42 protein-coding genes (2 of these 42 only partly in view) are annotated in these 57671 nt (G+C 72.0%); 4 read left to right on the top strand and 38 right to left on the bottom strand.

The window, feature by feature from the left end:
• The 13 genes from ABD355_RS31775 to ABD355_RS31715 form a co-directional block, all read right to left on the bottom strand.
• Positions 1-1051, bottom strand: the 5' portion of a protein-coding gene (locus ABD355_RS31775) for a thiamine pyrophosphate-binding protein (RefSeq protein ID WP_344404295.1). It extends 629 nt beyond the left edge of the window; 1051 of the gene's 1680 nt are visible here — the first part of the coding sequence; the start codon lies at positions 1049-1051; the stop codon falls past the left edge of the window.
• Between the two features lie 30 nt (positions 1052-1081).
• Positions 1082-1927 (bottom strand): type 1 glutamine amidotransferase domain-containing protein, encoded by an 846-nt coding sequence (locus ABD355_RS31770; protein ID WP_344404294.1) that lies wholly within the window; start codon positions 1925-1927, stop codon positions 1082-1084.
• A gap of 233 nt (positions 1928-2160) precedes the next feature.
• Positions 2161-3813 (bottom strand): benzoylformate decarboxylase, encoded by a 1653-nt coding sequence (mdlC, locus tag ABD355_RS31765; RefSeq protein ID WP_344404293.1) that lies wholly within the window; start codon positions 3811-3813, stop codon positions 2161-2163.
• A 5-nt stretch (positions 3814-3818) separates the two neighbouring features.
• On the bottom strand, positions 3819-5207 hold the full coding sequence (locus ABD355_RS31760) for an FAD-binding oxidoreductase (RefSeq protein WP_344404292.1): 1389 nt from the start codon (positions 5205-5207) through the stop codon (positions 3819-3821).
• Positions 5208-5334: 127 nt separating this feature from the next.
• The gene (locus ABD355_RS31755; RefSeq protein WP_344404291.1) at positions 5335-5637 is read right to left on the bottom strand and encodes a hypothetical protein; all 303 of its coding nucleotides are present in this window, start codon (positions 5635-5637) and stop codon (positions 5335-5337) included.
• Entirely contained in the window at positions 5634-6266 is a 633-nt protein-coding gene (locus ABD355_RS31750; protein WP_344404290.1) for an NADPH-dependent F420 reductase, read from the bottom strand. The genes ABD355_RS31755 and ABD355_RS31750 overlap by 4 nt, the downstream gene beginning before the upstream one ends.
• Before the next feature lie 12 nt (positions 6267-6278).
• Complete coding sequence (locus tag ABD355_RS31745) at positions 6279-6677, bottom strand: cupin domain-containing protein (RefSeq protein ID WP_344404289.1); 399 nt, start codon at positions 6675-6677, stop codon at positions 6279-6281.
• 19 nt (positions 6678-6696) lie between these two features.
• Positions 6697-7935, bottom strand: coding sequence for an MFS transporter (locus ABD355_RS31740; RefSeq protein ID WP_344404288.1), 1239 nt, complete (start codon positions 7933-7935; stop codon positions 6697-6699).
• Positions 7922-8629 (bottom strand): EthD domain-containing protein, encoded by a 708-nt coding sequence (locus ABD355_RS31735; protein WP_344404286.1) that lies wholly within the window; start codon positions 8627-8629, stop codon positions 7922-7924. The genes ABD355_RS31740 and ABD355_RS31735 overlap by 14 nt, the downstream gene beginning before the upstream one ends.
• 38 nt (positions 8630-8667) lie before the next feature.
• Complete coding sequence (locus ABD355_RS31730) at positions 8668-8976, bottom strand: muconolactone Delta-isomerase (RefSeq protein ID WP_030947702.1); 309 nt, start codon at positions 8974-8976, stop codon at positions 8668-8670.
• Between the two features lie 24 nt (positions 8977-9000).
• On the bottom strand, positions 9001-10035 hold the full coding sequence (locus tag ABD355_RS31725; protein WP_344404285.1) for an ankyrin repeat domain-containing protein: 1035 nt from the start codon (positions 10033-10035) through the stop codon (positions 9001-9003).
• On the bottom strand, positions 10032-10469 hold the full coding sequence (locus ABD355_RS31720; RefSeq protein WP_344404284.1) for a nuclear transport factor 2 family protein: 438 nt from the start codon (positions 10467-10469) through the stop codon (positions 10032-10034). Before ABD355_RS31720 ends, ABD355_RS31725 begins: the two co-directional genes overlap by 4 nt.
• A gap of 27 nt (positions 10470-10496) precedes the next feature.
• Positions 10497-10949 (bottom strand): nuclear transport factor 2 family protein, encoded by a 453-nt coding sequence (locus ABD355_RS31715; RefSeq protein ID WP_344404283.1) that lies wholly within the window; start codon positions 10947-10949, stop codon positions 10497-10499.
• Between the two features lie 352 nt (positions 10950-11301).
• On the opposite strand from ABD355_RS31715, the gene ABD355_RS31710 reads away from it, so the two are divergent.
• Positions 11302-12177, top strand: coding sequence for an LLM class F420-dependent oxidoreductase (locus ABD355_RS31710; protein ID WP_344404282.1), 876 nt, complete (start codon positions 11302-11304; stop codon positions 12175-12177).
• Between the two features lie 53 nt (positions 12178-12230).
• Here the strand turns inward: ABD355_RS31710 and ABD355_RS31705 are convergent, their stop codons facing one another.
• The 25 genes from ABD355_RS31705 to ABD355_RS31585 all read right to left on the bottom strand — a co-directional run bounded on the left by ABD355_RS31705 (position 12231) and on the right by ABD355_RS31585 (position 52989).
• A complete protein-coding gene (locus ABD355_RS31705; protein WP_344404280.1) occupies positions 12231-13127 on the bottom strand; it encodes a LysR family transcriptional regulator in 897 nt (298 codons plus the stop codon).
• 111 nt (positions 13128-13238) lie between these two features.
• Positions 13239-14252: a LuxR C-terminal-related transcriptional regulator gene (locus ABD355_RS31700; RefSeq protein WP_344404279.1), complete on the bottom strand. Its 1014-nt coding sequence runs from the start codon at positions 14250-14252 to the stop codon at positions 13239-13241.
• 148 nt (positions 14253-14400) lie between these two features.
• A complete protein-coding gene (locus ABD355_RS31695) occupies positions 14401-15384 on the bottom strand; it encodes a TauD/TfdA family dioxygenase (protein ID WP_344404278.1) in 984 nt (327 codons plus the stop codon).
• Between the two features lie 5 nt (positions 15385-15389).
• On the bottom strand, positions 15390-16493 hold the full coding sequence (locus ABD355_RS31690) for an amino acid kinase family protein (RefSeq protein WP_344404277.1): 1104 nt from the start codon (positions 16491-16493) through the stop codon (positions 15390-15392).
• Positions 16490-17533 carry an aspartate-semialdehyde dehydrogenase gene (locus ABD355_RS31685; RefSeq protein ID WP_344404276.1) on the bottom strand — a complete coding sequence of 348 codons (1044 nt, stop codon included), beginning with the start codon at positions 17531-17533 and terminating at the stop codon, positions 16490-16492. Before ABD355_RS31685 ends, ABD355_RS31690 begins: the two co-directional genes overlap by 4 nt.
• Complete coding sequence (locus ABD355_RS31680) at positions 17530-18429, bottom strand: DMT family transporter (protein WP_344404345.1); 900 nt, start codon at positions 18427-18429, stop codon at positions 17530-17532. Before ABD355_RS31680 ends, ABD355_RS31685 begins: the two co-directional genes overlap by 4 nt.
• A 99-nt stretch (positions 18430-18528) precedes the next feature.
• The gene (locus tag ABD355_RS31675; protein WP_344404275.1) at positions 18529-19407 is read right to left on the bottom strand and encodes a transporter substrate-binding domain-containing protein; all 879 of its coding nucleotides are present in this window, start codon (positions 19405-19407) and stop codon (positions 18529-18531) included.
• Between the two features lie 835 nt (positions 19408-20242).
• Complete coding sequence (locus ABD355_RS31670) at positions 20243-21511, bottom strand: methylaspartate mutase (protein ID WP_344404274.1); 1269 nt, start codon at positions 21509-21511, stop codon at positions 20243-20245.
• A complete protein-coding gene (locus tag ABD355_RS31665) occupies positions 21511-21975 on the bottom strand; it encodes a cobalamin B12-binding domain-containing protein (RefSeq protein WP_344404273.1) in 465 nt (154 codons plus the stop codon). The genes ABD355_RS31670 and ABD355_RS31665 overlap by 1 nt, the downstream gene beginning before the upstream one ends.
• An 85-nt stretch (positions 21976-22060) precedes the next feature.
• On the bottom strand, positions 22061-22291 hold the full coding sequence (locus ABD355_RS31660) for a helix-turn-helix transcriptional regulator (RefSeq protein WP_344404272.1): 231 nt from the start codon (positions 22289-22291) through the stop codon (positions 22061-22063).
• A gap of 16 nt (positions 22292-22307) precedes the next feature.
• Positions 22308-23669 (bottom strand): acetyl-CoA carboxylase biotin carboxylase subunit, encoded by a 1362-nt coding sequence (gene accC / locus ABD355_RS31655; RefSeq protein WP_344404271.1) that lies wholly within the window; start codon positions 23667-23669, stop codon positions 22308-22310.
• 18 nt (positions 23670-23687) lie between these two features.
• On the bottom strand, positions 23688-24185 hold the full coding sequence (accB, locus tag ABD355_RS31650; protein ID WP_344404270.1) for an acetyl-CoA carboxylase biotin carboxyl carrier protein: 498 nt from the start codon (positions 24183-24185) through the stop codon (positions 23688-23690).
• Positions 24175-25881, bottom strand: a complete 1707-nt coding sequence (locus tag ABD355_RS31645) for an acetyl-CoA carboxylase carboxyltransferase subunit alpha (RefSeq protein WP_344404268.1) — start codon at positions 25879-25881, stop codon at positions 24175-24177. Before ABD355_RS31645 ends, accB begins: the two co-directional genes overlap by 11 nt.
• Positions 25878-26372, bottom strand: a complete 495-nt coding sequence (locus ABD355_RS31640; RefSeq protein WP_344404267.1) for a DUF4188 domain-containing protein — start codon at positions 26370-26372, stop codon at positions 25878-25880. Before ABD355_RS31640 ends, ABD355_RS31645 begins: the two co-directional genes overlap by 4 nt.
• Before the next feature lie 19 nt (positions 26373-26391).
• Positions 26392-27807: an aldehyde dehydrogenase family protein gene (locus tag ABD355_RS31635; RefSeq protein ID WP_344404266.1), complete on the bottom strand. Its 1416-nt coding sequence runs from the start codon at positions 27805-27807 to the stop codon at positions 26392-26394.
• Entirely contained in the window at positions 27804-28433 is a 630-nt protein-coding gene (locus ABD355_RS31630; RefSeq protein ID WP_344404265.1) for an RNA polymerase sigma factor, read from the bottom strand. Before ABD355_RS31630 ends, ABD355_RS31635 begins: the two co-directional genes overlap by 4 nt.
• Before the next feature lie 140 nt (positions 28434-28573).
• Entirely contained in the window at positions 28574-29380 is an 807-nt protein-coding gene (locus ABD355_RS31625; RefSeq protein ID WP_344404264.1) for a 4'-phosphopantetheinyl transferase family protein, read from the bottom strand.
• A gap of 7 nt (positions 29381-29387) precedes the next feature.
• On the bottom strand, positions 29388-31145 hold the full coding sequence (locus tag ABD355_RS31620; protein ID WP_344404263.1) for an acyl-CoA dehydrogenase family protein: 1758 nt from the start codon (positions 31143-31145) through the stop codon (positions 29388-29390).
• A complete protein-coding gene (locus ABD355_RS31615; RefSeq protein ID WP_344404262.1) occupies positions 31142-33049 on the bottom strand; it encodes an acyl-CoA dehydrogenase family protein in 1908 nt (635 codons plus the stop codon). Before ABD355_RS31615 ends, ABD355_RS31620 begins: the two co-directional genes overlap by 4 nt.
• Positions 33046-34653, bottom strand: a complete 1608-nt coding sequence (locus ABD355_RS31610) for a PfaD family polyunsaturated fatty acid/polyketide biosynthesis protein (RefSeq protein WP_344404261.1) — start codon at positions 34651-34653, stop codon at positions 33046-33048. The genes ABD355_RS31615 and ABD355_RS31610 overlap by 4 nt, the downstream gene beginning before the upstream one ends.
• Before the next feature lie 144 nt (positions 34654-34797).
• Positions 34798-43482 carry a beta-ketoacyl synthase N-terminal-like domain-containing protein gene (locus tag ABD355_RS31605; RefSeq protein ID WP_344404259.1) on the bottom strand — a complete coding sequence of 2895 codons (8685 nt, stop codon included), beginning with the start codon at positions 43480-43482 and terminating at the stop codon, positions 34798-34800.
• A 23-nt stretch (positions 43483-43505) separates the two neighbouring features.
• On the bottom strand, positions 43506-50426 hold the full coding sequence (locus ABD355_RS31600; RefSeq protein WP_344404258.1) for an SDR family NAD(P)-dependent oxidoreductase: 6921 nt from the start codon (positions 50424-50426) through the stop codon (positions 43506-43508).
• Between the two features lie 68 nt (positions 50427-50494).
• Positions 50495-51406, bottom strand: coding sequence for a thioesterase domain-containing protein (locus tag ABD355_RS31595; RefSeq protein WP_344404257.1), 912 nt, complete (start codon positions 51404-51406; stop codon positions 50495-50497).
• Entirely contained in the window at positions 51390-51656 is a 267-nt protein-coding gene (locus ABD355_RS31590) for an acyl carrier protein (protein WP_123964082.1), read from the bottom strand. The genes ABD355_RS31595 and ABD355_RS31590 overlap by 17 nt, the downstream gene beginning before the upstream one ends.
• Before the next feature lie 40 nt (positions 51657-51696).
• A complete protein-coding gene (locus ABD355_RS31585) occupies positions 51697-52989 on the bottom strand; it encodes an NAD(P)/FAD-dependent oxidoreductase (RefSeq protein WP_344404255.1) in 1293 nt (430 codons plus the stop codon).
• Positions 52990-53393: 404 nt separating this feature from the next.
• Here ABD355_RS31585 and ABD355_RS31580 point away from each other — a divergent pair, with 404 nt between their 5' ends.
• The 3 genes from ABD355_RS31580 to ABD355_RS31570 form a co-directional block, all read left to right on the top strand.
• Positions 53394-53813: a DUF3291 domain-containing protein gene (locus ABD355_RS31580; RefSeq protein ID WP_344404254.1), complete on the top strand. Its 420-nt coding sequence runs from the start codon at positions 53394-53396 to the stop codon at positions 53811-53813.
• Positions 53810-55366 (top strand): MFS transporter, encoded by a 1557-nt coding sequence (locus ABD355_RS31575; protein WP_344404253.1) that lies wholly within the window; start codon positions 53810-53812, stop codon positions 55364-55366. Before ABD355_RS31580 ends, ABD355_RS31575 begins: the two co-directional genes overlap by 4 nt.
• Positions 55367-55652: 286 nt before the next feature.
• Positions 55653-57671, top strand: the 5' portion of a protein-coding gene (locus ABD355_RS31570; protein ID WP_344404252.1) for a Pls/PosA family non-ribosomal peptide synthetase. It continues 1848 nt past the right edge of the window; the window shows 2019 of its 3867 coding nt (coding positions 1-2019); it begins with the start codon at positions 55653-55655; its stop codon lies beyond the right edge, outside the window.

Here is a 57671-nt window from a genome sequence, read left to right as displayed (position 1 = left end):
CGCCTCGTCGCAGCCGGTCCCGGGCCGCCGTACGGTCCTCGCGGCTCATCCTGGCCTCGATCGCGTCGGCGAGCAGCGCGAGTGACCGCTTGGGGTCGGCGACCAGGCCGAGGTCGACGGGGAAGTTCTTGGCGATCGCGTCGGTGTCCAGGTCGATGTGGACCACCGGCACGCCCTCGCCGAAGACGCCCTCCAGAGCCGGGAAGACTTCGGGCAGCGCATAGGTGCCGCACAGCAGCACGGCGTCCGCCGCCCCGGTGACACGTCGGCTGCTCTCACCGAACATGTGACCCAACTGGCCCGCGTAGGCCGGGTGTTGGACGGACAGGTTGACCTCGGCCCAGTCGGCGCCCCACACCTGCGCGCCCCACACCGAGGCCAGCCTGCCCAGTTCCTCCTGCGCACCCGAGAAGTGGATCCCGTCGCCCGCGATCACGATCGGTTTGCGCGCCCCGGCCAGCAGCTCCGCCGCCCGCGCCAGCGACTGCGGATCTGGTGCGGAGGCGGTGTCGGGGTAGGAGACCGGCACCGCCTCCTCGCGCGTGGGCCGGTCCATCACATCGGCGGGCAGCACGACGAGGACCGGCCCGTACGGCGGGGTGCCGGCCACCTTGAACGCACGGCGCAGCACCCGCAGCGTGGAGTCGGGGTCCACGACCCGCGTCGCCCACTTGGTCACCGGCTCGGCCATGGCCACCAGGTCGGCGGCCATCTGCGCCTCCATCGCCTCGTAGCGCAGGCCGGCCTCGCCGACCACGACGACGAGCGGGGCGTGGCCGCGCTTGGCCTGGTAGAGCATGCCGATGCCGTTGCCGAGGCCCACCCCGGAGTGCAGCTGCATCACGGCCGGGCGGCGGGTGGCGCGGGCGTAGCCGTCCGCCATGCCGACGGCGACGGCCTCCTGCAGGGTCAGCACGTACTGGATGCCGGGGAAGTGGCGCAGCTCGTCCAGGAAGCCCTGCTCGACGGTGCCGGGGTTGCCGAACATGTACGGCACCCCCTCGACGGCGAGCTGTTCGAGGAACGCCGCCCGGGCCGGCCTGCTGTCCATGGTGGTACCGCCTCTCGTGGGGATCGGTGGCTACGACTGGCCGGCGGCCCTGAAGCCCCACCGGCGCAGACCCTGGTCGAGCACCTCGACCGTCTTCTGGCCGGTGAGGTAGGAGTCGGGCGTCGAACGCCCGGTGATGAACGGGTAGTCGACGATCACCGAGGTGGTCTTGCCGAAGTTGCCGTGGTAGGCGCCGCCGGGGGCGGTCGCGTCGCGCAGGATGTACTCCAGCGGGTACGGCGGCGGACCCATGTTGAAGTCGGTGCCGACGAACCCGGTGCCGTCGAGGTAGTCGTACTCGATGCAGTGCCCGGTGACGTGCTTGCCGCGGATGATGCTCTCGCGGTCCTCCTGGTCGCGGGCGAAGGCCAGGCAGGCCACGCCGTAGCATTCGGCGGCGATCGGGCGGTCCAGGTGGTGGAAGGCGAGGATCAGGTCGTGGACGCGCCAGTTGTTGGCGAGGTCGACGATCGGGCCGCTGCCGCCCACGATGAGGAGGGCGTCGTAGCGGTCGGCGATCTGGTCGCGGACCTTTTCCACGCGGCTGTTGTACGCCTCCCAGTCGCGCAGGAAGTACGGCTTCGAACGGTAGGGCCGGTCGGGCAGCCAGGAGGACAGGTCGAGGGGGTTGTCGAGGCGGTCGGAGGCCTCGACGGCCTTGACCTTCGCCGCCATCTCCGGCGTCGTGACGGAGCGGCCGAGCGGCGGGTCGACGTAGTCGGGGTCCATGCTCGGAGGCAGCGCCACGGGCCGCTTGCCGGTCGGGGTGGCGAAAGTGAGGTGGTATCCCGCCTTGTCGAAGGTCTCCAGGGGGCCGATCAGTTCCTCGCCCCAATAGCCGTACTCGGACAGGACGACGAGGATGCGCCTGCTCATGAGGTTCCTCTCGGTCGGCTCGGTCGGTGTTCGCTCCGGACACGTGAACTGCCGAACTCATGTCTAGTTTTCCGGCTTTGGCCGGTACCAGGAGGGAGGGCTCCGGGTGGCGCACATCCCCAAGTGGCAGACCGCACTACGGCAAATCGGGCCGTGGCCGGGGCTGTTGTCCCATGCGCAACGAAGGACGCCCCCCGCTCTGGGCGGAGGGCGTCCGGGGTCGGTCCTCGGGGTCAGAGGCGGAACAGTCCCGGGTCGGCGACCACGACGTCCAGGAGGACCGGGCCGTCGGCCGTCAGGGCGCTGCGGAGGGACTCGCGCAGGTGCTCCGGGGTCTCGACGCGCTCGCCGCGCACACCGAAGCCGCGGGCCAGCTGGGCCATGTCGACGCCGCTGAGGTCCCAGCCCTTCTGCCAGGACTTCTGGTCCTGGAGGTAGTACTTGAGGGACAGATAGCCGGAGTTGTCGGGAATGACGAAGGTGACGGGCAGCCGGTGCTGGGCCGCGGTCCACAGGGCGTGCAGGGTGTACTGCGCCGAGCCTTCGCCGACCACGACGACGGCACGCTTCTCCGGGTGCGCGAGGGCGTAGCCGACGGCGCCGGCGAAGGGGAAGCCGAGGGCGCCGCTGGCCGTGGCGAAGTAGCCGTTGTCGGCGCCGAGGGGTATCTGCTCGTGGAAGTCGGCGCGGGCGATGGGGAGTTCCTCGAACAGCTGGGCGTCCTCGGGGAGTTCCTGGGAGAGGACGTGGAAGAGGTACGCCTGGGTGAGCGGTGTCGAGGGTTCGGGGACCGCCACCGGTTCGCGCACCGGGGCGAGTTCGACCCGCTCGCGCTGCTCCACCAGCGGCACCAGCCCCTTCACGACCGCGCCGGGCGGGGCCACGAAGCCGGTGTTCGCCAGGGTGGCCGCGGCGGCCTGCGGGTTGTCCGTGACGTGCAGGAACCGTACGTCCGGGGTGAGTTGGGGCCGAGGCGTCCTGTCCAGGTCCGCGGGTGCCGTCGAGAACAGGTCCCAGGCGGTGAAGAGCGTGAACGCGGGGCCGCCGAGGACGACGACCACGTCGTGCTGCTCGCCGAGCCGCTGGTTGACCAGTTCCGGGATGGGCGGCAGTACGCCGGCGAACAGGGGGTGGTTCTCCGGGAACGCGCCGCGGTTCCACACCGGGGCGCCCCACACGCGCGCGTTCAGCTTCTCGGCCAGCGCGATCAGGTCGCCGCGCGCGCCCTGCGCGTCCACCGGACCGCCGGCCACCAGACCGGGCCGCTCGGCGCCGTTGAGCGCCTCGGCCATCCGGGCGAGGACCGCCGGATCGGGTACGACGGCGCTCTCCACCTCGGCGATCCGCACCGGCTCCGGATCGGCCGGGCGGACCCAGTCGTCCTCGGGGACGGCCACGAACACCGGGCCCTGGGGGGCCTGTTTGGCGATCTGGTAGGCCTGGGCGATCAGCGCGGGCACGTCCTGCGGACGCCCGGGTTCGCCGGCCCACTTGATGTACGGCTTGGGCAGCTGGGTGGCGTCCTTGGCGACGAGGAAGGGGTCACCGAGGAGCATCTTGCGGGCCTGCTGCCCTCCGAGGATGACCATCGGCGTGTTCGCCGCGGCCGCCGTGTAGACGCTGCCCATGGCGTTGCCGAGGCCCGGTCCGCCGTTGATGAGGACGAGGGCCGGTTCGCCCGTGCCCTGGGCGTAGCCGTCGGCCATGCCGACGACCGCGGCCTCCTGGAGGCCCATGACGAAGCGGAACTCGTCCTCGGGCCAGTACTCGAACAGCTTCATCTCGGTGTGGCTGGGGTTGCTGAAGACGGTCGTCAGACCTAAGGCGCGCAGGACGTCGAGGGTCGCGTCCCGCACGGTGCGGGCGGTGCTCGCCGCTTCGGTCATGGTGATCAGGCTCCTGAGTCGTTACGGGTCGGTTCGAGCGCTGCCACCGCGCTGAAGACGTGGTCCGGGTCGTAGCGTTCCTTGGTCTTCAGCAGCCGTGCGGCGCCCGGGCCGAACGCGGCCGCGGCGCGCCGGCTCTCCTGGGGGCCGAGCAGATTGGGGTAGCCGCCGGGCAGCGCGTGCTCCGCGAACGCGGTGGACACCTCGCGCGCCCAGCGCCGGTGCGGCGCGGCCCGTTCGGTGCCCTCCCAGGCCGCGGCGATCTCGACGAGCAGATGGTCCCGGCGCAGTGCGAAGGCGGTGTCCGCGGCCGGTACACGGGTGGCGGCGCCGTGGAAGTGGTGGATGTACATGCCGGAGTACGGCGAGGTCGCGCCCGCCGCGGCTTCGACGATCAACTCGATGGCGGTGTCGGTGAGTTCGGGCAGCCATCGGGTGCCCATCTCGTTGTGCCGGCCGTCGACGACGACCGGGTCGAACATGCCGAGGACGCCCGCGTACTCCTGGGGACAGACCTGTCCGGCCAGGGGTGTGCCGAGGGCGGTGAAGCGGTCGATGACCGGGCGGCCCCGGGCGATGTCGCCGCACCACACTGGCAGGACGTAGATCAGGGGCTGTCCGTCGGGTCCGCCGAAGAATCCGGTCATGACGGTCAGTTCGTCCGCCGCCGAGGCGATCACCTCGCGGTAGCCGCGCAGCACGGAGGCGGCCTGTGCAAGGGGGTAGAGGATCATGCCGGCGAGGACGGTGCTGATGGGGTGCAGGCGTACCCGCAGTTCGGTGACGACGCCGAAGTTGCCGCCTCCGCCGCGCAGCGCCCAGTACAGGTCGGGGTTCTGCTCGGCGCCGGCGACGACGGGGCGGCCGTCGGCGAGCACGACCCGGGCGGCGACCAGGTTGTCCAGCGCGAGTCCGCACCGGCCGGCGAGCAGTCCGTAGCCGCCGCCGAGGGTGAGGCCCGCGAGGCCGACGGCCTTGACGGTGCCGGTGACGGGGGCGAGCCCGAGGGCCCGTGTCGCCTCGACGAGGTCGCCGGCGCGGGCGCCACCCTGCGCAACGGCGGTGCGGGAGGCCCGGTCGACGGTGACCCGGCGCATCGCCGACAGGTCGATCATCAGGCCGTCGTCCGCGGTCGCCCGGCCCGCCCAGTCGTGGCCGCCGCCGCGGACGGCGAGCGACAGCCGGTGGGTGCGGGCGATACGGACCGCCCAGGTCACGTCGGTCTCGTCGGCGGGCCGGACGATGACCGCGGGCCGTGCGTCGACCGCACCGTTCCACAGGCGCCGCGCCGACTCGTAGGACGGGTCGCCCGGCGTGAGCACGTTCCCCCGCAGGGTGGTGCGCAGTGCGCGTACGGCGGCCGCCGACGCGGGAGTGGTCGTTGAGGGTGCCATGGCTCCCCCTTCTCTTCTTGTCGACAGGTGGGCCGGGCCGGCTCCGGACCCCTCACAGTCCTGGAGCCGGTCCGGCCGGGGAGAAAGCCCGAGGAGAAAGCCCGAGGAGAAAGCCGTGGAGAAGGCCTCAGCTCTCGATCAGCTCGTAGCGGCCGGGCTGTACGGTCTCCAGGTCGACGGCGGCGAGGAAGGCCTGGGTCTCGGGGGCGGCGAAGAAGGCCGCGATGGTGGCTTCGGCGTCCTCGGGGGAGGCCCAGTGGACGGTCACCAGGTACTCGCCGTCCGCGCTGCGGGCGGTCGAGCGGGCCAGAAAGCCGGCGCGGGTCTCCAGGTACTCCTTCTCCATGGTGCGGTTGAGCTGCTGGAACTCGGCGTCGGCGTCGGCGCCGGCCTCGCGCAGCTTGAACCGGATGGTCTCCACAGTGGTCATGTGCTCCACCTCTCTTGGGCGAGACGTGCGTCGAGGGGGCGGTTGAAGACGGGGGTGCCGGGCTGCTGCCGGCGCCCTCCCCCGGCGAGGGAGCCCGTCGGCAGGGGCGCGAAGCCGAGTTCGTCGAGGAGTTCGGTGACGAGCCGGTTGGCCTCGGGGTCGTCGCCCGCGACGAACAGGGCGGTCCGCTCCTCGCGCGGTGCGCCCGGCCGGGCGAGGTCGAGCAGGTACTTGTAGTTGAGGGTGTTGACCGCCTTGACCACGCGGGCGCCGGGCAGATGGGCCGCGATCAGCTCGGACGACGTGGTCCGGTCCGACTCCAGGTCGGGGAACGTGCCGTCCCTGCCGGGCGTGTAGTTGGTGGTGTCCACGACGACCTTCCCGGCGAGCGCGTCGGCCGGCAGGCTCTCGTAGGCGCCGAACGGGATGGCCACCACGACGAGCGGGTCACCGAAGGCGATCGCCTCCTCGGCTCCGACCGCCCGGGCCCGTCCGCCGAGTTCCGCGACCAGCGCCGCGAGGGACTCGGGGCCGCGCCGGTTGGCCACGGCGATCTCGTGTCCGGCGGCGGTGAGCAGCCGGGCGAGGGTGCCGCCGATCTCGCCGCTGCCCAGGATGCCGATCCTCATGTGCGGGTCCTCTCAAGCGCCCGGGCGGTTGTACGCGTACGACTCGTTGGTGTCGGCCTCGTCGGGGACGAACTCGGTGACGACGTCCTTGGCGGCATGGATGTTGACCATGCGGGCCCGGCCGGGGCCGAGGTTGGCGAACTTGTGCGGCGTTCCGGCCGGTACGACGCAGATGTCCTCCGGGGTCGCGTCGACGCTCTCGCCGCCGGCCTCCAGCCGTACCGTGCCCTCGACGATCACGAAGATCTCCTCGTAGGGGTGGGTGTGGCGCGGGGGGCCCGCGTCGGTGGCGACGTCGACGATGAACGCCGAGACACTCAGGCCGGGATGGTCGCTCGCGTTGAGGATGTGGGCGGCCACCTCGCCGTTGATCTGCACGGTGGGCAGGCTGTTCTTCGCGATGATCTGCATGGGTCGGTCCTTGGGGTCCTCAAGTGGGATCGGCGACCGGGTCTGCGACCGGGGACACCGCCTGGACGGGCTCGTCGGCGGCCGGGCGCAGACGCGTCGCGGCCCAGGTCGCGGGCAGCGCCACGACCATGACGATCAGGGCGAGTACGAACACCGAGCCGACGCCGTGGGCCTCCACGGCCCAGCCTCCGGCGGCCGCTCCCCCGGCGATGCCCGCGTTGACGGCGGAGGCGCCGAGGGTGGCGGCGAGGTCGCCGCCGGGACCGGCCAGGGTGATCACCCGCAGCTGGAAGGAGGGCACCAGGCCGAAGCCGACCAGCCCCCACACGGCGAGCGCGACGGCGGTCAGCGCCGGGTTGTCACCGACGTAGTGCAGGGCGGTGAGGATGAGCGCGAGGGCGACATTGGCCGCCACCAGTGTGGTGGCCGCCCCGCGGTCGGCGAACCGGCCGCCGCCGAACACGCCGACGGCGCTGGCGATGCCGTAGACCAGCAGGAACGCGCTGACCGCACCGCCGGAGATGCCGGTGACGTCCTCCAGGTAGGAGGCGAGGTAGGTGAAGGCGGCGAACTGGCCGCCGAGCAGCAGCAGTCCGACGCCCAGCTGGGCCAGCACCCGTGGTGCGAAGGCGTGCCGGACTTGTGAGCCGAGCCCTGTCGGCCCGGTGATGCCGACCCGTGGCACGAAGGCGAGCGTGGCGACCAGGGCCAGCGCGCCGAGGGCGACGATGCCGACGAAGGTGGCCTGCCAGCCGATCGCGTTGCCGACCAGGGTGCCGAGCGGCACGCCGATCACGGTGGAGACGGCGATCCCGCCGAACACCATGGCCACGGCCCGGCCCTGCTGCCCGGCCGGGACGAGGTGTGCGGCGAGCGCCGAGGCGACGCCGATGAACAGGCCGTGGATGGCGCCGGTGATGACGCGCGCCACGATCAGCGCGCCGAAGCTGGTGGTGACCGCGGCGAGCAGGTTCCCGACGAGGAACACGGACAGCGCCGACCACAGCAGCAGATGGCGGCCGAGCCGGATCGTCACGGCGGTCAGCAGGGGGCCGCCGATGCAGATGCCGAGGGCGTAGGCGGTGACCAGCAGACCGGCCGTGCCGACCGAGACGCCGGTGTCCTTGGCGATGAGGTTCAGGATGCCGACGATGACGAGTTCCGCCGTGCCGATGACGAACGCGCCCAGGGCCAGTGTGCCCAGGGCGAGTTGGGTGCGACGCGCCTGGTTGTCGTGCGTGTGCTCAGCGGTGGTCACGTGCTTCGCCTTCCGAACCGATGATCCAGTGCTCCTTGACCGCCATGTGGTGCAGATAGCGGGGCTGTACGAAGGTGACGAGGTCGTCCTTGGCCCTCGCGTACTCCTCGGAGGCCGCGGCCTTCTCCAGGTCCTCGAGGCTGTCGAAGGAGAGCAGGTAGGCGGCGTCGAGGAGGGCCTCGCCGATGGCGTAGGCGCCGTCCCGGGTGAAGCACTGGAGGTATCGGCGCAGGCCCGGTACCTGGAGCATCAGTTCGGCGTGCGCGCCGAGGCTGCGCTCGCGGAACTGCTCCACGGTGGTGCCCTCGGTGCGCTTGACCAGGGCGACGATCTTCACGCCGTCCTCGGGCGCCGGGTGGTCCCCGGCCCGCAGGACGTGTGCGTCGGTGTCGAGGACGACGGTGCGCCAGAAGGCGGCCCACCTGGGCTCGTCGAGCCGGGCGCCCTGAAGGAACTCCGGGGTCTGCAGGGACGCGAGCTGGTCCTCGTCGTTCTCCAGCCAGATCTCCGCGATGCCGCTCCACAGCGGGTCGTCGGGCTCCGGTCCGAAGGGGATGCGGGTGTCGATCAGGTACTTCTTGATCTGCGGGATCTTGCTCGCGTACTGCACCGCGTGGACGTCGACCCAGTAGTCCTGGAACTCCTGCTCGGACATTCCGGGTTTGGGATGGGCGAAGATCAGCTGGTGGATCATGGCGGTCTCCAGGGGAGTCGGTCGGTGGGACGGTTCGGTCAGACCTTGTAGGCCTTCTTCACGTCCTCGGCGAAGCCCAGGTAGTCGCGCAACGGCCAGACCTCCTCGAACTCGAGGTACTCGCGCATCGGCAGCCGGCCGAGGGCGGTGCGGTCCAGTTCCTCGGCGCTCGGGGACTCGATGATCCCGATCACCCGCTTCTGCGCGGCGACCTTCCACAGACCGACGGCGAATCCGGAGTCGAGGGTCTCCTGGGCGTGTTCGGCCTCTTCGCGCTCGATCTCCCAGAGTTCGTCCAGGGAGATCCGTCCCTCGTGGTTCCAGCGCATCTGGACGTAGAACAACATGGGGGTTCCTTAGGGGAGTTGGGGTCACGCCGCCGCGAGTGCCGCGATCCGCCGGGTGATCGGGTCCTCGCCGCCGAAGACCTCGACGGCGAGGTCGAGCGGGGTCTTGCCGTCATGGCCGACCAGGTCGGTGCGGGCGCCGGCGTCGAGCAGGACGGTCACGCAGTCGGCGTAGCCGTGCCACAGGGCGTCGTGCAGCGGGGTGTAGCCGTTGGTGGCGCCCTGGAAGTCGAGGTCGATGCCGGGGTGGGCGACCAGGTCGGCGGTGATGTCGGCGTGGCCGTTGTAGACGGCCTTGTGCAGGGGCACGGCGCCGAAGCAGGGCTCGACGGCGTTGATGTCGGCGCCCGCGCCCAGCAGCAGCCGGACGATCTCGCCGTGGCCGTCGCGGGAGGCGACGAGCAGCGGGGTGTGGGCGTCGTTGAAGCCGTTGAGGAAGGGCGCGCGGGCGTCCACTTCGGCGCCTTCGGCGAGGAGCCGGCGTACCGCCTCGGTGTCTCCGGCGGCGGTGGCGGCCATCAGGGGCTGGGCCTCCACGGCGCTCGCGTCGGCCTCCCGGCGCTCCTTCAGGAGCTGCTCGGCGCGCAGCAGCTTGTCCTTGCCGAAGGTGTTGACGTTCAGTTCGTAGGCGAAGTGCTCCTCGAGCGAGAAGCCGTAGTGAGTGTGGAGCTTGAGGCCCGCGCCCTGGTCGAGGAGGTACTCCACGAGGTCCGGGTACTTGTACCAGAGGGCGTCCATCAGCGGGGTGTGCCCGGTGGTGGGGGCCACCGCGTCCACGAAGGCGCCGGCCTCGACGAGCTGCCGGGTGACGTCCAGGCTGCCGCCCTGGCATGCCTTGTGCAGCGCGGTCGCGCCGGCCCTGGTGTCGGCGGTGTGGACGTCGGCGCCGGACGCGATCAGCGTCTCGGTGGTCGCCGGGTCGGCCTGGCCGGCGGCGATCATCAAGGCGGTGAGCCCGGAGGAGTGCTCGCGCGTGCTCGGGTCGGCGCCCGCGTCGAGCAGCCGCTGGACCTCCTCGGTGGCGCGGCCCCGTACGGCCGCGATGAGAGCGGCGCTCATGCGGCCACCGCCCCGCCCCGGATGGCCCGGATGATCTGTGAGGGGTCGGTGTGGGACTCCCAGCGGACGATCCGGCCGTTGCGGACGGTCAGCCAGTGCGTGAAGATGATCTCGAAGTCGATGCCGGTCTCCTTGACCCGGGAGATCTCGTGGATGATCCCGGCGGCCTTCTCGCCCTCGACGACGAGGTCGAGCAGCTCCTCGGAGATCACCTCGCACTGACCGGCGAACACCCCGACGCTGTCGGCCACTTCGGCGCTGCTGTGCAGGGTGCCGATCCACTTCATGTCGTCGTTGTAGCCGGGCACGGGACGGTAGTTGATCCATTCGACGTCGTCGGCGAGGAGCCCGAGCGCGGCGGGGAACTCGCCGCTCGTCAGGGCGGCGAACCACCGCTTGGCAACGTCCCGGGTCTGCTCGGTGAGGTCGCTCATGTCGTCTCCTTGTGGCCGTTTCGCGGCCTACTGGCTGTCCGGAGGGGTCATGATCTGCTGGTTGCCGTCCGCCCACACCGCGGTCATCACCACGTCGGTGATGCGCCAGCCGGACCCGCCGCGGGCCAGGCCGAAGCGGTAGTGACCGCCGAGCGTCCAGGTCGGGCCGCCATGGTCACCGGGCAGCAGGTGGGTGGCCTGGAAGTGGGCGGTGAGGACCGCCTCGTCCCCGTGCACCTCGGCGATCTGGTTGCCGATCAGGTGCTGGGTGGCCTTCAGATGCCCGAGCCCGGCCCGCCAGTCGGCGATGACCCGGTCGCGGGTGCTGACCACGGGTTCCCCTCCGAAGAGGCTCGTGTAGTCCAAGGTCACCTTCTCCGCGAGCAGGGCCGGCAGGGCCTCCCACTGGCGCAGGTCGACGTGCCACAGCATCCTGGTGCAGGTCTCGGTCACGTCGATCCGGTCTTCGGCGGAAGTCATCGGCAACTCCGTGGGGGCGCGCCCGGTCGGGGCGGGCGTGCTGGACGATCGGTCCCGGCCGACGCTAGTGACGGTGCCCAAGGGGAGGTCCCGGCGCCGTGGCCGCCCGGCACACTCTGCGAGCTCCACCTGGGTACTACGTCAGTTCATTCGAACTGACCGCTCACTTGACGCAGTGTCATCCGCCGTGTGACAGAGTGCCGGAACCTGCGGCGCGGCGCCGCCCGGGCGAGGAGTCGGCTGGGGACGGTGGGACGACCGGATCGACCCACGAGGAGGCACTGATGGTGAACAGCAGCGCACTGCGGACCACGTCCGCAGAGGACGACGGCTGGGGTCTGGTCGGCTGAGCATGCGAATCGGAGCGGTTTTCCCGCAGACGGAGATCGGCGCGGACCCGGGCGCGGTGCGCGCCTGGGCCGAGGCCGTGGAGGAGCTGGGCTTTGGGCACGCAGTCGCCTTCGACCACGTGCTCGGCGCGGGCACCGCCGGCCGCCCCGGCTGGTACGGCTACACCAGCGAAGACCTCTTCCACGAGGTCTTCGTGCTGTTCGGCTATCTCGCCGGGGTCACCCGCACCCTGGAGCTCGCCACCGGGGTCCTGGTGCTGCCACAGCGGCAGACCGCCCTGGTGGCCAAGCAGGCCGCCGAGGTCGACGTGCTCAGCGGCGGCCGGCTGCGGCTGGGCGTGGGCATCGGCTGGAACCGCGTGGAGTACGACACCCTGGGCGCGACGTTCACCGACCGGGGCGCCCGCAGCGCCGAACAGGTCGAGGTACTGCGCGCGCTGTGGGCCGAGCCCACGGTCACCTACCAGGGGCGCTGGCATCGCATCGAGGACGCGGGGATCCTGCCGCGGCCGGTGCGGGGCGGTATCCCCGTGTGGTTCGGGGGGAACGCGGAGGCCGTTCTGCGCCGGGCGGGCGAGCTGGGTGACGGCTGGCTGCCGCAGCGTCCTCCGGACGGGACGGCGCGGGCGATGGTGCGGCGTGTGCGGTCCTATGCCGCCGCGGCCGGGCGTGATCCCGGTGCGATCGGGTTCGAGGCTCGCCTCAAGCTTGCGGAGGTGCCGCGGGGTGAGTGGGCCAGCTTTGTTGCCGGTTGGCGGGAGCTGGGGGCGACGCATCTTTGTTTGAGCACGATGGGTTTGGGTTTGGCGACCGTGGACGATCACGTGCATGTTCTGCGCAGTGCGCTGCTGGAATTGGGGCCATCAGCTTGTGATTGAACCTGCGGGCCGGTGGGGGTTGATCGCGCAGTTCCCCGCGCCCCTTAAAACCCTCAGCGGCCGTATTCCTCTGCCAGGAACCGGATCGACTGGTCCGTGAAGACCCGCATCTCCCTCGTCAGATTTTTTCCCCGACGCCAGGCCAGCTGCGTGAACACCTCGAACGGGATGTCCCAGTCCAGTTTCACGAGCAGGCCGGCGTCCAAGGTGTCCTGCACGCAGGCCGTCGGCAGCAGGCTGATACCGAGGCCCGCCGCCACCCCCCGCTTGATGGACTCGATCGTGCCGAACTCCAGGAACGGCAGCGCCTCCCCCGTTCCGTCGTTCAGTTCGGCCTCGAACAGTTCCCGGTAGGCGCAGCCCGCCTCAGCGGAGATGACCTGGGTGCGGCGGAGTTCCTCCGTGGTCACCTTCGGGAGCTGGGTGAGCGGATGGTCGGGGGCGGCCACCACGGTCAGGGGTTCGGAGCCGAGGACCTCGGTCTGGACGCCCGGGTGCTGTGTCTCGGCCTCCATCAGAAAGCCCATGTCGAACATCCCCTGCCGCAGCGCATGGCAGGTCTCCGCGCACAGGCTCGGGCGCAGCACGATGTGCAGGGCCGGGTAGCGGTGGTGGAAGAACTCCAGCAACGGGGGCATCCGGTAGGACGTGATGCTCTCCATCGAGCCGATGGTCAGTACGCCGGAGGGGTCCCCGGAGCCGACCGTGGCGCCGCGTGCCTCGCCGGCCAGGGCCAGCATCTGCTCGGCGTAGGGCAGCAGCCGCTGGCCCGCCTCGGTGAGCTGGATGCGGCCGCCGAGGCGGTCGAAGAGGTCGACGCCCAGGGACATCTCGAGTCCCTTTATCTGGCTGGTGACACTGGACTGCGCGTACTTCAGTTCCGTCGCCGCCTTCGAGAAACTGAGCAGCGTGGCCACCTTGTGGAACGCCGCCAGCTGCCTGATATCCATGGTGTTCTCCTGCATGGTCCGACAACGGATGGATTTCCTGTTCCAGCGAATCACCGGACGGGTACGGGCGCCATGTCCCGGCGCTGTCCCCTTGGGGACAGGCGACGTCAGCTAGCGGCCAACATCCCCGTTTTCCCGGTCCTCGCGGCCGATTATCAGGCCTGCCTGGAATCGGCTGACCGCCCCCATTTCCTCCATGACGGCGGAGATGTGGCGGCGGCAGGTCCGGGTCGCCATGCCGAGCCTGCGCGCAATGACCTCGTCCTTCAGCCCGAGGGCCATGAGGCGAATGATGGAGTGCCGTACTTCTTCCGCGACTTGCGGGTATTCGGCGGTCTGCTGGTCCACCTCGAAGGGGCGGCCGATCTGCCACACCGACTCGAAGGTGCGGGCCAGATAGCCCACGACCGTCGGTTCGGTGATGACGGCGGCGCCGGGCGGCTGCCGGCCGGTGCGCTCCTTGGGGATGAAGGCGATCCTGCGGTCGTAGATGATGAGCCGCTCGGAGAGTTCGTCGACGGTGCGCACCTCGGCGCCGCGTCGGCTGATCTCCTGGACGTAGGTGCGGGTGGCGAGGCTGGTGCGGGCGGTGTGCTGGTAGAGGGTGCGCACGCGCACGCCTCGGCGCAGCAGTTCCAGGGTGTGTTCCCGGTCGGCCTCGAGGAGCTCGGGCGGGCGTCCGCCGCCGGACTGCAGGCTCATGCGCTCCTGGGTGCAGCCGTAGCGGGCCCGGTCGATCTCGCGGCGCACCTCCTCGACGTCGTCGAGGACGGTGATGGGTACGTCGGCCGGCAAGCCGCCCGGCCGGGCGCGGTAGTCGGCGGCGAGGGAGCGCAACTCCTCGTGGATACGGCCGATTTCGCGTCGGCGCCGGCCGATCTCCACCTCCAGTGGCGTGACCAGTTCGGCCTCGGCGACTTCGGGGTCGAGGGGGACGACGGGGCGCCCGGGGGCGCTCGGGCTGAGCAGGTGCAGGTCCTGGAGGGACTTGCGTATCTCCTCGACCGCGGTGGTGTCCGCACCGAGGGCGGTGGCGATCTCCTCGTCGTCGAAGCGGCCCTTCTGCAGAGCCGTCTCGTAGGCCTTCACCGCGAGGTCGCCGAGAAGAGGAATCTCGTCCGTCAATTCCTCACCTCTCCCAACACACCCGAGCCCCACGAGGTCGGCGCGTCGCCGCGCACTGCTGCTTGCCGTTTCACCCTAGGACGGTTCTCCCGGCCCGAACTCCCGTGCGGCGCCCGTCGGCTTGAGAGCGTTAGGTACGGCACCGCATTCAGTAATGAACGCGTCGGTCCTCGGGCGTGGCCCTGTAACGCACGTTCCACAGGTTGCGGCGGATGTAGGTGCGTTGGAGCCAGCGGTCGCGGCCGTCGTGGTGGGCCCGGAAGGTGGAGCGCGCGTGGACGCCCTTGCGGTTGTTGATCAGCAGGGCCTGGCCGGGTTCCAGCCGTACGGTGTGGGCGACGGACCGGCAGGCTTCCTGCAGGGCGTCGAGGGCGGTCCGGGCACCGCGGGTGAGCGGGCGGGTGCCGTTGGCGGAGACGGTGATCTCCGGGAAGCGGGTGGCGCCACTGAGGATGGGCACCGGCTCGGACAGCACCTCCTGCCCCACGCTGCGGGTGTAGCTGCCGGGGGCGTTGAGCCGGTACAGCGGGCTGCGCAGCGTCTCGACCAGCGGGTCCGGCAGGTGCCGGGACAGGTCGCGGGCGTCGGCGTAGTACGTGTAGGCGTCGTTGCCGGCGGCGCCGCGCAGGCAGTTGAGGACGAGGAAGTCCGGGTTGGCGACGTCGTAGCGGCCGGTGGTGTCGTAGGTGATGTCGCTGTGGAAGTTGAGGAAGACCGCGGAGCCCTGGTTGGTCTGGGCCCGCGCTCCCTCCGGGACCGGGACGACGTCGTGGACGAGCCGGCCGGCCTTCTCGGTGAGCACACCGATCGGCTCGCCCAGCAGTCCGGTCAGGCCGAGCAGCACGCCTTCGGCGACGAAGCTGTTCTTGGCGGCGGACGGTTCGCCGTCGACCGGGGTGGGCGGCAGGTCGGCGTCCAGCGGCAGGTTGCGTACGAGCATCACGCCCGGGGCGTCGTTGTGCCGGCCGAAGTCCATGACCTGCTGGAGGAGTTCGGTGGGCAGGGCGGCGAAGATGCGGTGGTAGCGGGTCAGGGCCCGGTCGACGTCCGTGGTCGGGTCGGGCAGCGGACACAGCTCCGCACCGATGGTGTCGCGCACCTGGTCGGGCAGTTCGAGGTCGGCGAAGGTCAAGGCGGTCACACTCCGGCGAGGTGGGGCTCTGGTGCGGGTTCCATGACGGGCAGGTCGATCCGGTCGTGCAGGCGCTGGGCGATGTGCAGGGCGTCCTCGCCGCTCTCGGCGATGTGGGTGGTGACCTTGGAGCCGCGGATCTCGGCGACCGGGACACCGACGTAGCTGCCGGGTTTGAGGTTCTGGCGGCGCTGCACGGCCTCCAGGTCGACGAAGCCGCCGACGACGGCGACCCACGGTTTCTCGGTTAGCCGTACGGTGTCGATGCCGGCCGCGTGGAAGACGCCATGGGCCAGGTCGGCGCAGTCGTCGTTGTCGTAACTCAGCACCACCGACCGCTGGTTGAAGACGATGGCGGCCATCTGGTCGCCCTCCCGGCTGATGGTCGTGCCGCGGGAGAACGGTGCCCGGTTGTAGCGGCAGACGATCTCGATGCCGTGTCGCAGGGCGAGCTGCACGGCCCGACGGTGCAGCACCTTCGCGCCGTACAGGGACATCAGGGCGGCCATGTTGAAGGAGACCTTCGGCAGCAGCCGTGCGCCGCGCACCAGGTGCGGGTCGGAGGTGTAGATGCCGTCGACGTCGGAGTGGATCTCGCAGGCGGTGCCGCCGAGGGCGCGGGCGACGGCGATCGCCGACAGGTCGGAGCTGTTCTTGCCGAGCCAGGTGGGGCGGCCCTGCGCGTCGATCGCCTGTCCGCCGGGGACGACGACGACCTCGTACTCGGCCAGCGTCCCCTCGAGCGGTCCCGGGTCGGTCTCGATCACCCGGGCCCACAGGAAAGACGAGTTGGTGGTCAGGCCGATCTGGTGGCCGGCCAGGACGGTCGCGGTGCGGCCCCTGCGGTGCAGGGCGGTGGCGAGCAGGTGGGCGCTGATCAGGTCGGCGGTGGCGAGCATGCCGGCCGGGGTGGCGTCCTCGGGGTGGGCGTTGACCTCGTGCAGCCGGCCCCGCAGCTGCTCGGTCTCCCCCTGCATGGCGCTGACCACGACGGCCAGCCGGCGGCCCTCGCGCTCCAGCCTGGCTTCGAGGCCGGCCGCGAGCCTGTCGTAGGCGGCGTGGGTACGGAAGGTGGAGCCGCCGAACTTCAGAATGGCAGCGTCGGTCACAGCAACCCCCGGTCGAGAACGGTCTCGGCGATCTGTACGGCGTTCAGGGCGGCCCCGATGCGCAGGTTGTCGGCGACCAGCCAGAGCCAGAAGCCGCGCGGGTTGTGCGGGGCGACCCGGACCCGGCCGACGTGGACGTGGTCCGGGTTGCCCGCGGTCAGCGGGGTCGGGAAGCGGCCCGGGGTGTCCTGGTCGTGGACGGTGACCTCGGGCAGGGCGGCGAGACGGCCGATCAGCTCGGCGCGGTCGACGGGGGCCGCGGCCTCCACCCACACCGCCTCGGAGTGCGAGTTGACGACCGGGACGCGGACGCAGGTGGTGGTGACGTCGAGGTGCGGCAGGCCGAGGATCTTGCGGGACTCCTGGAGCATCTTCTGCTCCTCCATGGTGAACCCGGTGTCCAGGAGCCGGTCGATGAACGGCACGACGTTGAAGGCGAGCGGGGCGGTGAAGCGTTCCGCGGGCAGTTCGGCGTCGGGGTCGTGCAGGGCGAGTTCGGTGCCCTCCTGGAGTTCCTCGATGCCGTGCTGGCCCTGGCCGGAGGCCGCCTGGTAGGTGCTGACGACCACCTGCCGTATCCCCCACCGCTGCTCGACCGTCTGCAGCAGCCGCACCAGCGGGATGGTGGAGCAGTTGGGATTGGCGATGATGCCGCTGGCCGGGCGGCCGGTGAGCACGTCCGCGTTGACCTGCGGGACGACCAGCGGGGTGTCCGGGTCCATGCGGAAGGCGTTGGTGTTGTCGATGACCAGCGCGCCCTGGGCGGCGGCCGGACGGGCCCACTTCTCGCTGACGGACGTGCCTGCGGAGAAGAACGCGATGTCGACGTCCGAGAAGTCGAAGCCGTCCAGGTCCTCCACCGTGCGGGTACGGCCGTCGACCTCCATCCGCCGTCCCGCCGAGCGCGCGGACGCGGCGAGCCGTATGCCGTTGTGGCGCAGGCCGCGTGTCTCGATCAGCTCGATGAGGGTGTGGCCGACCGCTCCGGTCGCGCCGACGAGGGCGATGTTCGGCGCCTTGGTGTCGCTGACGAAGGTCATCGGGGTTCTCCGATCCGGGTGAGCGCGGGTGCCGCCGCCTTGTCCCCGTGCGTACGGCGGCCCGCGGACGGCAGCAGTCGCCAGCCGAGGTTCACGCCGAGGCCCGCCAGGACGATCAGCGGGACGCCCAGGGCCTGCAGGAGCGTGATGTGGTGCCCGTACACGGTGAAGTCGGCGAGGATGGCCACCGCCGGGTAGACGAAGGACAGGACCGCGATCTTCGCGGTGGGCAGCTTCTGGTACGAGGCGTACAGCAGGATGTACATCAGGCAGGTGTGGATGACACCGAGTCCGACCAGCCAGGCCCAGTCGGCGCCGAGACCGGCGGTCTTGCCGAGTGCCGTGAACGGCAGCAGCAGCGGGATGCCGACCAGCACCTGGGTGAGGGCGGTGAGTTCGGGGCGTACGGACTTCAGGTGCTTGGCGATGACGGTGGCGAAGGCGTACAGCAGCGCGGCGAGGAGTGCCTGGCCGACGCCCAGGAAGTAGGCGTCGCCCTTCTTGCCGTCGGCCGAGGTGAGGTCGGCGACCAGGAGCACGCCGAGGAAGGCGAGGACGATCCAGCCGGCCTGGTGCCGGTTGAGCTTCTCCTTGAACAGGACGAGGCCCAGGATCACGACGTAGAACGGCTGGGTGTGGTAGACGACGGTGGCCACCGAGATCGACGTCTTGGTGTAACTGCTGAAGAGCAGCACCCAGTTGAAGACGATGCACACGCCGCCCAGGACCGCGAGGGCGAAGGTGCGGCGGGTGAAGTTGTGGTTCTTGAACAGGCCGCGGGCCAGGCAGTACGCGGCGAGGGCGACGGCGCCGAAGACGCAGCGGAAGAAGACCACGTTGAAGCTGGGCTGGCCGGACTCGACGACGAAGACGCCGAGGGTGCCCGACAGGACCATGGCCGCGGTGAGTTCGACGGCTCCTCTGGTCTGCTGCTGACGGCTGGGAGTGCTCACAGTCGGTACCTCTTCTCCGGTTTCTCCGGGTGGATCCGCGTCTCAGTGCAGGGGCACGGCGTAGTGCAGACCACCTCTGGTCCACAGCTCGTTGGGGCCGCGCGGCACATCGAGGCCCGAGGCGCGGCCCAGGTTGCGTTCGTACAGGTCGGCGTAGCTGCCCACGGCGTCGAGGACACGGGCCGCCCACCCCTCGTCGAGGCCGGCGGCGGGGCCGTGCCGTCCTGCCTGGCGGGCGACGGCCTCGCGGCCGGTGCGGTGGCTCTCGTACTCGGCGGCGAACAGGAGCTGCAGCACCCAGCGGCAGATCCGGAACCAGCCGGGGTCGTCGTCCCGCACCACGGCGGCCATCGGCTCGCGGGAGATCTCGGCGGGCAGGATCCGGTGAGCCTCGGGGTCGGGGAGGGTTCGTCGCGCCCCCGCCAGGGCCACCTTGTCGAGGACGTACGCGGCGCACTCGCCGGAGGCGTAGGCGTCGAGCGCGTCGGCGGGCCGGTCGAAGGCGACCGGCTCCACGGCGAGGCCCCGCGGCCGGTACCAGGCGGCCAGATTGGCCGGAGAGGTGGAACCGGCGTGCACGGCGAGCCGCCTGCCCGCCAGCTGGGCGGGGTCCTCGAACCCGGATTGCGCGGGCACGAGAAACCCCTCGCCGTCGTAACAGGTGACCCCGGCGAAGAGAAGCCCGTGCGCGGCCTCGCGCCCCATGGTCCAGCTGACGTTGCAGACGGTCAGATCGGCCTGCCCGGCGGCCAGCCGGCTGAGCCGCGCGGCGGATCCCGCCGGCCGCCAGTCGACGGCTTCCGGATCCCCCAGCACGGCGGCGGCGACCGCACGCGCGATGTCCGCGTCCAGCCCGGTCCAACGACCGTCGGCGGCACACAACGACAACCCGGGCTGCCCCTGCGAAACCAGGGCACGCACGGCACCACGCGCACGAACACCGGCCAGGGTCCCGACAAGCACCGTACGGGCGCTCACGCGACACCCCACAACACCAAACGGCCCTCACGACGGCGCCCCATGCAGCCGAACACGGCCAAGGACGCGGCGACGACCGCACCCGGCCACATGCCGCGCCCCGCAACAACCAAACCCACACAGCCGCAACGGCCATCCATACAGACCGACCCCGCCGACAAGCTGTCGGCCGTCGACTCGACCGTTCGCACCGCACCGGCAAAGCCCCCAGAACAACCGCACCAGCCGCCACCCGCACGGAAGCCCAACCCAGCCACCGCACCCGGCCACATGCCGCACCCCGCAACAACCAAACCCACACAGCCGCAACGGCCATTCATCCAGACCGACCCCGCCGACAAGCGGTCGGCCGTCGACTCGACCGTGCGCACCACACCGGCAAAGCCCCCAGAACAACCGCACCAGCCGCCACCCGCACGGAAGCTCAACCCAGCCACCGCACCCGGCCACATGCCGCACCTCGCAGCAACCAAACCCACACAGCCGCAACGGCCATCCATCCAGACCGACCCCGCCGACAAGCGGTCGGCCGTCAACTCGACCGTTCGCACCACACCGGCAAAGCCCCCAGAACAACCGCACCAGCCGCCACCCGCACGGCAACCGAACCCAGCCACCGCACCCGGCCACATGCCGCGCCCCGCAACAACCAAACCCCCGCAGCCCCAACGGCGCTCCGTGCAGGCCGATTTCGCCGGCCGCCGAACAGACCTGCGCGCCGCGCCGGCAAAGGTCACACAGCGGCCGGGGCGGCTGCCTGAGGCACGGGTGCGGGGGCTCATGCTGCGGTCCGTAGGAGGGGGCCGACCAGGTCCTCGCGGTCGTAGCGGCGTTCGTTGTAGGCGAGCATGGTGGTCAGGCCCTCGGCCGTGAGGGGCGAGGTGTCCGTGTCGCGGATCGTGACCGGCATGCCGCCCGCCTTCGACCAGCTGAGCATTCCCTGCTCGTCGATGACGGCTCGGGCGGCGTTCGCGTTGTCGCGGTGCAGACAGTACGGCACGTCGAGGACGCCCCGGGCGAAGGCGGTGACCAGGGCGGAGCCGACGGTGCGGCCGAGTTCGAGGGTGGCGCCGATCAGGGTGCGGGCCTCGGTCAGGAGGCCGGTGTCCGTGGGCGGGGGGCACTTGGTGACCGCGCAGTCGGCGGCGGCCTGGCGGGCGACGGCGTCGGCGAACTCCAGCGCCTCGGCGTTCTCCTCGATCGCGGGGATGCGGCGGGCCTCGGCGGGGGTCTTGACGATGAGCCGCTCGGTGCCGCTGTGCACCGCCAGGCGGACGCTGTCCTCGACGAGGCGGTAGGAGCCGATGGGGGTGCGCGGAAAGACGCCCATGTAGGTGTAGAGGGTGACGTGCCAGTCGACGTCGGGGAGGTGCTCGGCCGCGAGGCGGCGCAGGGCGGACAGGGCCTCCAGGTCCTGACCCAGGTGCACCTGTTGGGCGTAGCTGAGGGAGAGCGAGCGCAGCCCGTGCTCCTGGAAGAACATCGCCTCCAGGACGCTGAGCGCCACCAGCAGGGACGGCGGGCAGAGCTGGCCGAGCATGCAGCCGCCGAAGGTCTCCAGGTGCATGGCGTCGGGGGCGCCGGCGGCGAGCTCGCTGCAGCGGGCCCAGTTGTCGGTCGCCTCGGGGAGCGGGACCCGGCCGTAGGGCAGGCAGTACGACACCGGGCCGCCCTCGGTGGCATCGACGCCCGCGGCGACCATCGTGCGGAACAGGTCGAGCGGCAGCGGCGAACCGTGCCGCACCTGGACCGGGAAGCCCGGACCCGAGACCTCGCGCAGCAGGTCGCGCACGGTCCCCGCGCCGTGCGCCATCAGCGGGAAGCCGTTGAGCTCGGCTCCCTCGCGCAGGGCGCGGCGGGCGGAGGCGTAGTCGCCGACCCGGGTGTAGCTGTCCAGCGTGATGGTGCCGACGGTGGTCGCCCGGCAGTCCCGCACCGCGCTCAACCCGGCCCGCATCCGGGCGAGTTCACCGAAGCCCATGCGGGGCTGCACGACCAGCCGCCCGGCCGCGGCCGCCGTCCGGACGAACTCGGCGAACCGGGCCATCAGCGCGGCGCCCCGGCGACGAGAGGCTCACGTACGGCTGCCGCCTGGGCCAGCCCCGCGAGGAAGTCGCCGAAGGCGGCCAGAGTGCGGCCGGCCGACTGGTCCGACTCGTTGAACACGGCGTCGAAGCCCGCGTCGAGCAACCGCCGGCCCTCCTCGGCGTCCGCGCCCCGCACCCCGAGCTTGCCCCCGATGACCACCGGCAGGGCGGCCAGTTCGGCATCGCGGCGCAGGGCCCGGATCAGGCGCAGACCGTCGAGGTGACCGTGGCCGTTGACGGTGCTCAGCACCAGGAGGTCGGGGCGGTCGGCACCGCGGCAGGCGTCCATGACGGTTCCGTCCGGCGGGCACACCCCGAGATTGGTCACCTCGTGCCCGGCCTCCTCCAGCAGCAGCTGCAGATAGACCAGATTCCACATGTGCGCGTCGGAAGAAACGCTGGAAACGACAATACGGAGAGACATACCCATCACTCTTGGATTCGCCCGGGCGAAAGTACAGAAGCCGCCCAACGGAGTTCCCGGACCGGAGATCAGGAATTTCCATACGTCAGGTGTCCGGGGTGTCCACGGCACCGAGCAGACCGAGCCGGGCGGCGGCCGCGCCCAGCTGGAAGCGGGTCACCACACCGAGTTTCCCGCACATTCCGGCCAGATAGCGGCGCAGTGTGCGGGTGGAGACGCCGAGGCTGCGGGAAATGAATTCGTCGGACCTGCCGCATTCCAGTTGACGTAGGATCGCGACTTCCATGTCGCAGATGTCGCCGATATCGCCGAACATGTCGGCCTCCGAGCGTCTACAGAGCGAAGTGCCGCTCCAGGAAATCCGTGGCGACTCCCCCGCGGCGGAACTCCGGGTGGCCGAGTATCTCCTGGTGCATGGGGATCGTGGTGTGGACTCCCGGGCCCGACACCTCGAACTCCGACAGGGCGCGCAGGGCACGGTCCAGGCAGGCGGCGCGGTCCGGGCCCCAGACGATCAGCTTGCCGATCATCGAGTCGTAGTAGGGGCTGACCCGGGAGCCCGGCACATAGTCGGTGTCGACGCGGACCCAGGGGCCGCCCGGGGTGCGGTAGTTCTCCAGCAGCCCGGGCGTGGGCGCGAAGCCGCGGTCGGGGTCCTCGGCGTTGATGCGGCACTCGATGGCGTGGCCCCGGACCTCGACGTCCTCCTGCTTGACGGTGAGCGGGGACCCGGAGGCCACGCGCAACTGCTCGCTGACCAGGTCGATACCGGTGACGAGTTCGGTGACCGGGTGCTCGACCTGGATCCGGGCGTTCATCTCCATGAACCAGAAGGCGTTCTGCGCGTCCGGGTCGGCCTCCAGCAGGAACTCCACGGTGCCCGCACCCCGGTAGCCGACCGCCCGCGCCCCGGCGACGGCTGCCGCGCCGAGCCTGGCCCGCAGTTCGGGCGGGATGCCGGGGCCGGGCGACTCCTCGACGAGTTTCTGGTGGCGGCGCTGCACGGAGCAGTCGCGTTCGCCGAGGTGGACGGCGCCGTCGAAGTCGTCGCACAGCACCTGGATCTCGATGTGCCGGGTGTCGGTGAGGTAGCGCTCGATGTAGACGGCGCTGTTCTTGAACACCGCCAGGGCGCCGGCCCTTGTCCTGGTGTAGGCGTCGCGCAGGTCCCGCGGCCGGCGTACGACGGTGATGCCGCGTCCGCCGCCACCCGCCGCGGCCTTGATGATCACGGGGTAGCCGATCTCCCGCGCGATCTCCTCGGCGGCCTCCACCGAGTCGACGGGCTCGGTGGTGCCGGGCAGCAGCGGAAGACCCGCGGCCGTCATGAGCTTGCGGGCCGTGGCCTTGTCGCCGACGTTCTCCATGACGTCCGGCGGCGGGCCGATGAAGGTGATGCCGTCGTCCGCGCAGATCTCGGCGAAGTACGGGTCCTCGGAGAGGAATCCGTAGCCGGGGTGGATGGCCTCGGCGCCCGTCTTGACGGCGGCACCGATGATGTTGGGGATGTTGAGGTAGCTGCGGGTGGGGGCGCCGGGGCCGATGTGGACTGCCTCGTCGGCGGCCTTCACGAACTGCGCGTCGGCATCCGGGGTCGAGTACACGGCGACCGTGCGGACCCCGAGGTCGCGGCAGGTCCGGATGATCCGCAGCGCGATCTCGCCGCGGTTGGCGATGAGCACCTTGTCGAACATGTCGTCGTCCGCCTCGTCTCAGCCGGCCGGGACGAGGTCGATGAGCGGCTGTGCGTACTCGACCACGTCCCCGTCCTGTACATGGATGGCGTGCACAATGCCCTTGACCTCGGCGGTGATGGAGTTGAGCAGCTTCATCGCCTCGATGATGGCGAGCTGCTGCCCGGCCTCCACGGTGTCGCCGACCTTGACGAAGGGCTCCGCGCCCGGGGAGGAGGCCTGGTAGAACGTGCCGACGAGGGGCGCGGTGACCCGTACCAGGTCGGCGGGGGCGGTCTCCGGCTCCGGAGCCGCGGCCGCCGCCACGGGAGCCGCCTGCACGGTCGGGGCAGCCGGAGCCGGCGGCGCGGGCGTGTTCTCCCACTCCACATCCACGCTGAGGGCGCCGGCCCGCAGGGTGATGCGCCGGAGTGTGCCGGGGAGTTCACCGGCGAGGCGCAGGGTGTGGGCCCGTAGTTCCTCCACCGTCATGTCGGTGCTGTCCTCGGCTTTGGTGGTGGTCACCTCAGTGCTCATCGTGCGTCTCCCAGTCCACTACGGGCTGCAGTCGGGGGTCCCCGAAGCGGTCGTACCGCCTCCGTCGGGCGTCGACGAGCTGCTCTCCGGAGAGGTCGAGCAGCGGGGCGAGGGTCCGCGCGAGGGCGCTCCTGACCGTCAGCGCGGTGGTGTGCGGGGCGGTGTGGGCGCCGTCGGGCGGCTCGGGCACGATGCCGTCGACGACACCGAGGCGCAGCAGTTCGGAGGCGGTCAGGCGCAGGGCGTCGGCCGCGCGGTCCGCGTGTTCGGCGGTACCGAAGAGGATCGTGGAGCAGCCTTCGGGGCTGATCACCGAGTAGTAGGCGTTCTCCAGGATCAGCACGGAGTCGGCCACGCCGAGGGCGAGCGCGCCGCCGCTGCCGCCCTCGCCGGTGACGACGGAGACGACCGGAACGCGCAGCCGGGACAGTTCGAGGATGCACTCGGCGATGGCAACGCTCTGGCCGCGTTCCTCGGCACCGATGCCCGGGAAGGCCCCCGGGGTGTCGATGAACGCGATCACCGGCAGCCCGAACCGGTCCGCGAACCGCATCAGCCTCAGCGCCTTGCGGTAGCCCTCGGGGTTCGGCATGCCGAAGTTGCTGCGCACCAGCTCGGCCGTGTCATGGCCCTTCTGGTGCCCGAGGACGACGACGCTCTGCCCGCCGAACCGGGCGATCCCGCCGACCAGCGCTTCGTCGTCGCCGAAGGCACGGTCGCCGTGCAGGGCGACGAAGTCGTCGAAGACGTACCCGATGTACTCCAGGGTGGTGGGCCGCTGGATGTCGCGGGCGAGGGCGACGGTCTCGCGGGTGGTCCGGGTGGTGGGCACCGGGTGCGTGCGCACCGAGTCCCCGGCCTCTTCCGGAAGTTCGGGCACGGACGGGCCCAGCAGGGCCAGCAGTCGCGCCAGCTGCTCGCGCTGGCTCTCCCGCGGTACGACGGCGTCGATCATGCCGTGTTCGAGGAGGAACTCGGCGCTCTGGAAGCCGGCCGGCAGCTCCTGGCGGATGGTGTTGCGGATGACCTGGGGCCCGGCGAAGCCGAGGAGGCTGCCGGGTTCGGCGAGGACGACGTCGCCGAGCATCGCGAAGGAGGCGCTGACCCCGCCGAAGGTCGGGTCGGTGTTGAGGTTGATCACCGGCACCCGGGCCTCGCGCAGGGCGGCGATCCACTGGGAGGTCTTGGCCATCTGCATCAGCGACAGCGCGCCCTCCTGCATCCGCGCCCCGCCGGAGGCGGCGACCAGGAGCAGCGGCAGCCGCTCGGCGAGGGCGGTGCGGGCGGCAGCGGTGACGGTCTCGCCGACGACGGTGCCCATGCTGCCGCCCATGAAGGTGAAGTCGAGGACGGCGACGACCAGTTGACGGCCGCGCACGCTCATCCGCCCGGCGAGCACGGCGTCCTGCCGCCCGGTCCGGGACTGGGCGTCCCGCAGCCGGTCCGGGTACGGCTTGCTGTCGCGGAAGCCGAGCAGGTCGCGCGGCGCGTAGTCGTCGGGGAACGCCTCGAAGCTGCCGGCGTCGGCGAGCTGGGCGATCCGTACGTCGGGCGGGATACGGAAGTGGAACTGGCACTCGGGGCACACCTTGCGGTTGCGGTCGAGTCGTTTGCCGTAGATGTACGCGCCGCAGGACGCGCACCGGCGCCACTGGACGTCCTGTCCGGCCCGGATGGGCCCTGGTGTGGTCGTCACGTTGTGCTCCGCTCTTGTCGACTGCCGCTGCCGCGCTCCCGCGGCACCGGCACGGCCCGCTGGGGCCGGCTGCCGGTGGCCGCGGCGATGCCGAACGGCGGCATGTTGCGGTAGACGGTGTGCATGCGCGCCGGGTCGACGACATACGCCTCGTGGTAGATGCCGACCGCGCCGTTGTCGGCGACGGTGCGGTTGAAGCGGCCCCAGGCCGGCCGGTGGGCGGCGTCCGTGTCGTGCGCGTACGCCATCAGCTCGTCCATGCTTCGCCAGTACTGGATCACCACCACCGTGCGACCGATCCAGGTACGGGCGCCCAGGAAGCCGTACTCCTTCTGCTTGTGGAGCTCGACCAGCATCGGGACCATCGCCAGGAAGGACGGCAGCCAGCGGTGCACCTTCCAGAAGCTGTTGATCCGCATGCCGATGAGGAACACCACGGTTCCCTCGGGCGGGTCCGCCACCTGGGGCACTAGCTCGACCTTGGCTGCCACGGAAGCTCCCATCGGAGTCTCAGAAGGGGTACGTGCGCGGGGGCGTGCTGGTGGTGAGGGTGCGCCAGCGGCTGAACGCCTCCAGGCTCGCGCGCCCGCCGAAGCCGGAGCCGTTGCCGGAGGCGCCGACACCGCCGAAGGGCAACCCGGCGTCCTGGACGACGGTCTGGTCGCCGATGTGCGTGACCCCGCACCGGAGTTGGCGGCCGATGACCTCCCCACGTGCCGTGTCGCCGGTGTAGACGGCGGCCGTCAGGCCGTGGTCGCTGGTGTTGGCCAGGCGGACGGCAGCCGCGTCGTCCGCGAAGACGGTGACCGTGGCGACCGGTCCGAAGACCTCCGTGTGGAAGACGTCCATCTGCTCGGTGACGTCGGCGAGGACGGTCGGCGGGTAGTACGGCGGCTGCGGACGCCCCCCGGTGACCAGCCGGGCGCCCTGCGCGACGGCCTGCTCGACCGCGTTCGCGACGGTCGTGAGCTGGCGCCGGTCGATGAGGGGGCCGATCTGGGGGTCGGAGCGGTACGGGTCACCGATGCGCAGGGCGGCCGCGTGCCGGGCGAGCGCCTGCGTGTACCGCTCGGCGATCGACCGGTGCACCAGGTGGCGGCGGGCGGACATGCAGATCTGCCCCTGGTGCAGGAAGGAACCCCAGGCCCCGGCGGCCGCGGCCTGCTCCACGTCGACGTCGTCGAGCACCACGAAGGCGTTCTGGCCGCCGAGTTCGAGCACGACCCGCTTGAGCAGCCGCCCGCACAGCGCGCCGACCTCGCGGCCCACCTCGGTCGACCCGGTGAACGACACCATGGCCACGTCGGGCGCCTGCACCAGCGCCGAGCCGGCCTCCGCGTCGCCGTGCACGACCTCCAGCACATGCGGCGGCAGACCCGCGTCGGCGAACGCCTCGAACAGGAGACGGCCGCCGCTGAGCGGGGTGTGCGGGTCGGGCTTGAGGAGCACGGTGTTGCCGAGGGCGAGCGCGGGGCCCAGGGAGCGGGCCGCGAGCAGCAGCGGGAAGTTCCAGGGCACGATCACGCCGACCACGCCCAGCGGGACGCGGCTCACCTGGGCCGCGCGGTCGGGGTCGTCGGCGGGCGGGTGCGGAAGCCCGGGATGCCGGGCCAGCCGTGCGCCGTGCCGCAACTCCTGCGCGGCCTGGTGCACCTCGAAGAATGCCTTGCCGGGGATCGCTCCGCCCTCTCGTACGAGCAGCTCCTGTGCCTGCTCGGCGCGTTCCACCAGCAGGTCGGCGGCGCGTTCGACGATCGCGGCGCGCTCCTCGGCGGGCGTGGCCGCCCAGGCGGGGGCCGCGGCTCCTGCGCGACGCGCGGCGGAGGTGACGCGGTCGGGGGTGGACAGCTCGACGGCGCCGAGCGGTTCGCCGGTGGTGATCTCCCGGCTGACCAGCCGGGTCTCGGACGCGGTGAGGGCGGTCACCTGGGCACCTCGGTTTCGGTTGCGTCGTGGGTGCGTACGGGGCAGCGGGCGCAGTCGTCGTCGGGGGCGGCCGGCGTGCCGTCCCGGCCGAGAGCGCGCCGCAGCCGGCGCAGACAGCGGGTGCGGATCGGGCCGACCGAGCTCACCGGCATGGACAGCGCGGCGGCGATCTCCTGGTACGAGGCCGGCGGGTCCTGCAGGGCCCGCAGCAGGAGTTCGCGGCACTGGTCGGAGAGACCGTCGAGGGCGCGCAGCACCTCCTGGCCGCGGTCGGCGCGCAGGGTGATCTGCTCCGGGCTCTCGTGGTGGTCGAGCAGATGCTCCAGCGAGGCGCTGTCGCCGACCATGACCAGCCGCCGGTCGCGGGTGGCCGCCTTGATGGCCTCGCGGCGGGCGACGGTGGCGAGCCAGTCGCCGAGCCGGTCGGGGTCGCGGATGCGGTCGGCGTTCTGCATCAGCCGGAACCAGGTCAGCTGGCGCACGTCCTCGGCGTCGACCCGGCTCACCCGGTGGCTGCGGGCCACCGACCAGACCAGCCGGCCGTACCGGCCCACGGTCTCGTCCCAGGCCTCCGCCTCGCCACGGGCACAGCCCGCGAGCAGTTCCGCGTTCCCCTTCGCCGGCATCGCTCGTCCTCCCCCTGCGACCGCCCGCACGGCAGCGGGCTCCGGCTTCCATGCAACCCGCCGCGCGGGGTGGCCGGAAACGGATGACGGCGTCAGGTAGCGGTCAGACCAGGAGTGGACAGCGTGGACAGGGCAGTTGCTCATCGGGGGCCGCCCGCGGAGGGTTCCGGCAGCAGCTCGGCCATGGCCGAACGCAGCCGTACGGGGATCGGCCCGGGCTCGTCCTCGCTGCCCCGGATGGCGATGCCGAGCGCGAAGCGGTCCCACACCTGCAGCACCTGGATCTGCCACAGCGGCCGCTCCTCCTGCGGGATCTCGTCGTCGACGACGGCCAGCCCGCCGCCCCTGAGCCGGTGTACGGAGAAGGCGTCGAAGCCGCGGGCCATGCCCATGCCGGTGGCCTTGGTGTAGGCCTCCTTGGCCACCCAGGAGTCCGCGAAGGCGTGCCCCTGCTGGTCCTCCCGGTCCCGGCGCAGCACCTCCTGCTCCAGCGGGGTGAAGACCTTCGGTGCGAACTGCAGGGCCTCGGGGCGGGCCGGGGTGTTCTCGGCGTCGACGCCCGCGGTACGGCCGCGCACCACGATCGCGGCGATCAGCCCGTTGGTGTGGGTGATGTTGAAGTCGAGCCCCCAGTCGGCCCCTTGGACGGTCGGGCGCCCGAACCGGCCCTTGTCGAAGCGCCACTCGCCCGGCGCCACGTCGGCGTACTGCGAGAGCACCTGGCGGGAGAGCAGCCGGGCGCCGAGGAAACGGGTGCGGGCGGCGGGGAAGAGCAGCCGGTCGTGCCGGGCCCGCTCCTCCTCGGTGAGCAGTTCGAGGCCGCCGGTGGCCTCGGCGAACCGTTCCACGTCCTCCTCGGCGAGGAGCCAGACGTCGGCGCCTTCGGCCAGCGGATCGCCGGCGGGCTCGCGCTCGCGCGAGGTGTCGGGGGCCTCGGTCGTACGCATCTCCCGGTCACCAACTCACCTGGAACGGACGGAAGGAGAACAGCAGCCCCTCGCGGTGGGCGCCCGCCATGGCCTCGGCGACGGCGTCGACGTCCGCGGGTCCGGTCACCCGGCGCGTGGGGTGGAAGCGCCGCAGCAGCCGCTCCAGGCACAGCAGGAGGACGGCCGGTGAGCGCAGGGCGGGCGCGAAGCTGTCGCGTCCGCGCAGATAGAGGTGGACGCAGGCGGCTGCCGCCGACACGGCCGCGTACTGCTTGGCCAGGTCGTAGAGTTCGGCGGACTGACCGGCCTGCCGCCCCTGCTCGGCGAAGAGTTTGGCGTGCTCCTCGGCGAGGCGGTGCACTTCGTCGGCGATCAGCCCCGCGGTGTCGGCGCAGCCGGCCAGCCATGCGGCCTCACGGCCCTGCGCTTCGTCCGCCGCCCGGTGCAGTTCTGAGACGGCCGAGCGGAGGGCGAGGACGCAGTCGTCGCCGCCGCGGCTGAAGAGCTGCTGCTCGGCGGGTTCGTAGGGGTCCATGGGGTGGGCGGGATCGAAGAGCCGGGTGGTGGCGGCGACGGCCTCGGCCACGGGGGCGGGTTCCTGAGCGACGGCGTTCGCGAGCAGGTTCTGCAGTTGCAGGGCGATGTTCTTGAGGTTCACCACGGTGTTGCCGTCGGCGAAGTTGGAGATCGCGAAGTCGCGCAGCACCTTCTGGAAGATGCCGTGGCGGGGGTGGTCGCGCAGGTAGTAACGGGCGCCGAGGACGGTGGTCAGCCGGGAGAGGGTCTCCTCCAGCAGGGTGGGTACGAAGTACTTGACGACGGAGGACCAGATGCTGGCCTGGGCGGGGGCGAGCTGGAGCGAGCGCACGGCGCCGGTGGTGAGTGCGTCGGCGATCAGCAGCTCGGTGAAGCACTCGGTCAACTGCCGCTTCGAGTACGGCACTTCGAGCACTGTCCCGCCGAAGATGACACGCCGGGAGGCGAAGTCGAGGGTGCTGCGCAGGGCGGTGTCCACGCAGCTCATGGCGATGCTGGAAATCGCGATCCGAGCCAGCTGGCTGCTCTTCAGGGCGACTTCGAGCCCCTGCCCGACCCGTCCGACGAGCGCCGCGTCGGGCACGAAGCAGTCGGTGAGCCGCACCCCGCTCATGTCGAGGCCGCGCAGCCCGTGGAGCGGCTCGTCGCGCAGGTGTTCCAGCTGCCGGGCCGGGAGGCCGGCCTTCTCGACGGCGAAGACCGAGTAGCCGCCGGGGCCGCCCTTGTCCGAGGTACGGGCGAAGACCATGACCGTGGCGGCGACGGTGGCGTTGCCGATGGTCCACTTCTCGCCGCTGAGCAGCCAGCCACCGTCGGTGCGCCGGGCGACGGTCTCGTTCGCCAGTACGTCACTGCCGTGCCGCCGCTCGGACAGGCCCCAGGCCAGCTTCTTGCCGTCGCGGATGGCGTCGGCGAAGTGCTGGCGCTGCTCGGGGCTGCCTGCGATCCACACCGGCATATAGCTGAGGCTGGTCAGCACCATGGCGGTGGCGGAGGTGGGGTCGCGGCGGCCGACCAGGCGGTAGAGGTTGAAGCCGTCCTCGACATGGACGGCCTTGCCACCGTTGGCGGCGGGGACGATCCAGTCGTACAGGCCCCAGTCGGCCAGGGTGTCCACGAACTCGTGCGGGTACTCCTGGCGTTCGTCGAGGTCGAGGATGCGCGGGTACGGCATGGGACCGCCGGCGTCCCACGGGTCGCCGAGGTACCCCTCCAGGTCCGCCATCAGCGCGGTGAGGTCGGTCATGTCGTCTCGTCCTCCTCGGGTGCCGGTCCGTCGGACAGCCGGACCGGGAACGCGGTGAACAGGAGCCGCGCGGCGTCGAGCGAAGTGAGCGCGCGGGCCGCGGGCGGCAGATCGGAAGCGGCCTGCCGGGGATCACGCCCCTCGGCCAGGGCTACGAGCACGGCCAGAACGGCGGTGAGCCACCCGGCCCCGGCGGGCCCCTCGCCGTACAGACCCCGGTCGGGGTGCGCATACCAGGCAAGGGCGGCCGCGGCGGCCGCGTACAGCAGGCAGCACCTTTCGGCGAGGTCGAGCAGCTCGGGCGAGGCCCCGAGACCACGGGACCGGTCGCTTTGGGCCTCGGCGGCGGTGGCGAAGGTGTCGGCGAGGGCGGTACGGACGTCACGCACGAGGACGGCGGCACGGTCTTCGCCGCGTGCCGCGAGGTCCCGTGCAACGGCGTCGGCGTGTTCCGCGAACCCGAGGAGCACAAGGTCCTTGGGCCGCGCGGAGAGGTCGAGCGCCCCCGGATCGAGCCCGGGAAGCGGCTCACCGAAGGCGAACAGGGCATCGAGACCGGCCGGGGCCACGTGCCCAGGGACGTGTGGCAGTCCACCGCCGCCCGGAGCATCCAAGCGGGCCTGGGTACCGGACTCGGCCGCGGCGGCAACCCCGCCCGCACGGCCGGTCCCGGCACCGGGCCCCCGCCGCGCCGCCCGCTCGAAGGGGCGGGCAGCGGCGGCCCGCTGCTCGCGGGCGAACGTCGGTGCGTAGCCGGGGAGTTGCAGAGCCACCGCGCGCAGGACGCCGAGCGGGCTGGTGTCGATCGACTCCACGATGGTGTTGTCTCGCTGGGCCTTGTCGATGATGGCGCCGGGGCCGTGGGCCAGGACTCCGCGGGCGCCCAGCAAGGAGCGGGAGCGGGTCACCGTGGAGGCCGTCAGGCGGGTGGCTACGCGCTTGACGATCGAAGAGCACAGGCCGAATGTCGCCGGTGAGAGGTGGGCATAGCGGGCGGCGGTCAGGGACAGGAGGTCCGCCGCGAACAACTCCGTTGCGGCTGCCGCCAGTTCGCGGGCGCCGTGGGCGGTGTCCGCGACCCGGACGCCGGCGACACGCCTGCTCCGTGCGAAGCGGAGTGCCGTGCGCAGCGCCGTGTCCGCCGTCGCCAGGCAGGCCGCCGTGCTGAGCAGCCGTACCACCTGCTGGGCCCGCATCGCGCCCGCGAGGCCGCCGCCCGGGTCCCCTATCACCGCCGACTGCGGTACCGGAGTGCCGTCGAAGGTCAGGTCGGCGAAGTCGATGCCCCGCATGCCGGTGACGGGCTGCGCGGGCTCCCGCCGTACCCGGGACAGCTCGCGCGGTCCCAGCAACACCGCCGTGAACGCTGCCGGGCCGCGCGCTGCCGTGCGGGCCACCACGACCGCGGCGTCGGCGGTTGCCCCCCGGCCGACCAGCCACTTGCGGCCGGTCAGCCGGAAACCGCCGTCCTTCGCCGTATCGAGGCGGCACTCGCCCGCCAGGACGTCGCTGCCCGAGCGCTCCTCGGAGAGTGCGAAGGCGACCGTCCGCCCCTCCTGCACCCAGTCGGCGACGGTCTTCGCCTGCTCGGGAGTGCCCGCCGCGAGCACCGTCATCACGGCGGAGCAGGACAGCAGGGTGGCCGGCATGATCGCGGCATCGCGCCGGGCGGCCACCCGCACCAGCAGCAGCGTGTCGTCCAGGCCGCGCAGTGCGCCGCCCAGCGACGGGGGCAGATAGGAGAGCGGGAAGTCGACGGAGTCGAGACGGGCGGCGAAGGCGTGCGGGAAGTCACCGCGGTGGTCCCGCGCTGCCCCGGCCTCGAAGCCGTAGACGTTGTCCGGCCGCCAGGGGTCGCCGAGCAGTTCGTCGAGGAGCGCCGCGGCGGCGAAGGGGGCCGTCATGGCCGTACCTCCAGGGCCGGGTCGGGCTGCGGCACCGGGTAGTCGGCGATCGCGGGTGAGAGCGCGAGGCCCGCTGCCCGCAGCATGGACAGACGCTGGTGGAAGGCCGCACCGGTCATGATGTGACGGGCGACGTCGGCGACACGGCGGTTCCGCGGGGCCGCCAGGTACGTGCCCCGCACCCAGGAGTTGAAGCTGCCCATCGCGGGGCCGCACCAGATCTGGTAGTCGACCGCCCGGTCCGCCTCCCCCGTCTTGGCCCAGCGCGAGGCCATGCCCAGGTACCAGCGGAAGATCAGCGCGGCCCGCCGTTTGGGGCTGGCGGCGGCGCGGGCGAGCTGGTCGGGGTCGCGGCGCTCGAAGTAGGCGACGGTCTCCGCCCAGACGTCCTCCAGGGGACGCCGGAAGAGCTGCTTCTCGATACGGGCGCGGGCCGCGGCCGGGATCGCGTCGATGCCGTCGTGGTCGCGGTAGAGCTCGTACAGGAGCCGCGCGCGCATCGGGAAGAGCGTGCCGCGCTTGAGGACCTGCAGTTCCACCCCCATCTCGAACATGTCCGCCGCGGGCGCCATCTCGAAGTCCGCGAGGTCGGCCTGCGCCAGCATCTCCTTGACCTGCACGGAGGTACCGGCTTCGACGCAGGACTGGTTGACGGAGCCGGTCACCACATAGTCGGCGCCCATCGCGAAGGCCGCCCAGGCCGCCTCGGGCGTGCCGATGCCGCCCGCCGCCCCGACCCGGATCCGCACCGGGTACCCCAATTCCCGCATCAGCCCGTCCCGTTGACGGATGATCACCGGCAGCTGCGCGGGCAGCGGGCGCCGGTCGGTGTGCCCGCCGGAGTCGGCCTCCACGGTGATGTCGTCGGCGAGCGGCACCCGTTCGGCGAGCCGCGCCTGCTCCGCGCTGATCGCGCCCTCGTCGAGCAGCGCCCGCACCATCGGCTCGGGCGCGGGCCGCATGAACAGCTCCGCGAGTTCCGTACGGGAGATCTTGGCGATGACCTTGTTCTCGGCGACCACCCCGTGCGGCCCGCCGGTCCGCAGCCCGGCCAGCCGGTAGCGCACGATGTGCGGGGTGAGCGCCAGGAACGCGGACGCCTCCACGCACGGCACCCGGTGCTTCAGATACAGGTCGACGGCGGTGCGCTCCAGACGCTCCTCGCTGGGGCTGTGGATCAGATTGCAGGCGTACGGCAGCCCCGGGATCTCGGCGGCGAAGCGCACCAGGGCCTTCTCCACGGCCTCGGGCAGCAGCCCGGCCGCCCCGTACGAGCCGAGGTAGCCGGCCCTGGCCATGGCGATCACCAGGTCGGCGGAGGCGATCCCGTTCGCCATGGCGCCGCTCATGTACGCCTCACGCACGCCGTACGCCTCCAGGAAGGCGGCGCTGCCCAGACGTTCGGGCCCGAGCGGCGGCGCGGCGGCGACGATCTCGTGCTCGCCGCCGGGCCGCGCGCCACCACCCACGGCGGCGCCGAGGCCGTAGGGCCCGCGCAGTATGTAGACGGGCTCGTCCAGGCGCATCAGCGCCTCCTGGATGCCGGTTTCGCCGACCGCGGGTGCGGGGCCGGTCCACCGCGGCCGCGGTTGCTCGGTGCTCATGGGTACGTCTCCTTGGTCCGATGGGCCGCTATGCGCTCCGCGGGTTGTGCCGCGATTGGCCGTCGATCGTCTGCGACTCTGTTGGGGCTGGTCGCGCAGTTCCCCGCGCCCCTTCGGGGCGCGGCCAACCCGCGCCCGCCCCGCTCAGTCGTGGTGGATCTCGATGCCCAGGTCCCCGAGGCGATAGATCCGCAGAGTCGACTTCCAGACGTGGGCGTCGCCCAGCAGGACGATCCGGCCGGGCTCGCGGCGGATCTCCTTGATGTGGACGTCGAACTCCATGTCGGGGTCGGTCCGCAGGATCTGGCCCCGGTAGCTCCAGGTCGTGTCGGTGCCGGCGCTGAGCGCGAAGCGCGGGTTGCGCAGTCCGTCGGTGAGGCCGGTCTCGACGGCGTACACCTGCATGCCCTGCAGCAGTGCCTCGACGCCGAGGGAGCCGGGCATCACGGGGTCGCGGTGGAAGTGGCAGGAGAAGTACCACTCGTCGGGCCGGATGGAGCGGTGCCCGCGCAGATATCCCTGGCCGTGTTCGCCGCCGCCGGGCAGGATGTCGACCCATTCGACGAGGTCCAGGTGCCCCCCGGCCAGCCGTGGGCCGCGGCGGGCGGACTCGGCGGCCCGGAAGTCGCGCAGGTCGACGCGGCGGGTGCCGGGTGGCCTGGCCGGCTGTGTGTCCAGCCACGGCAGCACGTGCTGCCCCTTGTCGAGGCCTACCTGGTGGGCGAGTGCCTTCTCGTTGAAGTAGCCGAAGAGGGACTCTCCGGTGTAGAAGACCTCGCCGTCGCAGGAGAGTTCGTAGGAGAAGTTCTGCAGGATCGAGCCGGGCATCCGGTCGCTGGAGAGCAGTGTGGACCGGTGCTGGACGGTCTTGCCCCGCAGGTCGATGTCCTTGACGAGGGTGGCGTGGCCGTCGAGGTTGCGGATGCTGAACTGCTCCTCGGGGAAGGGCAGGGTGGCGCCCAGGTAGTAGCCGAGGAGGATGGCCGCCTGGAGGCTGGATTCCATGTGGACGCAGTTCGGCATGGACGGGTGGCCGTTGTCGGCGTAGTACCAGGCGTCCTCGGGCGAGTCGTACTCGGTGACCATCACGGCACCGCGCTTGAGCGTGCCGCGGGTGCCCTCCAGCTTCATCACCCGGTCGACGAACAGGAAGTCGCCGTTGGGGATGTACGGTGCCCGGCTGTCGGCGTAGATCTCGAACTCGGGCCCCATCGCGACGGCGAGGTCGCCCTTGGCGGCGTGCGCCATGTGGAACTCGTTGAGCAGGGCCGGTTCGCCGGTGGCCGGGGAGAGCCGGCCGAGGAAGTGCGGGACGGTGCCGGCGGTCTCCGGGCGGTAGGGCGTGCCGGGTTTCTCGCGGAGGCGGATGCCGAGTCCGGTGACGCTGATCGACGGGGTTCCGTCGCGCAGCACGACCACGTCGGCGACGAGCGAGGGCCGCGGCAGCAGGGTCAGCTCGGTGATGTCGATGCGGTACTCGATACGGGCGTTGCGCGGGGTGATCTGTCCGCGCACCTTCACCTCGGTCCGCAGGTCCGGTACGGGCTGGAAGCGGGCGTCGGGGAGGGTGAGGTGCAGGCCGAGGGAGAGGGCGTAGGTCTCCAGGAGCTGTACGGCTCCTTCGGCGACGAGGGATCCGGCGAGCACGGGGTCGTCGGGGAAGTGGCTGGTGAAGTACCAGGCGTCGGGGGCGAGTTCCTTGACGGCCTCGATCCGGCCGAGGCCGTGGCTGCCGCCCTTGCGGTCGAGGACGGTGACCTCGTCCGCCATCAGCAGCGGCCGGGTGGGCAGCCGCAGCGAGGTGTTGCAGCCTGGGGGCTGCCGGTGGCCGGGTCCGAAGACCTCGGCGACACGGCCTTCGGCGAGGGCGTCGAGGTCGGCGGAGGTGAGGGAGGTGCGGTGGGTGGTGGCGAGCGGCTTGAAGGCCGTGCGCCCGGGGTCCGCCGCCTCTTTGAGGCCGGGGGCCACCCGCCCCTGCACCAGGCCCGGCGAACTCTCCAGCTCCTCATCGGTGAAGAAGCCCGCGCAGGCGTTGTTGAGCTTGAGGATGAGCTCGCCGTCGGCGTAGCAGTCGTAGTGGAAGAAGAAGAGCAGGGTGTCGCCCTGGCGGACGAACTGGTCGATCCAGATGTCGTAGCGCAGGGTCTGCCCGGTGCGCGGCAGGTCGCCCAGGAAGCTGAGGCTGCTGTCGAGGAGGCGGTAGACGCGCTGGCCGCGGTTGGTGAAGTCGGCGCCGAGATAGCTGATGAGCAGCAGGTCGCACTGGCCGGCCTCGATGGTGACGGCGGGTGGGACCTGACCGTCGACGGCGTACCAGGCGTCCTCGGGTACGTCGTACTCGGTGCGGATGAAGGAGGGCTTGAACTCCCCCGGTTCCGCGTCGAGTCGGGTGACACGGGTGGCGAAGAGGTAGGGCGGGGCGGGGAGCCGTACGCGGCGGTCGTAGCCGTCGATGCGGGTGAAGCGGGGGCCGAAGACGTTGCCGACCTTGCCGACGGCGAACTCGAGGAGGTCGTGTTCGTCCCAGACGACGCCCTCGGGTTTCGGCGGGTGCTCAGTGGCTGCCGGCGTCGGCCGGACGGGCGTCGAGGCGGACAGCACGGCGGTGAGTTCCTCCCGCAACTCCCGTTGGGCGTCCAGGACTTCCTGGTGCGCCTCAAGGATCTCGGCACGCAGGCTGCGTACGAGGGTGAGCGTGGCCGCATGGTCGTCCGGCTGCCGTGGCTTCTCCGGTACGGGCAGGGGGGCACCGAAGATGGCCGGGCGGGGCGGTACGTCGGCACGCTCGGCCTGCGGCGGCACGGCACCGAGGGACTGCGCCGACACCGCGTCGGCGGGCAGCATCGTGATCGGTTCCCGCTCCAGCGAGAGCGCGGGTACGGGCGGACCGTCGGGGCGGGTCGGCATCGCGGTGTCCCATTCCGTGGCGTGGAATGCCGTGACAGGCAGTTCCGGGGCTTGGTCGGGGGCCCCGGCGGTCACCGGGACGGGGGCTGCCGCGCCGGGTGCGGCGACGGCGGTCACTGCCGGCACGGGGGCTGCGGCGGGCATCGGTGCGGGCGGGGCGGTCGCCGGCGCAGGTACCGGCACGAGCACGTCCCCGACCGCGACCGGCACCGACGGCACGGCCCGGCCCGGCGGCTCGGCGCCCCCGCCCGACGCAGTCACCACCGGCACGGTTGGTCCGGCGGGCGTCGGTGGGGTTGGGACGGTCGCTGGGACCGGGAGTACGGGCGCCGACAGCGCCACCACCGGCACGACATGGCCCGGCGGCTCGGCACCCCCATCCGACGCGGTCGCCACCGGCACGGTTGCTCCGGCGGGCGTCGGTGTGGGCGGGGCGGTCGCTGGGACCGGGAACGCGGGCGCCGGCAGCGCCACCACCGGCACGACACGGCCCGGCGGCTCGGCGCCCCCGCCCGACGCGGTCGCCACCGGCACGGTTGCTCCGGCGGGCGTCGGTGTGGTTGGGACGGTCGCTGGGGCCGGGAGCGCGGACGCCGGCAGCGCCACCACCGGCACGACACGGCCCGGCGGCTCGGCTCCCCCGCCCGACGCGGTCGCCACCGGCACGGTTGGTCCGGCGGGCGTCGGTGCGGGCGGGGCGGTCGCTGGGACCGGGAGCGCGGACGCCGGCAGCGCCACCACCGGCACGACATGGCCCGGCGGCTCGGCTCCCCCGCCCGACGCGGTCGCCACCGGCACGGTTGGTCCGGCGGGCGTCGGTGCGGGCGGGGCGGTCGCTGGGACCGGGGGCGCGGGCGCCGGCAGCGGCACCGACGGCACGGCACGGCCCGGCGGCTCGGCTCCCCCGCCCGACGCGGTCGCCACCGGCGCGGTAGCTCCGGCGGGCGTCGGTGCGGGCGGGGCGGTCGCGGATTCCGGGGCCGCAGGCGCCGGCACGGGGCCGCCGTCGGCCCGAACCGTCACGGCACGGCCCTGCGGCGCGGCTCCCCTGGCTGACGCGGTCGCCGTCGGCGTGGGGTGGTTCCGCCGTTCGGCTCCGCCTCCCGGTGCGGCTCCGTCCCGTGGATCGGCCTCGCCGCCCGGCACGTTCGTCGCCGCCGCGGCCGGGGCTCGTGACGGTGAAAGAACGGCACCGTGTTCTCCCCGCTCGGCTCCGCCCATGACGGCAGCGGCAGGCGTCGGCGGTGGGGCGGGGCGGTGGGGCGCCCGTCGTACCGCTTGCAGTACCGGCGCAGCCGCATCCCTCACCAGCGGTGCCACCGGTGTGCCGCCCACCGTGAAGGTGCGCAGGCCCGGCGCGCGGCGGGGTGCTGCCGTGCGGGGGCGGAACGGGGTCAGGTCCACGGGGACGCCGTGGGTGGCGAGGCGGGCGACGAGGCGGGCTATGTCCGTTGCGCCGCGGGCTCCCCGGCGGTCGACGGGGACCGAGAGGTGCGGGTCGTCGCCGAGCGTCTCGTGGATCCAGCGGGTGCAGGTGCTGGAGGGGCCGACCTCGATGAAGCAGCGGAAGCCGTCCTCGTAGGCCCGTCGAATCAGCCGGGGGAAGTCGACCGTCTCGCGCAGGGTGACGGCGATGTTGTGGGCGACGACGTCCTGGTCGAGGGCGCCGACGGGGGCGTAGTGGCGGCTGCTGTAGAGGACGAGGTCGCCCACGTCGCCGGTCGGGTAGCGGTTGAGGTCGGCGAGTTCCGAAAGTACGCCGTCCACCACCGGGCAGTGCATGACGTGGTTGGCGGGAGAGCGTGCGCTCTGGCAGCCCAACTCGGCGATCACGTCACGGCACTGGGCGGGGTCGCCGGCGACGACGACCTCCGTGGGCGTGTTGACGTGGGTGATGAAGACGCGGTCGTGGCGCTGCACGGCGGCGCGTACGGCGTCCGTGGGCGCCAGCAGTACGTGCGTCGCCCAGACCTGCTGGTCCGGCACCTCGTCGCCGAGTCCCCACAGCGCCCGTACGGTCTTCTTCGGGCCGCGCAGCCGGTCGACGAAGAGCGGCGAGGCGTCGATCTTCGTCGTGGCGCGGGCCTCCTTGATCCAGCCGCCGGTCGCGAACAGCATGCTGCTCTCGCCGAGGCTGTAGCCGAACGCCCCGTGCACCGGCACCCCGAGCACCTCGCGCACCAGGTCGGTGGAGAGCAGCGCGTAGCTGGTGCCCACCGCCAGCATCAGCGGGATGTCCTCGATCAACTCCGCCTCGCGGCCCATCAGTTCACGCCGGCCGAGCGGCCCCAGGGCACGCGGGTACAGCGCCGCAGAGCGCAGCATCTCCGCCGGCAGTTCGGCCTGTGTCTCGAAGCGGGGCAGGAGCCCGGGGAAGGCGCGGAAGAGTGAACGTCCGAGGCCGAGATACGAGTTGAAGGCGCCCGGATAGACGAGTGCCGTCCTGGTGCCCGGCCCGCCCGCCGGACGGGCGGCGAAGCAGCTCCCGGACGGCGAGGTCCACTCGCCGCCCGCCCGGTACACCGCGGGCAGGTCCTTGGCCGCCTGATCCAACTGCCGTACCAGCCCTGCCGGATCGTCGGCGACCAGAACGGCCTTGAGCGCGGCGGGCCGGTCATCGGCGAGCTGCGCCGTCCAGTCGGCGCCGCTGTCGACGGCCTCGCGCAGTTCGCCCAGCCGCCGCATCAGGGTGTCGATGTCGTCGGCGCCGACCGGCACGACGAGGCTGCCGCCGGAGCGCACCCAGTCGGTGGCCGCCACCTCACCGCGCGTCTGCGCGCCGCCGAGCACCACATGGGCGTGGCTGCCCGCGCTGCCGATGACGCTGACACTCGCCGTACGACGGCCCTCGCGACGTTCGCGGAGCCAGGGCCGCGAGTCGCCGGCGAGGAAGAACGCGGACCCGGCGAGCCGGGCGCCGTCGACGCCCTCGGGCGCGATGGGCTGGTAGCCGTAGTGCAGGCACAGTGCGGCCCGGATGACGGAGGCGAGCGCGGAGGCACAACCCGTGTCCCCGACCGCGGAGTTGACCGAGCTGACCGCGGTCCGCAGCAGTCCGCCGGCCCGCTCGGCCGACCACACACGGGTGAGGCCTTCCAGCGTGCCGTCCTGCGCGGCCCCGGCCTCCACGAGCTCGACGTCGGCCGGTGTCACTCCGGCGGCGGCGAGGGCCTCCTCTGCGGCGGCGGCCACGAGGTCCGGGGCCGGCCGCGGGTCGAGGGTCGGCGAGTGGTGGACGGCGAGGGCGTCCACGGTGGCGTACACCGTGCGCCCCGGCGGGACGGAGCCGGGCCGGGTCACGACGACGGCACCGGCGCCGTCACCGAGCACGCTCCCGGGCGTCAGCAGCTCCCGGGCCCGCGTGGACTCCGGACCGGCCGCCAGATCGACCGCTCCGACCAGGACCGCCTCGATGCTCGGGTCGAGGAGCAGCAGCCGGGCCGTGTCGAGGGCGTCGACACCGACGGCGCTGTCGGAGGAGACGGTGAAGGAGGGGCCGGTGAGGTTCCACAGGGAGGAGATCCGCGCGGCCATGATGTTGCCGATGTAGCTGAGGACCTCGTTGGCCTCGATGGAGTCGTGGATGCCGTCCCGGGCGGCCCGGGTCAGTGCGGCCAGCTGCTGTTCCGTCGGCTCCAGACCGGCCGTGGCCGACCAGGCGGCGAGCTTGCGGCCGAGCGCGTAACGGGCGCCGTGCCCCTCGGCGCTGGGCTCCATCTCCATGCCGAGGACGACGGCGACCCGCCGCCCCTTGGCCCCGTCCTTGCCGCCGGGGGCGGGACGCTCGTACCCGGCGTCCTTCAGGGCCTCCTCCGCGACCCGCATCATCAGCAGGTGCTGCTGGTTGAAGTGGTCGAGGTCCTTGGGCGGGATGCGGTACGAGGTGGCGTCCACCTCGAACCCGTCGATGTACGCGGCCTGCGGCGCCCCGCCGTCGCCGAGCGTCTCGAACCCGCGCCATCGGTGGGACGGCAACTCCCTCACCGCGCCCGTGCCCTCGTATCCCGCCCGCTCGAACTCGTCGAGCGTGGTGAGGGAACCGAAGTGCGCCCCCATGCCGATGACGGCGAGCGACTGCGGTGTCCGCCGCTCGGTGCCGTCGTCCTCCGCGTCCGTCTCGGGTCCGGACAGGACGACGTGCGCGTTGGTGCCGCCGAAGCCGAAGGCCGAGACGGCGGCCCGGCGTACGCCCTCGGTGGCGGGCCAGGGCGTGGGTTCGCGTACGACACGGTTCGCGACCGTGTCCGGCAGCGGCCGCTCCACGCCGACCGTGGGCGGGATGACGCCGTGTCCGAGCGCGAGCACGACCTTGACCAGGCTGCTCATGCCGGCCGCGGTCAGCAGGTGCCCGATGTTGCCCTTGACCGAGCCGAGCAGCGGGCCGCGCCCGAAGTGCCGTTCCACGCCGTCGAGTTCGGTGCGGTCGCCCAGCGGGGTGCCGGTGGCGTGGCACTCGACGTACTGGACGTCCTGCGGTTCGATGCCCGCGTCTTTCTGGGCGAGTTCGTAGGCGGCGAGCTGGCCGTTGACGTTCGGGGCGAGCAGGTGCTTGCCGGGGCCGTCGTTGCCGAGGGCGACGGCGTCGACGACCGCGTACACCCGGTCCCCGTCGCGGCGGGCGTCGGCGAGCCGCTTGAGGGCGACCATGGCCGCGCCCTGCCCGGTGATGATGCCCTTGGAGCGGGCGTCGAAGGGCTGGCTGAAGCCGTCCGGCGGGTAGGCGTGCAGATCGGAGAAGGACAGATGGATGACGGTCGGGTCGGGCGCGCAGACCCCGCCGGCCAGCATCAGGTCGGCGCGTCCGGTGGCGAGCTGGGCGCAGGCGAGCTTGATGGCGTACAGCGCGGAGGAGCAGGCCGCGTCGAGGGTGTGGCGCGGACCGTCGAGCCCGAGGGCGGCGGCGACCACATGGGCGGGCAGCCCACCGGGCCACAGGTTGTGGGCCTCGGCCCGCGCCTCGAACGACCCAAGGCGACGAGCTTCGAGCCGGGCGCCGAGCGGCCCCTGCCCCACAGAGCCACCCCGGCCACCGACCGCACCGGCGCCGAACGACCCGCGGTTGTCGGCCTCGGCCCGCGCCTCGAACGACCCAAGGCGACGAGCTTCGAGCCGGGCGCCGAGCGGCCCCTGCACCACAGAGCCACCCCCGCCACCGACCGCACCGGCGCCGAACGACCCGCGGTTGTCGGCCTCGGCCCGCGCCTCGAACGACCCAAGGCGACGAGCTTCGAGCCGGGCGCCGAGCGGCCCCTGCACCACAGAGCCACCCCGGCCACCGACCGCACCGGCGCCGAACGACCCGCGGTTGTCGGCCTCGGCCCGGGCGTCGAGCCGTCCGAGGGGGTGAGCTTCGGGCAGGGTGTCGAGCGGCCGCTGTGCCGGACCGGCGGCCCGGTCACGGGCCGGGCTGCCGTCCGCCGCACCGGACGGCAACCCGGCCGCGGGGAAGCCGGCCGCCGCGAGGCCCTCGTAGACCGCGGCGTCCCACAGCTTCCCCGCTGTTCGGCCGGAGGCCGGAGTGGGGAACGGGTAGTTCCCGAACACCACCCCGGTCCTCCGGCCGGCCGCCCGGCCGTCCGCGGCAGCGGGGGATACACCCGCGTCGGCCAGGGCGTCCCCGGCGACCCGGAGCGCCCAGTGGAACGAGCGGTCCAGGCCGGCCAGGTAGTCGGCGGGCAGCAGGTACCCGGAGGGGTCGAGGTCCGCCGTGGCCTCGATGAATCCGCCGCGCGTGCAGTAGATGCGGTGCCGGTCCCGCTCGTCCTCAGGACCGGTCTCCTCGGCCAGCGGGTCGTGCCCGAAGATCCGCTCACCGCCCTCGGTGCGCGAGTCGACCGCGCCCATCAGGTTGTTCCAGTAGGCGTCGGGCGTGGCCGCCCCCGGGAAGAGGCAGGACAGTCCGACGATCGCGTACTTCCCCATGAGGGATCAGCCTCCGAGCCTCGTCAGACCGTGACCGCGGCGGCCGCCCGGCCCGGCTGCCTGAACCGTGCGTCCAGCTCCGCGTCCTCGACCGCGACCACGTCCTCCAGGACGGCCAGCACCCGGCCCTGCGGGTCGAGCGCGGTCACCGTGCAGGTGACGCCGGTGCGGCCGGGCCGTACGTCCTCGACCGCGATGAGGAAGTCCCCGTCGGACGGCAGCGGCGCATACAGGCTCAGCCGTCCGATCTCCATCGGCAGGCAGGCCCGTCCGCGCTGCTCGCGCACCCACACCAGCACGGCCTGCAGCAGCAGGTCGGCCAGGACGGGGCTGTGCAGCCGGGTGTGGTAGCCGCCGTGCGCGGGCCGGTCGTCGGTGAGCCGGGCCCGTACGAGAAGCCGCTGCTCTTCGCTGATCAGCAGCGTGCGCAGGCCGCGCAGGGAGGGCCCGTGGAAGAGCGTCCCGTCGCGGTAGAGCCGTGCCGCGTCCTGCCCGGCCGCGCCGCGGGCGAGGCCCGCAAGGTCGGCGCGGTCGGCGGGCCGCCGCCCCGTTTCGCCCGTGCTCAGCCGGACGCTGTACGCGGGCCGGCTGCGACCGCTGCCGTCCACGGAGGAGGCCAGCACGTCGATGCCGTCGTCCACGGGCTCGACGGACAGCCGCAGCCGCTGCGGCTGCTGCCCGTCGGGCTCGTCCCAGGCGACGCCCTTGAACACCTTGAAGCCGGTTGCCCCGACGACGGTTTCACCGGTCGCCGTCTCGACGGCGTTCGCCAGCACACCGAGTGCCGCGGTGGCGGGCAGCACCCGCCGGTCACCGATGGCGTGGTCGGTCAGCAGCGGCTGCTCGGCGAGGTCGGTCAGGGTCCGGTCGACGACCAGGGGTGTGCGCGCGGAGCCCTCCACCGCGGGCGGCGCGGACAGCGGGGTGAGCGGGCCGGTGACGATCACGGTGTCGTGCCCGTGCCCGGCCGTGAACTGCTCGGCGAACATGCCCGCACCGGTCGCGAGCGGCACCAGGGCGATCCCGCGCGAGGCGAACATGGCACGCAGGTCGTCGGAGACCATGCCGCCGTCCCAGGCACCCCAGTTCATCGCGGTGACGCGCGCGGAGGGCAGTTCCCGCTTCAGCCGTACGGCGATGCGGTTCAGCGCCTCGTTGGCCATGGCGTAGTCGGACTGGCCGCGGTTGCCGAAGAACCCGGCGACGGAGGAGAAGAACACGAGGTGCCGCAGCTCGGCGATCCCGCGCAGGGCGTCCAGCACATTGCCGAGGCCGGTCAGCTTCGTGCCCAGCACCCGGCGTATCTCGTCCGCCGACTTCTGCGCGACGAGCCGGTCGGCGAGGACACCGGCCCCGTGCACCACACCCGTGACCCGTCCGGCGTACGGCGTCAGCGCGCGACGCACCTCGCCGGCGTCGGTGATGTCGACGGTGAGGTACTCGACCCGGGCTCCGGTGGCGGTGAGACGGGCCAGGTTGGCGGCGATCTCCCGGGAGGCGGTGATCTCGCGGAACTCGCCCTCGATCGCGCGGGGGTTGGGCTTCTGTCCGCTCTGCGCGGCCCGCCGCGCGATGAGTCCGCGCAGTGCCGGGCCTTCGTGCCCCACGGCCCAGTCGGGCTCCGGCGCGGGCCGGCTGCGGCCGAGCAGCAGCAGTCCTGCGGGCCGAGCGGAGACCAGGGCGTGCAGGCAGTCGGCTGTGATGCCACGAGCGCCGCCGGTGACGACGAACAGGTCGTCGGAGGAGACCTCCGGGACGGCGGCCGCGTGTGCCTCGTGCGGCTCGGCCGCGAGCGCGATCGTGCGCCGCCCGGCCGGGTCGTGCGCCACATCGGCGTGCTCGGCGGACAGGTCGTGGATCTCGCCGAGGAAGCGCGCACCGACGGTGGTGGGGGCCAGCTCCGGCGCGAAGTCGACCGTACGGGCGAAGAGTTCGGGCACCTCGACGCCGAGGGTCTTCACCAGCCCGCCGACCCCGCCGAGCAGCGGGGAGGCGTCGCCGCCACCGCGGTAGCCGTTCGCCCCGTCGAGCCGGGTGACGGCCACGAAGGCGGCACGGGTGCCCTGCGCGGCGACCGGCTTCAGCGCGGCCAGGCTGTGCTTGGCGACGAGCAGGCAGTGCTCCAGCCGCTGCACACCCTCGGCCCACTCCTGCCCCGCCGCGGCGGCCATCTGCACGACGAGATCGACCCGCCCGCTCACAAGCGCCCCGGCGAGCTCACTTTCCTCCCAACTCGCCAGCCGCCGCACGGCATCCGCCTCCGGCACGACGCCCTCGACACCGGGCAGCGCCACGATCTCCACCCGCCAGCCGTCCCCCCGCAGCGCCCCGGCGAGCGGCCGGGTCAGCGTCGACCCGTCGTCGATGAGAACCGCGGTACGCGGTTCGGCGTACGCGCCGACGAGGGTGTGAGGCGGGGCGATCTCGGTGACGTCGGCGTAGGTACGGCCGATGCCGGGGGCTGGGGGGTAGGTGACGGTAAGGGAGGCGGTGGCTGGCGCGGGTACCGCTGTCCGGGGAGCGGGTCCACCGGAGGCGGTGGCCACGGTGGAGGCGAGGAACCCGGCGATGTCATCCAGCGTCCGAAGCTCCGCGAGCACCTCCGGATCAACGTCCTCCGACACCGGATACGACTCCTGCAACGCACCCAGGATCTGCACCCGCTTGATCGAATCAATGCCCAGATCAGCCTCGACATCCATACCCGGCTCCAGCATCTCCACCGGATAACCCGTCTTCTCCGCCACCGCACCCATCAGCGCCTCCATCACGCCATCGGCGACAGCCGAGTTGGTGATTGGGGCGAGCTCGGGCTCCGGCCGCACAGGCGCGGGCTGCGAGGCGGACTCCACGGACACCGTGGAGGCAAGGAAGCCGGCGATGTCATCCAGCGTCCGAAGCTCCGCAAGCACCTCCGGATCAACGTCCTCCGACACCGGATACGACTCCTGCAACGCACCCAGAATCTGCACCCGCTTGATCGAATCAATGCCCAGATCAGCCTCGACATCCATACCCGGCTCCAGCATCTCCACCGGATAACCCGTCTTCTCCGCCACCGCACCCATCAGCGCCTCCATCACGCCATCGGCGACAGCCGACTTGCTGACTGGGGCGGGCCCGGGCTCCGACTGCACAGGCGCGGGCTGCGAGGCGGACTCCACGGACACCGTGGAGGCAAGGAACCCTGCGATGTCGTCCAGCGTCCGAAGCTCCGCGAGCACCTCCGGATCAACGTCCTCCGACACCGGATACGACTCCTGCAACGCGCCCAGGATCTGCACCCGCTTGATCGAGTCGATACCCAGATCGGCCTCGACATCCATTCCCGGCTCCAGCATCTCCACCGGATAACCCGTCTTCTCCGCCACCGCACCCATCAGCGCCTCCATCACACCGGCGGCAATGGCCGAATCGGCGACGGAGACGGGCTCGGGCTCGGGAAGGTGGACGGTCTCGACCGTGGAGACGACCGGCTGCGGAGCCGACTCGGCGGGAACCGTGGAAGCCAGGAACCCTGCGATGTCATCCAGCGTCCGAAGCTCCGCAAGCACCTCCGGATCAACGTCCTCCGACACCGGATACGACTCCTGCAGCGCGCCGAGGATCTGCACCCGCTTGATCGAGTCGATACCCAGATCGGCCTCGACATCCATCCCGGGCTCCAGCATCTCCACCGGATAACCCGTCTTCTCCGCCACCGCACCCATCAGCGCCTCCATCACACCGGCGGCAATGGCCGAATCGGCGACGGAGACGGGCTCGGGTTCGGCGGCAGGCACGGGCTCCGGTTCGGCCGGGGCCACGACGGCAGGCTCAGGCTCCAGAGCGGTCTCCGGCGCGGGCTCGGGTTCGGCCTCCGCCCCTCCCCGCAGCGCGTCCAGCAGCAGCCGGGTGGACCGTTCGTGCGCCGCGCCGATCGTCGCGCTCTGCTCCCGTATGAGCCGCAGCGCGGCATCCGTGTCGGGGTGACCTCCGGCCCGTACGGACTCCTCCAGGGAGCGGACCGAGGCGTGCACGGTGTCCGCGTGGGCGGTGAGGATCTCCGCCTGAAGGGCCAGCCCGTCGCGTACGACGTCCTCGACGCCGTCGGTGCCACCCGTACCCGCCGTCAGCGCCAACGGCTGCGCAATCGCGTCCTGGTACGCCGAACGCCGTTCCTGTGTCACGTAGTTGATGCCGCGCAGCGGGATGTTCATCCCCTTGCGGGCCGGCAGCTCGGTCCGTGGCTCGACGTGGTCGTCGAAACCGGTGAGGGGCAGCCCGAGGACCGCGAGTTCGATCGCCGCGCGCTTCAGCGAGACCTCGCTGTCCTTGCTGGGGCCGCCGTCCGCCGCGAGGGTCACGACGTCGGTGCGGCCTTCGAGGATGCGGTCGATCAGGTCCGTCAGGACCCGCTTGGGGCCGAACTCGACGAAGACGCGGAACCCGTCGGCGTACATCTTCTCGATGCCGGAGACGAAGTCGACCGGCTGGAGGAGCTGGTCGACGAGGGTACGGCGGTTGGCCGCCGCGTCGCTGCCGTAGGCCGAGCCCGGGGCGTTGGCGTACACCGGGATCGTCGGGACGCCCAGCCCCGTCGACTCCACGGCCTGCCGGAACGCGTCCGCGGCATGCGCGACGAAGCCCGTGTGGAACGCGGCGGAGACCGGCAGCCGCTTGGCCGGGATACGGCGGCCGGAGACGTCGGCGACCAGGCGGTCGATCTCGTCCGTGGGGCCGCCGACGACGATCTGGCCGGGGGCGTTGATGTTGCAGATGGCCACATTGCGGTACGTGGCGACCAGGCCCTGGACGTCGGAGAGGGAGGCGCGGATCGCCGCCATGGCGCCGGGGTCGAAGTCCGCGGCGGCCTGCTCGGGCGGGGCCATGGCGCGGCCGCGGGCGCGCGCCAGTTCTGCGAACCGGTCGTCGTCCAGTGCCCCGGCCGCCCAGAGCGCGGTGAGTTCGCCGAAGCTGTGGCCGATGACGCCGTCGGCGCGGAAGCCGAGTCGGTGCAGCCAGGCGTACTGGCCGGAGGCGAGCGCCCCGATGGCGGGCTGGGCGAAGTCGGTGCGGCGCAGGGCCGTTTCCTGCTCGGTGCGGGCGGTGTCGGTGAAGGCGGGCGGCGGGAAGACCGTGCGGGCGAGGGTGTCGGGGCCCTCGGTCAGCCGGTTGGCGCGGTCGAACGCGGCCCGTACGGGCGGCAGCGCGACGGCGGCCCGCCGCCCCATGCCGACGTACTGGCTGCCCTGTCCGGCGAACACGGCCGCCGTCCTGACGGACGTGGGCAGGGCCTGGCGCCGGTAGGTGATGCCCTTGGGATGCTGCCAGGAGTCGGCGTCGGGTCGGGCGCGCAGCAACTCCACTGCCGTGGCGCACAATTCGGTGAATTCTTCGTCGCTGCGGGCGACGATCCCGATGCGGGCGTCGGACGCGGGGATCGCACCGGACTCGTCCGGAGCGGCGCCGTTCTCGATGCGCAGGGCGAGCGCCTCGGGGCCTGCCGCGTGCCACAGGCCCCAACGAACCGCCGGGCCAAGGGATTTGACCTCCGTCGACCCCTCGTGCTCCTCCAGCACCATGTGGAAGTTGGTGCCGCCGAAGCCGAAGGAGGAGACGGCGGCGCGACGCTTGCCGCGGCCCGGGTCAAGTACCCAGGGGCGCGCCTCGGTGTTGACGTAGAAGGGTGTGCTCGTGGGGTCGACCGCCTCGCTCGGTGTCTCGACGTTGATGGTCGGCGGGAGCACCTTCTGGTGGAGGGCGAGGGAGAGCTTGATGAGGCTGGCGGCGCCCGCGGCGGCCTTGGTGTGCCCGATCTGCGACTTGACGCTGCCGATGGCGGCGTAGCCGTGGTCGTCGTTGCCGTCCGCGACGACGGAGGAGAGGGCGGACAGTTCGGTGTGGTCGCCGACGGCCGTGCCGGTGCCGTGCGCCTCGAACAGTTCGATGGAGTCGACGGATACGCCGGCGTCGTCGTAGGCGCGGCGCAGGGCGAGCTGCTGACCCTCGGCGCGCGGGGCGTAGATGCTCTTGAAGCGGCCGTCGCTGGAGGTGCCGATGCCGCGCAGGACGGCGTAGATGCGGTCGCCGTCGCGTTCGGCGTCGGCGAGGCGCTTGAGGGCGAGCATGCCGATGCCCTCGCCGATCAGCGTGCCGTCGGCGGACTCGTCGAAGGGGCGGATCTGCTGGCTCTTCGAGAACGCCGGTGTCTTGCTGAAGCACATGTACATGAGGATCGTGTTCTCGGCGTCGCAGCCGCCGGTGATCATCATGTCGGCGCGGCCCTCGATGAGTTCGCTCACCGCGAGTTTGACGGCCGCGAGGGAGCTCGCGCAGGCGGCGTCGACGGTGCAGTTGGTGCCGCCGAGGTCGAAGCGGTTGGCGATGCGTCCGGCGACGACATTGCCGAGCATGCCGGGGAAGGAGTTCTCCTCCCACGGGATGTACGCCTTCTTGAACCGGCTCGCGATCTCCTCGGCGTCCGCCTCACTCAGGCCGACGCTGCGTACGACCTCCTTGAGCACCGGGGTCTGCAGACGCGCGGAGAGCGGCTGGGTGAGGGAGTTGGCACCGGTGATGCCGAGGACGACTCCGGTGCGGGAGGCGTCGTACCAGCTGCCGGTCTCCGCGCCGGCGTCGCGCAGCACGTCGCGCGCCACCGTGAGGGAGAGCAGCTGGAGGATGTCGGTGACCTCCAGGGTGTTGGGCGGCAGCCCGAACTCCATGGGGTTGAAGGCGATTTCGGGCAGGAATCCGCCGCGGCGGACGTAGGTCTTGTCCTCGGCCGCGGGGTCCGGGTCGTAGTAGTCGGCGGTGTTCCAGTGGCTCTCGGGGACGTCCTCGATGCAGTCCTGGGCGTCCACGATGTTGTGCCAGAACTCGCGCAGGTCGCGCGACTTGGGGAAGAGGCCCGCCAACCCGACGATCGCGATCGGCGTCTCGGCCAGACGTGAGTAGTGCACGATGGTGGTCCTCTCGGGCTTGCGCGTCGCGCGGGTCGTGTGCGGCGGGTACGTCAAGTGATGGGGGCTCAGCCGGTTCGCGAACCGGTGGCGAGAAGGGCGGCGAGGGCGTCCGCGGTCTCCGGTTCGTGGAGCATCGTGTAGTGGTCGCCGGGGACGGCCCGTTGCCGCAGCGGGCGGCCGCTGAGGCCGCTCCAGCCGAGGTCGGGGCTGTCGGGCAGGAGCGAGCGCTCCGGCTTGACGACGGTGACGGTGCGGTCGAGCGGGGCGGGCAGATACCCGGCGGTGCACCGGTTGTTGCGGACGAGTCCGGTGTGGAACGCGGTGTACAGCTTGCGCAGTCCCGCCGGTTCGGTGCCGTCCTGCAGCACTCCCTGGTCGATGGCCTCGGCGAGCAGGACACCCAGGCCGTCCTCCTCGCCGAGGCCGTCCAGGGCCGCCGGATCCAGGGTGAGGCGGCGGCCGCGTTTGGCGCCCAGGTACATCGCGAACCAAGTGATCAGCATGTCCGGCCGCAGCAGTTCGTCAGGCCGCTGGAAGGCGGGTACGGGCGCGATCGAGTCGAGGACGACGAGGTCCTCGACGCGGCCGCCGAGCCCCTGGGCTTCCAGGCGGGCGGCGATCTCGTAGGCCACCACTCCCCCGAAGGACCAGCCGGCGAGGGTGAACGGCCCGTCGGTGAGTCCGGCGGCGGTCAGTTCCCGCAGGCAGCGCCGGGCGAGTTCGCGGACGCCGATGACGGACAGCGTCGGGACGAGGGCCGCCGCGAAGTACTCCGGGACGTTCCCCAGGTCGCACAGGTGCAGTGCGTGGTCCTCGGGCAGCCGTGCGGCGACCGACTGCCAGGCGGTGGCGGGCAGCGCGCCCGGATGGACGGCGACGACCGGCCGGGCGGCCGGATCCACCGGCCCGAGCGTCGTCACCAGCGGGCGGGGTGCGCCCGGTCGACGTGGGGTGGCCGGGTCAGGCCGCGGCGACATGACGGTCGCTCTCCTCGGCGATGTGCTCGGACAGGGCGGCGATCGTCGGGTGGTACCAGAGCGCCGTGGCCTCGAGTTCGAAGCCGAGCCACTTCTCCAGCTCGCCCGCGAGGATCAGCGCCTCCGTCGAGTCGAGGTCGAACTCGTCGAAGTAGCGTTCGACATCGATCTGTTCCTGGCCGACGCCGAGCCGGATCGCGAGCTTCTCGACCAGCCAGGCCTGTGCTTCTTCGGCGGTGACACGCTGCATTGGGGTTCCCCTTGTCCGTTCGTGCTGTGCGGTTCGTGGTTCAGTGACGGGTCTTGATCTCGCGGGCGACGGCTTCGGCCGCCTTGCGCCCGGAGACGAATCCGGCCTCGTGGGAGCCGATGAGGTCGACGCCGATGCGCGGCGCGTGGAAGTAGGAGCCGGCCAGCTTGATCCGGCCGCCGGGCGCGTTGACGTCGTAGATCGTGCGCTGCATGGCGCGCACCTCCAGGTCGATGACCGGATGGGTGAACGGCAGTTCACGGACGACGAGTTCGTCGCGGGGGACGATCGGCGAGTCGAGGGTGACGAAGTAGTCCTGCTCGGCGGTGAAGCCCTGCAGGGAGTTCATGTAGTAGGCGACCCAGGTGCGGGGGCGGCCGTCCACCGTCTTCAGGCCGTAGTTCCAGCTCTGCCAGCGGTCCCGGTTCGGCGGCATGCTCGACGGGTCGGTGTGCAGGATGGCCCGGGTGGCGCTGTAGCGGACCTTGCCGAGGATCTGCGCCTGCAGCGGGGTGGGCTGCTCCAGCACGGCGAGGGTCTGGTCGGCGTGCGCGGCGAGGACGGCGTAGTCGTAGCGCTCCTCGCCGGCGGCGGTGCCGACGACGACGCCGTCCCCGTCCTCGCGTACGCGGGTCACCTCGGCGCCGGTGCGGACCTTGCCGTTGACGCCGGCGACGACCCGGCGGACGTACTCGATGCTGCCGCCCGACACGGTCTTCCAGGCGACCGAGCGGCCGCCGAGGCCGCCGGGGTCGTGGGACATGAAGAAGGCGATCACCGTGGTCGCGGGCATCTCCCAGATCAGTTCGGCGGGCACTGACCAGACGGCGGTGGCGAGCAGTACGACATAGCCGTACTTGAAGGCGTCGCTGTAGCCGCCGCGGTCCAGGTAGTCGCCGAGGGAGAGGTCGGTGCGTTTGCGCAGGAAGTCCTTCGGGGCCTCGCGGTGGAAGCGCTCCGCGTCGCGCCACAGGGGCAGGAAGTCGGCCGGGTAGCGGGCGGCGATCTCGTCCTCGGACAGCTCGAACTCGGCGGTGCCGTAGTCCAGTCCGCGGTCGAGGTCGAAGAAGTCGAAGCCTCCGGTGTGGTCGAGGGCCCGCGCGCCGAGCTTCTCGAAGAAGGCGGTGAGTTCGGGGTAGGTCCGCGCGTTGAAGACCACGAACGCCGTGTCCACGCCGATGGTGCGGCCGCCCTCGTCGACCTCCACGGTGTGGGCGTGGCCGCCGGGGCGGTCCTGGCTCTCGTACACGGTGACTTCGACGTCGTCCGGCAGGTGGTGGGCGGCGGAGAGTCCGGAGATTCCGGCTCCGACGACAGCGACACGGGTGGTCATGGCAGGGCTGCACCTCGGCTCGAACAGTTCTCGGGAACGGTCACGGTGAGGCGCAGAGGGCTGATACCTCTGAAAGGGGTCGCGGTCCGCGAGTTGCCCGTCGGACGGCGCACAAGAACCGTAGGCCGGGCCGGAAAACGGGGTCAATCGGCCCATCGGCACCCGGATTTCCGCTATCGAAGGCTCCGATGGCGGGCATTGCGGACTGTCCGGATCCGGTCGTACGGGGCTCCGTGGGCGTGATTGCGCCACCGGTTCCCTACGGTCAACTGCACGCAGTGCAGCCGTTTTCACCCCTGCGGGGGTGTACGGAATCCGGCGCTCACGGACTCTTGTGAATGTCCGACCGAACCGACCGCCTGCTCCGCACGGCCTTCCCGACCGCTCAGCCGAGGAGACCTTTCATGCCGACGATTCCCTGGATGCCCGGCACCGCCAAGGACGGCACCGAGCCCGCCAGTCCGCCGCTGGTCATGGCCTCCCGGCTGGAACTGCGCTCGCTGCTGGGCGTGCCCAGGTTCTTCCTGCTGTCGCTGGTCATATTCCAGCAGGTCCGCAACTCGCCGGGGCTGCTGGGTGCCTCGCTGAAGGCGGAGCCGTTGAAGAGGACGTTCTGGACGCTGTCGGCCTGGCGCGACCAGGAGGCGCTGAACGCGTTCTCCGCGAAGGATCCGCACGCACGGAGCGTGCGCGGGCTGCGTCCCGGGATGAAGGGCTCGGTGTTCGTGTTCTGGAACACCGAGCGCGACCAGCTGCCGATCACCTGGGACGAGGCGCAGCGCCGCCTCGCCGAGCAGGCCGAGCGGGAGGCGCAGGCGACATGAGCACGGGCACACCGCTCAACGCGGGCCCGTCACTGACAACGGACGCGCCGCCTGCGCCAGTTGTCCCGCACGGCCGCCTCGTGCTTCTGGCCGCCTGTCTCGGCCTGTTCATGTCGTTCATCGAGGTGACCGCGGCCATCTCCACGCTGCGGGCGCTCCAGGTCGACATGCAGGTGGCGCCCGCCGACCTGAGCTGGGTGTCCAGCACCTACACGCTGGTGGTCGCGGCCTGTGTCCTGTCGGGCGGTGCGCTGGGCGAACGGTTCGGGCGGCGGCGGGTGTTCCTCACCGGCACGGTGCTGATCGCGGCCGGCTCCCTGGTCGTGGCGTCGGCGCAGAGCTATCCGCAGGTCCTGATAGGGCGCGGCATCAGCGGACTGGGCGGCGCCCTGGTCCTGCCCACCTCCCTCACCCTGATCACGACCACGTTCTTCGTCGACCTGCCGCGCATGGTGCGCTACATAGCCGTGTGGGTGTCGGTCTCGGGCGTGGGGCTGGCCGTGGGGCCGTTGCTGGGCGGCACCCTGCTGCAGACGTGGAACTGGCGGGCGGTCTACCTGGTGAACACACCGCTCGCGGTGATCACCATCGCGGTGACGCTGAGAGCGGTCGCCGAATCCCGCGTCCCGGACCGGCCGCTCGACCTGGCCGGCCAGTTCTGGGCCGTGCTCGGACTGTCCACACTGGTCTACGGCACAGCGGTGGGCGGCCGGGCGGGCTACGGCGACCCGGTGGTGGTCACCGTGCTGGCGGTGGCCGCCGTCTCCCTCACCGCGCTCGTCCTCACCGAGCGCCGCCGCGCGGCGCCGATGCTGGACGTCCGCATGATGGCCAACGCCCGCTACACGGCGGCGTTGTGCGTCGCTGCGGCCGCCCTGTTCGTGTTCGTCGGCGTGGTCTTCCTGGAGGTGCTCTTCCTCCAACGGGTGCGCGCCTTCGGCCCCTTGGACACCGGCATACGGCTGCTGCCGGCGATGCTCGCGTTCGTCGTGGCGACGGCCACGGCGCAGCGCCTGGCGGGACGGGTCCGGGCGGGCCGGCTGCTGGCGACGGGCTCGCTCGTCACCACCGCCGCCGCTCTGGTCCTGCTGGGTCAGCAGCCGGACGGTTCCTATGCGGTCACCGCGCTGGGACTGGTGCTCGCCGGGCTGGGCAGCGGCCTGGTGGTCGCCCCGTCCACGGCGGCCGCCTTCGAGGTGGTCGAGGGCTCGCAGATGGGCGCGGCCTCCTCGGCCGTGACGGCGTTCCGCCAGGTCGGCTCGGTCCTGGCGACCGCGATACTCGGCGCCGTCCTCGCCGTCCGCTTCCTCGGCACCCTCCCCGACCGCCTCGCCGCCCACCATCTGCCGGCGCCGGTCGTCGACCAGGTCGTCTCGGTCGCCCGCAGCGGCGGCAAGTCCGCCGGCCGCTCGTCACCGCAGATCACGGGCGCGGTCGGGGACGCGTTCACGGCGGGCGTGCACAGCGCGCTGTGGGTGGTGGCGGGGGTGTCGTTCGGTGCGGCGGTCCTGGCCTGGACGCTGCTCGCCCGCCGGTCCACGCACGGGAAGTGAGGGCGGTTGCCCGAAGAAGGAGCAAGTGCCCTTCCACGCCCCGCACATGCTCTCCTCACGCACTGTGTGGGCCATCTCTCCTTGGAGTGAAAACGGCAGGTCACAGCGCATCGGCCGCTCTCCCGACCACCCCCGACGGCCCACCCGGGTGGCCGATCAGCCGTCCCGAACCTAGCGTCGTACTAAAATTTCCGGCTTGTTACGGAGCTGGACCCGGACAACCCCAGGCAGACCTGCGGGCCCGCCAGCGCCCCGGAGGCTTCCGGGATCGAGACGCGAGGACCGGATGGCAGCCATTGACGAGAGCGGTGCTCTCGGCCTGCTCGACGATGAGCTCAGCGCAGAGATCCACCAGCAGTTCGGTGACACCGCACGTTTCTCCGGAGGTCAGGCGGCCTCTCCGCGCACGCTCGTCGACATCTTCGACGCATCCGTGCGGTCCTACCCGGACGAGCTCGCCCTGGACGACGGCACGACCCGTCTCACCTACCGGGCGCTGGCCGCCGAGGTGGAGCAGCTGCGGCGGCGCCTCGCCGCGGCCGGGGTCGGGCTCGGGGACCGCGTGGGTGTGCGGGTCCCCTCCGGCACCAATGACCTGTACGTCGCGATCCTGGCCGTCCTCGCCGCCGGTGCCGCCTATGTGCCCGTGGATGCCGAGGACCCGGAGGAGCGGGCCGAGTTGGTGTTCGGGGAGGCGGACGTCCGGGCGGTCGTCGGCGCCGGGCACGAGCTGACCGTCACCGGACGCAGCGACGTGCCCGCCGCCCGGCCCGGTGTCGAGCACGACGCATGGATCATCTTCACGTCCGGTTCCACGGGCAAGCCCAAGGGCGTCGCGGTCGGTCACCGCAGCGCCGCCGCGTTCGTGGACGCCGAGGCCGCGCTGTTCCTGACCGACGACCCCATCGGTCCCGGTGACAGGGTCATGGCGGGTCTGTCGGTCGCCTTCGACGCGTCCTGCGAGGAGATGTGGCTGGCGTGGCGCTACGGCGCCTGTCTGGTGCCGGTGCCGCGCTCGCAGGTCAGGAGCGGCGCCGACCTGGGCCCCTGGCTGGTCGAGCAGGAGATCACCGTGGTCTCCACGGTCCCGACGCTCGCCGCGCTCTGGGAGCCCGAGACCCTCAACGACGTCCGTCTGCTGATCTTCGGCGGCGAGGCCTGTCCGCCCGAGCTGGTGCAGCGGCTGGTGACGGAGGGCCGCGAGGTCTGGAACACCTACGGGCCGACCGAGGCCACGGTGGTCGCCTGCGCCTCGCTCATGTCCGGCGAGGAGCCGATCCGTATCGGGCTGCCGCTGGACGGCTGGGAGCTGGCCGTCGTGGACGAGGCCGGGGAGCCCGTGCCGATGGGCGGCAGCGGTCAGCTGGTGATCGGCGGGGTCGGACTCGCACGCTATCTCGATGCCGAGAAGGATGCGGAGAAGTACGCGCCGCTGGAGTCCCTGGGCTGGGAGCGCGCCTACCGCAGCGGTGACCTGGTCAAGGCCGAGCCGCAGGGGCTGGTCTTCCTCGGACGGGCCGACGAGCAGATCAAGCTCGGCGGACGCCGCATCGAGCTGGGCGAGGTGGACGCCGCGCTGCAGGCGCTGCCCGGTGTCGCTGGTGCGGCCGCCGCGGTGCGCACCGCGCGCAGCGGCAACCAGCTCCTCGTCGGCTATGTCGTCACCCAGGACGGCTGGGACCACGCGGCGGCCGTCGAGAAGCTGCGCGCGGAGCTGCCCGCCGCGCTAGTCCCGCTGCTCGCGCCGGTCGCGGACCTGCCCACCCGCACCAGCGGCAAGGTCGACCGGGGCGCGCTGCCCTGGCCCCTGGAGGGCCTGGAGACCGGCGGCCCGGCCGAGCAGCTCTACGGCACCGAGGCGTGGCTGGCCGAGCAGTGGACGGAAGTCCTCGGCATCCCGGTCACCAGTGCCCGCGACGACTTCTTCGCGATCGGCGGCAGCAGCCTGGCCGCCGCCCAGCTGACCACACGGCTGCGCACCCGCTACCCGAGCGCCGCCGTCCTCGACATCTACCAGCAGCCCACCCTGCGCAAGCTGGCCCGCCACCTGGAGAAGTCGGCGCAGGACGACGGCGGCCGGCGCACGATCACCCCCGTGCCGACCCGCGCCAAGGTGCTCCAGCTGCTGCTTCTCGTGCCGCTGTTCACGCTGCTCGGCCTGCGCTGGACGGTGGCCCTGGCCGCGGCCGGCAACCTGTTGCCCGGCTACTCCTGGCTGCCGACCGCCCCCTGGTGGCTGATCGCCACCGGCGCGGTGCTGCTGTTCAGCCCGCCCGGCAGGCTCGCGATCGCCGCGGGCGGCGCG

It is taken from the genome of Streptomyces longisporus (assembly GCF_039532765.1).
In the GTDB taxonomy this organism is placed as follows: domain Bacteria; phylum Actinomycetota; class Actinomycetes; order Streptomycetales; family Streptomycetaceae; genus Streptomyces; species Streptomyces longisporus.
Note: the sequence above shows the minus strand (reverse complement) of the source record. Positions and strands in the feature narration are given on the sequence as shown.

Bases quoted from the DNA above. Each gene is read 5' to 3' on its own strand.
- ABD355_RS31770 (WP_344404294.1), bottom strand. From the start codon at position 1,927: ATGAGCAGGCGCATCCTCGTCGTCCTGTCCGAGTACGGCTATTGGGGC.
- mdlC (WP_344404293.1), bottom strand. From the start codon at position 3,813: ATGACCGAAGCGGCGAGCACCGCCCGCACCGTGCGGGACGCGACCCTC.
- ABD355_RS31760 (WP_344404292.1), bottom strand. From the start codon at position 5,207: ATGGCACCCTCAACGACCACTCCCGCGTCGGCGGCCGCCGTACGCGCA.
- ABD355_RS31755 (WP_344404291.1), bottom strand. From the start codon at position 5,637: ATGACCACTGTGGAGACCATCCGGTTCAAGCTGCGCGAGGCCGGCGCC.
- ABD355_RS31750 (WP_344404290.1), bottom strand. From the start codon at position 6,266: ATGAGGATCGGCATCCTGGGCAGCGGCGAGATCGGCGGCACCCTCGCC.
- ABD355_RS31745 (WP_344404289.1), bottom strand. From the start codon at position 6,677: ATGCAGATCATCGCGAAGAACAGCCTGCCCACCGTGCAGATCAACGGC.
- ABD355_RS31735 (WP_344404286.1), bottom strand. From the start codon at position 8,629: ATGATCCACCAGCTGATCTTCGCCCATCCCAAACCCGGAATGTCCGAG.
- ABD355_RS31730 (WP_030947702.1), bottom strand. From the start codon at position 8,976: ATGTTGTTCTACGTCCAGATGCGCTGGAACCACGAGGGACGGATCTCC.
- ABD355_RS31725 (WP_344404285.1), bottom strand. From the start codon at position 10,035: ATGAGCGCCGCTCTCATCGCGGCCGTACGGGGCCGCGCCACCGAGGAG.
- ABD355_RS31720 (WP_344404284.1), bottom strand. From the start codon at position 10,469: ATGAGCGACCTCACCGAGCAGACCCGGGACGTTGCCAAGCGGTGGTTC.
- ABD355_RS31715 (WP_344404283.1), bottom strand. From the start codon at position 10,949: ATGACTTCCGCCGAAGACCGGATCGACGTGACCGAGACCTGCACCAGG.
- ABD355_RS31710 (WP_344404282.1), top strand. From the start codon at position 11,302: ATGCGAATCGGAGCGGTTTTCCCGCAGACGGAGATCGGCGCGGACCCG.
- ABD355_RS31705 (WP_344404280.1), bottom strand. From the start codon at position 13,127: ATGGATATCAGGCAGCTGGCGGCGTTCCACAAGGTGGCCACGCTGCTC.
- ABD355_RS31685 (WP_344404276.1), bottom strand. From the start codon at position 17,533: ATGACCTTCGTCAGCGACACCAAGGCGCCGAACATCGCCCTCGTCGGC.
- ABD355_RS31680 (WP_344404345.1), bottom strand. From the start codon at position 18,429: ATGGTCCTGTCGGGCACCCTCGGCGTCTTCGTCGTCGAGTCCGGCCAG.
- ABD355_RS31670 (WP_344404274.1), bottom strand. From the start codon at position 21,511: ATGGCCCGGTTCGCCGAGTTCGTCCGGACGGCGGCCGCGGCCGGGCGG.
- ABD355_RS31665 (WP_344404273.1), bottom strand. From the start codon at position 21,975: ATGTCTCTCCGTATTGTCGTTTCCAGCGTTTCTTCCGACGCGCACATG.
- ABD355_RS31660 (WP_344404272.1), bottom strand. From the start codon at position 22,291: ATGTTCGGCGATATCGGCGACATCTGCGACATGGAAGTCGCGATCCTA.
- accC (WP_344404271.1), bottom strand. From the start codon at position 23,669: ATGTTCGACAAGGTGCTCATCGCCAACCGCGGCGAGATCGCGCTGCGG.
- accB (WP_344404270.1), bottom strand. From the start codon at position 24,185: ATGAGCACTGAGGTGACCACCACCAAAGCCGAGGACAGCACCGACATG.
- ABD355_RS31630 (WP_344404265.1), bottom strand. From the start codon at position 28,433: ATGCCGGCGAAGGGGAACGCGGAACTGCTCGCGGGCTGTGCCCGTGGC.
- ABD355_RS31625 (WP_344404264.1), bottom strand. From the start codon at position 29,380: ATGCGTACGACCGAGGCCCCCGACACCTCGCGCGAGCGCGAGCCCGCC.
- ABD355_RS31620 (WP_344404263.1), bottom strand. From the start codon at position 31,145: ATGACCGACCTCACCGCGCTGATGGCGGACCTGGAGGGGTACCTCGGC.
- ABD355_RS31615 (WP_344404262.1), bottom strand. From the start codon at position 33,049: ATGACGGCCCCCTTCGCCGCCGCGGCGCTCCTCGACGAACTGCTCGGC.
- ABD355_RS31610 (WP_344404261.1), bottom strand. From the start codon at position 34,653: ATGAGCACCGAGCAACCGCGGCCGCGGTGGACCGGCCCCGCACCCGCG.
- ABD355_RS31605 (WP_344404259.1), bottom strand. From the start codon at position 43,482: ATGGGGAAGTACGCGATCGTCGGACTGTCCTGCCTCTTCCCGGGGGCG.
- ABD355_RS31595 (WP_344404257.1), bottom strand. From the start codon at position 51,406: ATGTCGCCGCGGCCTGACCCGGCCACCCCACGTCGACCGGGCGCACCC.
- ABD355_RS31590 (WP_123964082.1), bottom strand. From the start codon at position 51,656: ATGCAGCGTGTCACCGCCGAAGAAGCACAGGCCTGGCTGGTCGAGAAG.
- ABD355_RS31585 (WP_344404255.1), bottom strand. From the start codon at position 52,989: ATGACCACCCGTGTCGCTGTCGTCGGAGCCGGAATCTCCGGACTCTCC.
- ABD355_RS31580 (WP_344404254.1), top strand. From the start codon at position 53,394: ATGCCGACGATTCCCTGGATGCCCGGCACCGCCAAGGACGGCACCGAG.
- ABD355_RS31575 (WP_344404253.1), top strand. From the start codon at position 53,810: ATGAGCACGGGCACACCGCTCAACGCGGGCCCGTCACTGACAACGGAC.